This is a genomic window from Mesorhizobium sp. M5C.F.Ca.ET.164.01.1.1 (assembly GCF_004792125.1).
Classification (GTDB): Bacteria; Pseudomonadota; Alphaproteobacteria; order Rhizobiales; family Rhizobiaceae; genus Mesorhizobium; species Mesorhizobium wenxiniae.
In genome coordinates, this window is record NZ_SRTG01000002.1 from 339571 (window position 1) to 397241 (window position 57671).

At 58.5% G+C, this 57671-nt stretch carries 48 protein-coding genes and 2 pseudogenes (2 of these 50 only partly in view); 27 read left to right on the top strand and 23 right to left on the bottom strand.

Features of this window, described 5'->3' with window-relative positions:
- Positions 1–95, bottom strand: the start of a protein-coding gene (locus EN807_RS18380; RefSeq protein WP_135936137.1) for a LacI family DNA-binding transcriptional regulator. 964 nt of this gene lie to the left of the window's left edge; the window shows 95 of its 1059 coding nt (coding positions 1–95); it begins with the start codon at positions 93–95; the stop codon falls past the left edge of the window.
- A gap of 209 nt (positions 96–304) precedes the next feature.
- Between EN807_RS18380 and EN807_RS18385 the strand changes: the two genes are divergently transcribed.
- From EN807_RS18385 to EN807_RS18415, 7 genes are all read left to right on the top strand, one after another.
- Complete coding sequence (locus EN807_RS18385) at positions 305–1294, top strand: autoinducer 2 ABC transporter substrate-binding protein (RefSeq protein WP_135936138.1); 990 nt, start codon at positions 305–307, stop codon at positions 1292–1294.
- 89 nt (positions 1295–1383) lie between these two features.
- Positions 1384–2898 carry a sugar ABC transporter ATP-binding protein gene (locus EN807_RS18390; RefSeq protein WP_135936139.1) on the top strand — a complete coding sequence of 505 codons (1515 nt, stop codon included), beginning with the start codon at positions 1384–1386 and terminating at the stop codon, positions 2896–2898.
- On the top strand, positions 2891–3892 hold the full coding sequence (locus EN807_RS18395) for an ABC transporter permease (protein ID WP_127313700.1): 1002 nt from the start codon (positions 2891–2893) through the stop codon (positions 3890–3892). Before EN807_RS18390 ends, EN807_RS18395 begins: the two co-directional genes overlap by 8 nt.
- The gene (locus tag EN807_RS18400; protein WP_135936140.1) at positions 3889–4884 is read left to right on the top strand and encodes an ABC transporter permease; all 996 of its coding nucleotides are present in this window, start codon (positions 3889–3891) and stop codon (positions 4882–4884) included. The genes EN807_RS18395 and EN807_RS18400 overlap by 4 nt, the downstream gene beginning before the upstream one ends.
- A 5-nt stretch (positions 4885–4889) precedes the next feature.
- Positions 4890–5738 (top strand): sugar phosphate isomerase/epimerase family protein, encoded by an 849-nt coding sequence (locus tag EN807_RS18405; protein WP_135936141.1) that lies wholly within the window; start codon positions 4890–4892, stop codon positions 5736–5738.
- A gap of 4 nt (positions 5739–5742) precedes the next feature.
- Positions 5743–7203 (top strand): FGGY family carbohydrate kinase, encoded by a 1461-nt coding sequence (locus tag EN807_RS18410; RefSeq protein WP_135936142.1) that lies wholly within the window; start codon positions 5743–5745, stop codon positions 7201–7203.
- Positions 7200–7892 carry a class II aldolase/adducin family protein gene (locus tag EN807_RS18415; RefSeq protein ID WP_135936143.1) on the top strand — a complete coding sequence of 231 codons (693 nt, stop codon included), beginning with the start codon at positions 7200–7202 and terminating at the stop codon, positions 7890–7892. Before EN807_RS18410 ends, EN807_RS18415 begins: the two co-directional genes overlap by 4 nt.
- 91 nt (positions 7893–7983) lie before the next feature.
- Here EN807_RS18415 and EN807_RS18420 read toward each other — a convergent pair whose 3' ends face one another.
- The gene (locus tag EN807_RS18420) at positions 7984–8457 is read right to left on the bottom strand and encodes a phosphatidylglycerophosphatase A (RefSeq protein WP_135936144.1); all 474 of its coding nucleotides are present in this window, start codon (positions 8455–8457) and stop codon (positions 7984–7986) included.
- A gap of 362 nt (positions 8458–8819) precedes the next feature.
- On the opposite strand from EN807_RS18420, the gene EN807_RS18425 reads away from it, so the two are divergent.
- Entirely contained in the window at positions 8820–9446 is a 627-nt protein-coding gene (locus EN807_RS18425) for a CDP-alcohol phosphatidyltransferase family protein (protein WP_135936145.1), read from the top strand.
- A 142-nt stretch (positions 9447–9588) separates the two neighbouring features.
- On the opposite strand, the gene EN807_RS18430 is transcribed toward EN807_RS18425, so the two are convergent.
- Complete coding sequence (locus tag EN807_RS18430) at positions 9589–10263, bottom strand: protein-L-isoaspartate(D-aspartate) O-methyltransferase (protein ID WP_135936146.1); 675 nt, start codon at positions 10261–10263, stop codon at positions 9589–9591.
- A 566-nt stretch (positions 10264–10829) separates the two neighbouring features.
- On the opposite strand from EN807_RS18430, the gene EN807_RS18435 reads away from it, so the two are divergent.
- Positions 10830–11822: a glycosyltransferase family A protein gene (locus EN807_RS18435; protein WP_135936147.1), complete on the top strand. Its 993-nt coding sequence runs from the start codon at positions 10830–10832 to the stop codon at positions 11820–11822.
- Positions 11823–12012: 190 nt separating this feature from the next.
- On the opposite strand, the gene EN807_RS18440 is transcribed toward EN807_RS18435, so the two are convergent.
- Positions 12013–13254 carry a polysaccharide biosynthesis/export family protein gene (locus tag EN807_RS18440; protein ID WP_189522494.1) on the bottom strand — a complete coding sequence of 414 codons (1242 nt, stop codon included), beginning with the start codon at positions 13252–13254 and terminating at the stop codon, positions 12013–12015.
- A gap of 185 nt (positions 13255–13439) precedes the next feature.
- Here EN807_RS18440 and EN807_RS18445 point away from each other — a divergent pair.
- Positions 13440–13556: pseudogene (locus tag EN807_RS18445) on the top strand (molybdate ABC transporter permease subunit); the annotation flags it as partial.
- A gap of 504 nt (positions 13557–14060) precedes the next feature.
- Here the strand turns inward: EN807_RS18445 and EN807_RS18450 are convergent.
- Positions 14061–14231, bottom strand: a pseudogene (locus EN807_RS18450) (transposase); the annotation flags it as partial.
- An 814-nt stretch (positions 14232–15045) separates the two neighbouring features.
- Between EN807_RS18450 and EN807_RS18460 the strand changes: the two are divergent.
- The 3 genes from EN807_RS18460 to EN807_RS18470 all read left to right on the top strand — a co-directional run bounded on the left by EN807_RS18460 (position 15046) and on the right by EN807_RS18470 (position 19485).
- Complete coding sequence (locus EN807_RS18460) at positions 15046–15261, top strand: exopolysaccharide production repressor protein (RefSeq protein ID WP_127313762.1); 216 nt, start codon at positions 15046–15048, stop codon at positions 15259–15261.
- A 569-nt stretch (positions 15262–15830) separates the two neighbouring features.
- Positions 15831–17705 (top strand): Wzz/FepE/Etk N-terminal domain-containing protein, encoded by a 1875-nt coding sequence (locus EN807_RS18465; RefSeq protein ID WP_135936150.1) that lies wholly within the window; start codon positions 15831–15833, stop codon positions 17703–17705.
- A 628-nt stretch (positions 17706–18333) separates the two neighbouring features.
- Complete coding sequence (locus EN807_RS18470) at positions 18334–19485, top strand: glycosyltransferase family 4 protein (RefSeq protein WP_135936151.1); 1152 nt, start codon at positions 18334–18336, stop codon at positions 19483–19485.
- Between the two features lie 556 nt (positions 19486–20041).
- Here the strand turns inward: EN807_RS18470 and EN807_RS18480 are convergent.
- The 3 genes from EN807_RS18480 to EN807_RS18490 all read right to left on the bottom strand — a co-directional run bounded on the left by EN807_RS18480 (position 20042) and on the right by EN807_RS18490 (position 24613).
- Complete coding sequence (locus EN807_RS18480; RefSeq protein ID WP_135936153.1) at positions 20042–21007, bottom strand: glycosyltransferase family 2 protein; 966 nt, start codon at positions 21005–21007, stop codon at positions 20042–20044.
- Entirely contained in the window at positions 21004–22281 is a 1278-nt protein-coding gene (locus tag EN807_RS18485) for an O-antigen ligase family protein (RefSeq protein ID WP_135936154.1), read from the bottom strand. The genes EN807_RS18480 and EN807_RS18485 overlap by 4 nt, the downstream gene beginning before the upstream one ends.
- Positions 22282–22558: 277 nt before the next feature.
- A complete protein-coding gene (locus EN807_RS18490) occupies positions 22559–24613 on the bottom strand; it encodes a hypothetical protein (RefSeq protein ID WP_135936155.1) in 2055 nt (684 codons plus the stop codon).
- Positions 24614–24766: 153 nt separating this feature from the next.
- Between EN807_RS18490 and EN807_RS18495 the strand changes: the two genes are divergently transcribed.
- A complete protein-coding gene (locus EN807_RS18495; protein ID WP_135936156.1) occupies positions 24767–25618 on the top strand; it encodes a sulfotransferase in 852 nt (283 codons plus the stop codon).
- A 194-nt stretch (positions 25619–25812) separates the two neighbouring features.
- Here the strand turns inward: EN807_RS18495 and EN807_RS18500 are convergent, their stop codons facing one another.
- The 4 genes from EN807_RS18500 to EN807_RS18515 all read right to left on the bottom strand — a co-directional run bounded on the left by EN807_RS18500 (position 25813) and on the right by EN807_RS18515 (position 30354).
- A complete protein-coding gene (locus tag EN807_RS18500) occupies positions 25813–27309 on the bottom strand; it encodes a lipopolysaccharide biosynthesis protein (protein ID WP_189522495.1) in 1497 nt (498 codons plus the stop codon).
- A gap of 341 nt (positions 27310–27650) precedes the next feature.
- Positions 27651–28880 (bottom strand): glycosyltransferase, encoded by a 1230-nt coding sequence (locus EN807_RS18505; RefSeq protein ID WP_135936158.1) that lies wholly within the window; start codon positions 28878–28880, stop codon positions 27651–27653.
- A complete protein-coding gene (locus EN807_RS18510) occupies positions 28877–29107 on the bottom strand; it encodes a hypothetical protein (RefSeq protein ID WP_135936159.1) in 231 nt (76 codons plus the stop codon). The genes EN807_RS18505 and EN807_RS18510 overlap by 4 nt, the downstream gene beginning before the upstream one ends.
- Complete coding sequence (locus tag EN807_RS18515) at positions 29104–30354, bottom strand: glycosyltransferase (protein WP_135936160.1); 1251 nt, start codon at positions 30352–30354, stop codon at positions 29104–29106. The genes EN807_RS18510 and EN807_RS18515 overlap by 4 nt, the downstream gene beginning before the upstream one ends.
- A 437-nt stretch (positions 30355–30791) precedes the next feature.
- Between EN807_RS18515 and EN807_RS18520 the strand changes: the two genes are divergently transcribed.
- Both EN807_RS18520 and EN807_RS18525 read left to right on the top strand, forming a co-directional pair.
- On the top strand, positions 30792–31889 hold the full coding sequence (locus EN807_RS18520) for a polysaccharide pyruvyl transferase family protein (protein WP_135936161.1): 1098 nt from the start codon (positions 30792–30794) through the stop codon (positions 31887–31889).
- Positions 31890–32212: 323 nt separating this feature from the next.
- A complete protein-coding gene (locus EN807_RS18525; protein ID WP_065007969.1) occupies positions 32213–32950 on the top strand; it encodes a class I SAM-dependent methyltransferase in 738 nt (245 codons plus the stop codon).
- Positions 32951–33290: 340 nt separating this feature from the next.
- On the opposite strand, the gene EN807_RS18530 is transcribed toward EN807_RS18525, so the two are convergent.
- Positions 33291–34037: a glycosyltransferase gene (locus EN807_RS18530; protein WP_135936162.1), complete on the bottom strand. Its 747-nt coding sequence runs from the start codon at positions 34035–34037 to the stop codon at positions 33291–33293.
- Here EN807_RS18530 and EN807_RS18535 point away from each other — a divergent pair.
- From EN807_RS18535 to EN807_RS18555, 5 genes are all read left to right on the top strand, one after another.
- A complete protein-coding gene (locus EN807_RS18535) occupies positions 34024–36600 on the top strand; it encodes an SGNH/GDSL hydrolase family protein (protein WP_135936163.1) in 2577 nt (858 codons plus the stop codon). The genes EN807_RS18530 and EN807_RS18535 overlap by 14 nt on opposite strands.
- Positions 36597–36857: an acyl carrier protein gene (locus tag EN807_RS18540; RefSeq protein WP_029356091.1), complete on the top strand. Its 261-nt coding sequence runs from the start codon at positions 36597–36599 to the stop codon at positions 36855–36857. The genes EN807_RS18535 and EN807_RS18540 overlap by 4 nt, the downstream gene beginning before the upstream one ends.
- A gap of 7 nt (positions 36858–36864) precedes the next feature.
- Positions 36865–38427, top strand: coding sequence for an amino acid adenylation domain-containing protein (locus EN807_RS18545; RefSeq protein ID WP_135936164.1), 1563 nt, complete (start codon positions 36865–36867; stop codon positions 38425–38427).
- On the top strand, positions 38427–39575 hold the full coding sequence (locus tag EN807_RS18550; RefSeq protein ID WP_135936165.1) for an acyl-CoA dehydrogenase family protein: 1149 nt from the start codon (positions 38427–38429) through the stop codon (positions 39573–39575). The genes EN807_RS18545 and EN807_RS18550 overlap by 1 nt, the downstream gene beginning before the upstream one ends.
- Positions 39576–39903: 328 nt before the next feature.
- The gene (locus tag EN807_RS18555; protein WP_348640251.1) at positions 39904–40986 is read left to right on the top strand and encodes a glycosyltransferase; all 1083 of its coding nucleotides are present in this window, start codon (positions 39904–39906) and stop codon (positions 40984–40986) included.
- A 372-nt stretch (positions 40987–41358) separates the two neighbouring features.
- Here the strand turns inward: EN807_RS18555 and EN807_RS18560 are convergent, their stop codons facing one another.
- Positions 41359–42726: an exopolysaccharide biosynthesis polyprenyl glycosylphosphotransferase gene (locus EN807_RS18560; protein ID WP_189522497.1), complete on the bottom strand. Its 1368-nt coding sequence runs from the start codon at positions 42724–42726 to the stop codon at positions 41359–41361.
- A gap of 387 nt (positions 42727–43113) precedes the next feature.
- On the opposite strand from EN807_RS18560, the gene EN807_RS18565 reads away from it, so the two are divergent.
- Complete coding sequence (locus tag EN807_RS18565) at positions 43114–43836, top strand: Crp/Fnr family transcriptional regulator (RefSeq protein WP_135936168.1); 723 nt, start codon at positions 43114–43116, stop codon at positions 43834–43836.
- Between the two features lie 231 nt (positions 43837–44067).
- Here the strand turns inward: EN807_RS18565 and EN807_RS18570 are convergent, their stop codons facing one another.
- Positions 44068–44322 carry a hypothetical protein gene (locus tag EN807_RS18570; protein WP_135936169.1) on the bottom strand — a complete coding sequence of 85 codons (255 nt, stop codon included), beginning with the start codon at positions 44320–44322 and terminating at the stop codon, positions 44068–44070.
- 205 nt (positions 44323–44527) lie between these two features.
- Here EN807_RS18570 and EN807_RS18575 point away from each other — a divergent pair, with 205 nt between their 5' ends.
- Together EN807_RS18575 and EN807_RS18580 are read left to right on the top strand one after the other, a co-directional pair.
- Complete coding sequence (locus EN807_RS18575; RefSeq protein WP_135936170.1) at positions 44528–44821, top strand: hypothetical protein; 294 nt, start codon at positions 44528–44530, stop codon at positions 44819–44821.
- 203 nt (positions 44822–45024) lie between these two features.
- Positions 45025–46368, top strand: a complete 1344-nt coding sequence (locus tag EN807_RS18580) for an SGNH/GDSL hydrolase family protein (protein WP_246684204.1) — start codon at positions 45025–45027, stop codon at positions 46366–46368.
- A 61-nt stretch (positions 46369–46429) separates the two neighbouring features.
- On the opposite strand, the gene EN807_RS18585 is transcribed toward EN807_RS18580, so the two are convergent.
- A complete protein-coding gene (locus tag EN807_RS18585; protein ID WP_135936171.1) occupies positions 46430–47470 on the bottom strand; it encodes an EscU/YscU/HrcU family type III secretion system export apparatus switch protein in 1041 nt (346 codons plus the stop codon).
- Positions 47471–47590: 120 nt separating this feature from the next.
- Here EN807_RS18585 and EN807_RS18590 point away from each other — a divergent pair, with 120 nt between their 5' ends.
- Positions 47591–48358 carry a tetratricopeptide repeat protein gene (locus EN807_RS18590; protein WP_246684206.1) on the top strand — a complete coding sequence of 256 codons (768 nt, stop codon included), beginning with the start codon at positions 47591–47593 and terminating at the stop codon, positions 48356–48358.
- Positions 48359–48452: 94 nt separating this feature from the next.
- Here the strand turns inward: EN807_RS18590 and EN807_RS18595 are convergent, their stop codons facing one another.
- The 7 genes from EN807_RS18595 to EN807_RS18625 all read right to left on the bottom strand — a co-directional run bounded on the left by EN807_RS18595 (position 48453) and on the right by EN807_RS18625 (position 54559).
- Complete coding sequence (locus tag EN807_RS18595; RefSeq protein ID WP_127313668.1) at positions 48453–48899, bottom strand: hypothetical protein; 447 nt, start codon at positions 48897–48899, stop codon at positions 48453–48455.
- A gap of 13 nt (positions 48900–48912) precedes the next feature.
- Positions 48913–50211 (bottom strand): type II and III secretion system protein family protein, encoded by a 1299-nt coding sequence (locus tag EN807_RS18600; protein ID WP_246684208.1) that lies wholly within the window; start codon positions 50209–50211, stop codon positions 48913–48915.
- 117 nt (positions 50212–50328) lie between these two features.
- Positions 50329–52491, bottom strand: coding sequence for a type III secretion system export apparatus subunit SctV (sctV, locus tag EN807_RS18605; protein ID WP_135936174.1), 2163 nt, complete (start codon positions 52489–52491; stop codon positions 50329–50331).
- Positions 52488–52799: a hypothetical protein gene (locus EN807_RS18610; protein ID WP_245477095.1), complete on the bottom strand. Its 312-nt coding sequence runs from the start codon at positions 52797–52799 to the stop codon at positions 52488–52490. Before EN807_RS18610 ends, sctV begins: the two co-directional genes overlap by 4 nt.
- Before the next feature lie 17 nt (positions 52800–52816).
- Positions 52817–53257 (bottom strand): hypothetical protein, encoded by a 441-nt coding sequence (locus tag EN807_RS18615; RefSeq protein WP_210335026.1) that lies wholly within the window; start codon positions 53255–53257, stop codon positions 52817–52819.
- Positions 53254–54255: an FHA domain-containing protein gene (locus EN807_RS18620; RefSeq protein ID WP_135936175.1), complete on the bottom strand. Its 1002-nt coding sequence runs from the start codon at positions 54253–54255 to the stop codon at positions 53254–53256. Before EN807_RS18620 ends, EN807_RS18615 begins: the two co-directional genes overlap by 4 nt.
- A gap of 121 nt (positions 54256–54376) precedes the next feature.
- Complete coding sequence (locus tag EN807_RS18625) at positions 54377–54559, bottom strand: hypothetical protein (protein WP_128238954.1); 183 nt, start codon at positions 54557–54559, stop codon at positions 54377–54379.
- Between the two features lie 226 nt (positions 54560–54785).
- Here EN807_RS18625 and EN807_RS18630 point away from each other — a divergent pair, with 226 nt between their 5' ends.
- Positions 54786–55634 (top strand): MurR/RpiR family transcriptional regulator, encoded by an 849-nt coding sequence (locus tag EN807_RS18630; protein ID WP_246684209.1) that lies wholly within the window; start codon positions 54786–54788, stop codon positions 55632–55634.
- Positions 55635–55723: 89 nt separating this feature from the next.
- Positions 55724–57671, top strand: the beginning of a protein-coding gene (locus EN807_RS18635; RefSeq protein WP_135936177.1) for a LysM peptidoglycan-binding domain-containing protein. Its footprint extends 9386 nt past the window's final position; the window shows 1948 of its 11334 coding nt (coding positions 1–1948); its start codon is at positions 55724–55726; the stop codon falls past the right edge of the window.

A 57671-nucleotide genomic window follows, 5' to 3' on the forward strand; every position in this document is an offset into this window, starting at 1 on the left:
GTGCCGTTCAGCACGGCGCTCACGGTCGACGGCGAACTGCCCGATAGCACGGACAGGTCATAGATCGTCGCCTTTTTCTTGACCCGCTGATCCATCTGGCCTCCCGCGCGTCTTTTTAGAGCAAATATCCCGCTTGACGAGAGCTTCTCGATGCATAATAGTTTCTGCACCATCGATTGTGCAAGCGGAAACCGGTGGATAATCGATGGGGAAGTGCCCGTGTTTTTCGGGGAGGTTTCTAACGGCCGCCGTCGTTCGACGCCTCGAGTGTGTTCCCACTAGGAACGTTATGGGAGGAGTACAGATGAAAAAGCTCATGATTGCGGCGCTTGCCGCGACCCTTATGCTTGGCGGATCATTCGCTGCGATGGCACAGCAGGCCGGCAAGGTCGGCGTCGTCGTAAAGATCGGCGGCATTCCGTGGTTCAACGCTATGGAGGCCGGTATCAAGGAGCGCGGCCAGAAGCTCGGCGTCGACGCATTCATGGTTGGCCCAACCAGCGCTGATCCGGCACTGCAAGTTCGCGCCATCGAGGATCTGATCGCCCAGGGCGTCAAGGTCATCGGCGTCGTGCCGAATGACGCGAAAGTGCTTGAGCCAGTGCTGCAGAAGGCCAAGGACGCCGGCATCATCGTCATCACGCATGAATCGCCTGGTCAGAAGGGCGCCGACTGGGACTTCGAACTCGCTTCCGCGACGGGCTTCGGCGAAGCTCATGCCAAGCTCCTGGCGGAAAAGATGGGCGGCAAGGGTGAGTATGCAGTCTTCGTCGGCTCGCTGACGGTGCCGCTGCACAATGCCTGGGCCGATGCTGCAATCGAGTATCTGAAGAAGAACAATCCCGACATGAAACTTGTCGGCGAACGTTATGGCGTCGCCGAGGATGTCGACAAGAGCCGCAGCACTGCGCTTGACCTTATTTCCGCCAATCCCGGCTTGAGGGGCTTCCTCGCCTTCGGCAGCCAGGGCCCGATCGGCGCTGGCCGCGCAATCGAAGAGCGGCGGAAGGTGGGGGAAATATTCGTGCTCGGCCCGTTCTCGCCAGGCCAGGGCCAGAAGCTCATCAAGAACGACGCGATCTCCGGTGGCTTCATGTGGAATCCGAAGCAGGCGGGCGAGGTTTTCGTCACGCTGGCCGACCATCTCATGAAGGGCAACGAGATCAAGGACGGCGATACGATCGAAGGGCTAGGGACAGTCAAGCCCGACTTCGAAAACCGTAACATCATCGTCGATCAGCTGGTCCCCATCAACAAGGATACTGTCGACGATCTCGCGGCGATGGGCCTGTAAAGCCTTCCAAGGCTACGGCAGCCGGGCCGGCGTCGAGCCGGCCCGGCTGCAGGATTTGTCAACGCGATTGGGTCCAGGGTTTCAACTCGATGGCTGATCAGGCACTCGATGGCGCCGCGTCACGGCCGCTGCTGTCGCTCCGCAACATCAACATGACGTTCGGCGGCGTGAAGGCGCTGAAGAATGTCAGCTTTGAGGTGCTGCCGGGCGAGGTGCATTGCCTCGCCGGCGAGAACGGCTCCGGCAAGAGCACGCTGATCAAGGTCATTACGGGCGTGTACAAGCCCGAGGCGGGCGCCGTGATCGACTATGATGGCCAGAGCTACTCCCATATGTCGCCGGTTACGGCGCAGGCCGGCGGGATTCAGGTCATCTGGCAGGACCTCGCCCTGTTTCCCGAGATGACTGTCGCCGAGAACATCGCGTTCCAGACTGTCATCGGCCGCTGGCCGCGGCTGGTGAACTATGCCGAAATGCGCCGTGTCGCGACCAACGCCCTGCAACGTCTTGGTGTTACCCTCGATGTCGATTTAGCACTCCACCATTTTCCCATCGCACAACGGCAGATCGTAGCAATCGCGCGCGCCCTCGTCGGCGAGGCGAAGCTCGTCTTCATGGACGAGCCGACGGCGTCGCTCACCCAATCCGAAACCGACTATCTGCTGGACATCGTGCGCAATCTGTCGGCGTCGGGCGTCGCCGTTGTGTTCGTCAGTCATCGCTTGGCGGAGGTTCTTGAAATCTCCAGCCGCGTCACCGTGCTGCGCGACGGCTCCCTGGTAGGCGTCTATCCAACCAAAGGCCTGACCCAATCGCGCATCACCGAGCTGATGACGGGCAAGACCTTCGACTATTCCGTCCTGCATCGGGATTTGAGCAAGAGCCCGGTCATGCTTGAGGTTAAGGGGCTTTCGCGGCCCGGCGAATTCCAGGATGTGTCCTTGGCGGTCCGGCGCGGCGAGACGCTCGGCATCACCGGGTTGCTCGGGGCAGGGCGCACCGAGCTGGCGCTGACATTGTTTGGCATGCGCAAGCCGAAATCGGGCTCTGTCGTCCTTGATGGCAAACCCGTTCGCTTCGGTTCAAACCGTGACGCGATCGCCGCCGGCGTCGCCTATCTTTCGGAAGACCGGCTGTCGCTCGGCCTCATTCAGCCCCAGGCAATCGCCGACAACATGGTCATCGCCTCGCTAGACAAGATCCTTTCGGGCGGTTTCATTTCGAGCGATCGCAAGCGATCTCTGGTCAATCGCTGGATAAGGGATCTCGGCGTCAGGATCGGAAAGCAGGACGACGCGATCTCGACCCTGTCAGGGGGAAATCAGCAACGTGTCGCCATTGCAAAATGGCTGGCGACCGATCCGAAGCTGCTTATCCTCGACGCACCGACAGTCGGCGTCGATGTCGGCGCGCGAGCCGGCATTTTCGACATTGTTTCCAAGCTCGCAGACAGCGGCCTGGCCATTATCCTGATCTCGGACGAGGTGCCTGAAGTCTATTTTAACGCGGACCGTGTGCTGCACATGGCTCAGGGGCGCATTGTCGGCGAATATGCACCGGGCGCTACGACCCTCCAGGCGATCGAGGAGGCGGTCTATGCGTAGGTTTGTCCGCTCCCACGCAACGGAACTGGCTTTGCTCGCCGTTATCGCAGTCATCTGCGTCTTCCTTTCGTTCGCCACAGACCGGTTCTTCACCCTCGGCAACGCGTTTGACCTTCTGAACACCAGCTCGGTCAACATCATTTTCGCCGTCGGCCTGCTCGTCGTGCTGGTCGCTGGCGGCATTGACATTTCCTTCGCGGTTGCTGCCTCCGTTGTGCAATATCTGACGGCGACCGTCCTCGGCTGGGTCGGCGGCGGCAATTGGATTATCGGCGTCATCATCGCTGGCGCATTGGGCGTCGCGTTGGGCTGCATCAACGCCTTCCTGATCCACGGGTTCAGAATCATTTCGATCGTCGCCACGATCTCGACATTCAACATTTTCTTCGGCTTGCTGATGTTCTTCACAGGCGGCGTGTCGATCTACAATCTTCCGGACTGGCTCACCAACCGTGTCGTGCTGTTCGAGCGAGAGATGGCTGACGGCAGCTGGGCGGAAATCACCCTACCTGTGCTCATTATGGCCGTCTGCGTGTTCGCTACCTGGACATTGATCACGCGCACCACCACTGGGCGCCAGCTCTACGCATTTGGCGACAATCCGGAGGGCGCGCGCCGCTTCGGCATCAATATTGGTGCCATGCAATTTATCGCCTTCGGTTGGCTGGGCCTGATGGCGGGCATCGCCGGTCTCGTCCAAGCGCATTACGCACAGGAAGTCGTGCCGAACGCCCTTTATGGGCGCGAACTCGACGTCCTGGCAGCCGTAGTCCTTGGCGGTGCGCGGCTCGGCGGCGGCAAAGGCAGCGTGCTCGGCTGCATTCTGGGCGTTCTGTTGGTCTCGATCACCCAAAACGGACTCAATTTGATGGGTGTATCGCCTTTCGCGTTCAAGATGATCGTCGGCGCCATTATTCTTGCCGCCATCACCCTGTCGAACACCAGCATCGAACGCCTGCTGCCGTTCCTGAAAAGCCGGCGGGTGCCTTCATGACGGTTTTGATTGAACGCGCCCGCAACGCGCTCGGCCCCGAACTGGCAGGCCCGCTCGCCGCGTTCGTAGCGGTCATGGTCGTGTTCGGCTTTGCCGCGCCGAACTTCTTTTCCCGTGCCACCTTTGGATCGGTCGCCTTCCAGCTGCCGGAACTCGGCCTCCTCACGCTTGCCATGCTGCTGCCGATCCTGACCGGCGGCTTGAACCTGGCCATCACCTTCACGGCCAACATGGCCGGCCTGACGCTGGCTTGGGTACTGCAAAGCCAGGGAGGGGTCGACGCAGGCATCGGCGCCTTTGTCCTTGGCTCGGTCCTTGCCATCGCGGTCGGAGCACTGAGTGGGCTGATCATGGGGCTCGTCATCGCCTACACCAAGGCTCACCCGATCCTGGTCTCGCTGTCGATGATGATCTTCCTGCGCGGTCTCGGCGAATTCCTGACGCGCGGCGGCGACGTGTCCGGCATTCCCGGCTTCTTCGCGGCGATCGGCTACGGTTCGATCTTTGGCATCCCGGTACCGTTGCTCATCTTCATCGCCTGCGTGCTGATCTGGCATGTCTTGCTGACGCGCATGAAGCTAGGATTCAACACCTACATGATCGGCTCCAATGTCGAGGCCACGCGCTATTCCGGTATCAATACGCGCAAGGTGCAGGTTCTCGTCTACACATTGTCCGGCGCGATGTGCGCGGTCGCCGGCATCATCATGCTGGCGCGCTTCAATTCGGTGCGTGTCGGCCACGGCGAGTCTTACCTGCTGATCACCGTGCTTGCCTGCTTTCTCGGCGGCGTCAATCCGTTCGGCGGCTTCGGTCGAGTGATCCCGGTCTTCGTTGCGCTGGTCGTGCTCCAGCTTCTGTCCTCGGGACTCAATCTGATGGGCGCAAACCAGCATCTTGCGACGGCGGTCTGGGGTATTTTGATGATCACGGTGATGATCCTGCGCTGGCTTGCCGGGCGCCTCAAATTCCTAAACACAAACAGAGGATGAGTTAGATGCATGGTTTTGGGGTCCACACCTCGATGTGGACGATGAACTGGGACCGGGCCGGCGCGGAGAAGGCGATCGCGGCTTCGGTCAAATACGGGATGGACTTTATCGAGATCGCGCTACTGAACGCGCCGGCGGTCGATGCCGCGCATACACGCGCCTTGCTCGAAAAGCACAATCTTCCTGCCGTTTGCTCGCTCGGCCTGCCGGAGCGCGCCTGGGCCTCGGTGCGGCCGGATGCCGCCATCGAACATCTCGAAGAGGCCATCGACAAGTCGGCGGAAATGGGCGCGCTGGCGCTTTCCGGCGTGATTTTCGGCGGTATCGGCGAACGCACCGGCGTGCCACCGACCGAGAAGGAATACGACAACATCGCGCATGTGCTGACCGTCGCCGCCAAGCACGCCAAGAAGCGCGGCATCGAACTCGGAATCGAGGCCGTGAACCGCTACGAGAACCATTTGATCAACACCGGCGCGCAGGCCGCCTGGATGGTCGAGAAAATCGGGGCCGACAACATCTTTGTTCATCTCGACACCTACCATATGAACATCGAGGAGAAGGGGGCAGCCAATGGCATTCTGGCCGCCCGCGATCACCTGAAGTACATCCACTTGTCCGAGAGCGATCGCGGCACACCAGGCACTGGCAACTGCCCCTGGGACGAGATTTACGCAACGCTGGCGGCGATCGGTTTCAAGGGCGGACTTGCCATGGAAAGCTTCATCAACATGCCGCCGGAAGTCTCCTACGGTCTCTCGGTCTGGCGCCCGGTCGCGAAGGATGAGGCCGAGGTGATGGGCAATGGCTTGCCGTTCCTGCGCAACAAGGCTCGCCAATATGGTTTGATCTGACACGATGGGTGACGGGCAGAAGGCGGACGGCGCGAGGATCGCCGTCTTCGATGTCGGGAAGACCAATATCAAGCTCTCCGCGATGACGCTCGACGGCGTGCTCGTGGAGAGCCTCTCTGTCCACAACGAAGTGCGGTCCGGTCCACCTTGGCGGCAGCACGATCTCAAGGGCATTAGCGACTGGCTGTTCGGCTCGCTTGCCAGCTTGTGCCGTCATCATCCGCTGGAAAAGGTGGTCGGCACCGGACATGGCTCCGCGGGAGTTCTGGTGAACGCAGATCCCGACGAGACGTCCGCCCTGCCGATGATTGACTACGAGCAGGATCTGCCGCCCGCAATTCGCGATGGCTACGCGCCGCTTTCGGGCGATTTCTTCGATCGCGGCAGCGCGATCATGCTAAAGGCCGCCCACCAGGCGCGCCAGCTGTACTGGATGCAGCAGGTTGATGCGGAGCGCGTCGCTCAGGCTCGCTGGTATCTGGGCTTGCCGCAATATTGGGCCTGGCGGCTGTCAGGCGTGCCATCGGCCGAAACGACGATCCTCTCGGCGCAATCGCATCTATGGAACAATGTGCGCAAGCAGTGGTCGCCCATTGTCGCGGGGCAGGGATGGCAGCGCCTCATGCCACCATTCCATCCGGCCTGGGGGACGTTAGGACCAATCCGGCACGATCTGGCGCGCCGGCACGGCATACCGGAAAAGCTGTCTGTCCTGACCGGCGGCCACGACAGCAGCCTGAACCTCTACCGCTACCAGGCGGCAGGCATGCGCGACGCCTGCGTGATCTCTACCGGAACCTGGATTGTCGGAATGTGCGCGGCGACACCTCTCGACCAACTCGATGAAAACCGCGGAATGGTGCTGAACAGCGACGTGACGGGACGCCCGGTCGGCGGCGTTTTGACCATGGGCGGACGAGAGTTCAGTCATGTGGCAGGACAGGGGCAAGAAGAAACTGCGGCCGACGCTGCGCTGGTCAGCTTGTTGATTGAGCGCGGCACATTCGCCTTGCCGTCGTTCGGCGACGATGACGGCCTGTTTCCCGGCAGCGCTGGGCGCGGTCGGTTTGAAGGGCCGCCTGCAGAAACCCCTGCCGAGCGCAAGGCACTCGCAGTGCTCTATGCCGCGCTGCTGACGACCGACTGTATCGATGAGCTGAACGAAGACGGGCTGGTTGCATTGGATGGCACCTTCCTGAGGGATCCGCTCTACGCCACGCTGGTTGCCGCGCTGCGGCCAAACGCCGAAACGGTCTACAACCTCGACGCCTATGGCACCGCTTCGGGTGCGGCGTTACTTGGCGAACATGAAACTCGTGACACGCCGGCTCCCATCGCACTCAGCCGGCCGACCGCCTTTGCCGGCGACCGTGAAGCGCTCGCAGCCTATGCACAGCGGTGGCGCGAACTGGCGAAGCGAAACAACTTGCAACAGGGCAAGACCAGCAAAAGGAACGATCGATGACCGATGACAGCGCTCTGCGCCGCGAGATGGTGGATGTTTGCCGCCGGATGAACTCCAGCGGTATCAACCAGGGCAATGCCGGCAACCTGTCGCTGCGCTGCAGCGACGGTTTCCTGATCACGCCCTCGTCGCTGCCCTACGAAACGATGAGGCCCGAAGACATCGTCGAGATGGGCTTTGACGGCACCTATGTCGGCCGACGGCCCTCCTCGGAGTGGCGCTTCCACCGTGACATTTTGAGGGAGCGGCAGGAGATCAACGTCGTGCTGCATTGCCACTCGCTCTACGCCACGACGCTGGCCTGCCATCACAAGACGATCCCGAGCTTCCACTATATGACAGGAGTGGCTGGCGGTACGACGATCCGCTGCGCGGAATACGCAACCTTTGGCACGCAGGCCTTGTCCGACAATGCCTTGGTTGCACTCAAGGATCGCTTCGCCTGCTTGCTCGGCCAGCACGGCCAAATTTCGCTCGGCAAGACCATGGAAGCGGCGTTGTGGCTGGCGAACGAGGTCGAAACCCTTTCGCGCATGTATGTCCAGGCGCTTACACTTGGAGAGCCGCCGGTCCTTGCCGACGAGGAGATGGCGCGGGTGATCGAGCAGATGAAGAAGATGAGCTATGGCCAAGCGCCGGATCCGGAGGGAACGAACGATTTGGCACGGCCGCGCGACGCTGCGGTCTAGCGCTGCTCCGGCAGATTTTGGTGGAGAGAGGTCTGTTTTTCCCGGTGGCCGCAACAAGCTCGACAGTGGCAGGTGAAGACTGAGATGTCCCTTACGGCAAACGTTGAATCAAATCGTTCAGCAAAAGCAGCAACGCGCAGGCAAAGACAGCCGCAGCCGCATCGTCCAGCATGATGCCGAGTCCGCCCCCTACCTTCTCATGCACGATGCCGATGGGCCAAGGCTTGGCCACGTCGAAAAACCGGAAAGCAAGGAAACCTGCTGCCCACCAAACCGGGTCGAGCGGCAGCATGGAAAGCGTTGCGGCGGTGCCGAAGGTCTCGTCAATGACGACGATCTGCGGATCCTCCGTCCCGGTACGGGAGACGACATGCGACGACGCCCATACTCCCACGGCGAATACGGCCATGTAGGCAACCACGATCAGCCAAGGCGATGCAGGTATCAGCATCGCGGCAAGAACCACTCCAACAGCCGCGCCGGCCGTGCCCGGCCATAACGGAGATAATCCTGCGCCGGCAGAGGTCGCGAGCAGGTAAGCAAACTCAGGCAGCAATTTACGCATGGAGGTTCGGGCGACTTCCCCGTGAATTGTAAATAGGCATTATAGTCACATCTTTCGGGTTACTGCCGGTAGACTGCCAGTCGATGTGCGGCGGCAGACGCGACGGGCATTGCAGAAACTTCGCAACAACATCGGACGGTTATCGCAGCGACCGGAGTTTTTGTGTTTCGCCGACAGCTTGACAGTTCTGTGGCTACCTTAATCCATTGGCCGCATTCGCCAAAGAAACGCTGCTGGTTGAGCCGGGCCTGATCCGGTCTCGGCCGCGCTGATCACCTCGGTCGGCGCCGACGGACTGGAACGAACCCACAATTTGCCGGTTAAACTTCGCGGAACGACATCACCAGAGGAGCCAAGTCATCATGATCGCCGGTCTCATGAAACGTCGTATCGACCCGCTATGGGAGCACGCCGCTTCTCCGCTGATCGGGATCGGCATGACCCCGAACCAGGTTACAGCCTGCGGTCTGGTGCTCGTCGCCCTGTCCTGCGCCGCCTATCTGTACCACCAGTCAAGCCTTGCCTTTGGCGTTTGCCTCGCGTTGGCCTTCACCTTCGACGCGCTGGACGGTGCGGTCGCCCGTCGGAGACATATGAGCACCAAGGCCGGTGGCTATTTCGACGCCATGGCCGACCGTTATCAGGAACTTGCCGTGTTTGCGGCAATAGGCTGGGTCGCCGATCTGTGGGCGATCGCAATGATCGCATTCGCCGGCGGAATCCTCACCAGCTACGCCAAGGCGCGGACGGCGATCGAAATCCCCATAGAAAACCAGGCGTGGCCGGATTTCTTCGAACGGATGGAACGCCTGGTGTTCATTTGCGTGCTGTTAGTTGCCGATGGATTGGCGATCGCCATGGGCGCCGCTTGGCCTTGGATTCTCACGGGCGGGTTCGCGCTTTACGCACTGCTGGCAAACGCCACAGCTCTGCAACGGATCAATCGCGCATTTGCCATGCTCAAACGAGCGGACGCGAAGCAGCCGTGAGACGCGAAACCATACTGGTTTTGGGCGGCGGAAAACGCGCTGTCGCGGGCACGGTCGGGTTAAAAACAATCCTCCCGCGGCCTGCGCCATCTCTGGCCATAGCGAAGTTGCTGACCCTGTGGGCCAGATGTCCGCACCCTCATTAGACCGTTTCGAGCCGGCTGAACCGAACCGGGATGAGTTTGCGAGTCTTCAGTTGCCCTACCGAATCCTTGTCGATGACCGTCAGCAACTGCCCTTGTTCGGGGCCCACAGGCAGAACCAGGCGGCCCCCCGGCTTGAGCTGCTCAAGCAAAGCCGGCGGCGCCCGCCCAGCCGCGACGGTGACCAGGATCTTATCGAATGGGGCGTGCTCGGGCCAGCCGCGAGACCCGTCTCCGACACGAATGCTGATATTGGATAGACCGAGGCCCTGCAGGAGAGTCTCGGCATGGCTTGCGAATTCCTCGATGATTTCGACGCTCCAAACGTGCCCGGCGAGTTCCGCGAGGATTGCGGTTTGGTAGCCCAGGCCGGTGCCGATCTCGAGCACCGCCTCGTGCGGCCGGAGAGCAAGGAGATCGGTCATGAGAGCGACGATGAACGGCTGCGAGACGGTTTTGTCGAAGCCGATCGGCAGTGGCATGTCCTGGTAGGCATAAGGCGCGACCGAGCTTGGCACGAAGAGATGGCGCGGCACCCGCTGCATCGCTGCCATCACCCGTTCATCGAGCGCCGCCTTGCCGAGTTCTTCGCTTGCAAGGTCGGTATGGATTGCAATCATCTCGACCATGTGTCTGCGTAGAACTGCGAGGTGTTCTTCATTCATTGGCTTCATGACGGTGGGCTTTCCTCAACCAGCTTGCTGCAAGATAGGCTTATATCCTGTTCGTCACAGCAACGCCCGCCATCGTTTCCGGTTGCGGGCGGCCCGCGGCGACCGAAGGTAATTTTGGCGTTGCGTCTTGGCATCGGCGGCGGCCCCGGAGATCCCGTGCCATTCGCCATAACTTGTATGTCCTGGATCGCGGTGATCGAACAATGAACGGGTGCATTGCGTACATGCGTGGGCAGCCGGCGATCTCGACCGGGGCGTTGTCGTTGCAGTAGTGGACGCCTGTTTAACCGAGCGATGCTGCGACTGCTGCATGGCTTCGGGCAGCGGGAATGCCGGGACGGGCAGTTCCTCACTCACCTACACAATCGGGGTTCCTAAATATCCAGCTAAAGTCCGGAGGCCGCCACTTTATCGCTTCCAGGAGTGCTGAGTGGAACTCGCCGGGGGCCTCTGCCTTGCCGCTCGGCCGTCGTGGTTGAATCCTCCATCAGCTAAAGTAGTGAAATTTGATGGAACTACCGGCCTGATGTGCCATTTTACCACGTCGTGAGAGAAGACGAAGGCAAATGAGCCAGCACAATGCCACTGTGATAGGCGTCGTGGTGCCCATGTTCAATGCCGAGAGAACCATTCTCCCGACGCTGACCAGCATCTGCCAGCAGAACCACCAGGCGCTGGACATTATCGTAGTGGATGATGGGTCGACGGACCGGTCCGCGTCAATCGTGGCCGCCTATGCTGAGCAAGATCGGCGTATACGCCTTTTCAGGCAGCCGAACGCGGGTGTTGCGCACGCGCGCAACAGCGGCGCCGCTGCCACCGATGCGGAGTTTCTAGCGTTCGTGGACGCGGATGATCTTTGGGCTCCGTCCAAAATCGCACTGCAACTGCGCGTCCTGCAGGAAGGAGGCTCGTCAGCTGGCCTGGCATATTGCTGGTTTGCGGAGATCGACAAGGACGGTCGGATATTTTCACTCAAACAGCCCGATGCCGATGGTCGCGTGCTGCAACGCATGTGCAGAAACAACTTTGTCGGTAACGGAAGTTCGATGCTTGTACGTCGCTCCGCATTCGAGCGGGCGGGACAGTTTGATCCTTCCCTGAGGGCGAGGAACGCACAAGGCTGCGAAGATCTTCTAATGTGCCTCAGAATAGCGGAGAATTACGAGTTTCGTGTCGTGCCCCAATATCTTGTGGGTTACCGTAGGACGAGCGGCAACATGTCGAGCGATGTCATGCAGATGTTTCGTTCGTATCAAATTGTCCTAGCCGAGTTTCACGAGAAATATCCGCAATTTGGGAGCGATCTCAATGCCCATCTGCTTGACACGATCAATGCGCTTGCCGTGAGAGCTTTGCTTCAAGGGCGGCCTTCCGCAGCCTGGTACCTGTCGAAGAAGCTCTTTGTACTGGAGCCGCGCACGGCCATTTCACGTCTGCCTCACACGGTCGACGTCTGCTGCCGCGGACTGGTCCCTCGCTGGATCAAGGTTCGAGTGAAACGGATGCGAAACGCCGAGTCTCGGCTTCTCTATGACAAGATTTATCTGGAGAGGTGAGTGCGTCCCTGTTTCGGGCGAACCGAGCCGGAGCTGTTGAAGCTAGATGCTTGATGCCAGGCTTTGGCGGCGCACGTGGCAATCACGTCATTGCCCGGACCCTGAGCGGCCACCAGAACGATCTTGGCCCGGACCACATTTCCATAGGACACGTGCAACTACGCGCCGCCTCTATACAATACTTAGTTGTTTAATTCGCGACCGCCGCTCCTGATGGGGCCTTCAGGGTAATTGTGATGGTGTCACCCGGAGCAAGCAGAGTATCTTCAGTCGCCTCGGTCGTCGCTGCTTGTCCGTCAGTGGAGCGGGTTACACCGATCGTAATTCGGTCCCCTTCGCCTACAAGGTCGCTGCGCATCTGCATCACGTAGGCGATTTGTTTGGTCAATGAATCCATCTCAGCGCGCATTTGCGTCATCGCCGCGCGTTCAGCCTGCATGTCAGCCAACAGGTCAATTCGACCCTGGTCGATAAGCTTATCAAGACTGCGCTGCAAATCCCCTTGGTCGCGTTCGAGTCGAGCGATCTCAGCGTTGGTTTGCAACGCGCGGGTCGCTGACAAGAGCACTGCACGTTGAGCATCGTTGACCCTCGTGATCTGGATCAGACCTTTTTCGAAGAGCTTCTTGAGGCGATCAAGTTCCGCTGCATCTGCGGCTGCGCCCGCTTGATCCGCCTTCTGCTGCTCCTTCAGGTAGCCCATTCGCTCCGCCGCCTTGGTTGTAGCCAACTTAATTGAAGCGCGCTCTTTCTCCTGATCCGCATAGACAGCTTCAAGATGCTTCCCCTCCTGCTGCAAAGCTTCGTCGCGACGAGGTTCGAGGCTCGGGTCACGTTCTGTGTCCGGAACCTCAATCGCTCTGGCGCCGCTCAGCTGCGCCTCTATGCGAGCAGCCTTGATTTCGCTTTCCTGGTACTTGATGCGCAGAATGTGGAGGCGGCCGCCAAGGTCCGCTGCTGTCATTTCAGGGTTTTGAAGCTCACCGCGACCGAGCTGGTAGCCGCCGCCAGCCGCCACAGCCTGTCGGACAGTCATGCCTGGTCTGAAGGCCTGAGTCCCAGGAGAGGCAATGTCCCCGTCAATATAGACGGGTCTGTATTCCTCAATATCAACTACAATCTGATCCGGGTAAAACCCAGTCCAAGTCTCAGTGCCGTCGGCGGATCGTTGTGGAAGGGATTTTGGTTTTAAACCCTCAATTACCTCCTTGCGAACATCCTCTATTGTCTTCCCGAGGACGGTTAGGGGGCCTAGGACCGGCAACACGATTACACCGCTTTGGTCGATGACAGCTCGCTTTTGCATCTCGGGATAGCCTAAGACAGCGAAGCCGATCACGTCGCCAGTCTGCAGACGGTACTCGCCGACATTGTACTCCTCCGCTAGGGCAAGGCCATTCGACGGATTCGCGTATGCGAACAACAAAAACACGCATGCGAGCGCAGCGCAGCTGCCTGCCCGCATCCAGCGCACCGATCTATTCAACATTCGCGATCACCCCGCAATGTTTAAGCATAACGTCGACGCAGACCTTTCTCACAACGCCATTCCTTTGAGGCGAATTTGCGCTCTGAACAACGGCAACAAGGCAGACGATATTCCGAGATCGCGCCACTCTGATCGTCATCCGGCTGGAAGAATACAACTATCCGGCGGCCACCGCGATCGCGTCGATCATGGTTTTGCTATCGTTCGCGACGCTCCTGGTCGTCGATCTGGTGCAGTCGTGGAGCCCAAACGCTACGGCTGACGTCACCGGCGTGTCGTCGGCCGGAAGCGACACCGCCGGCCAGCGAACAGCCGGTCGCGCGCTACCTGATGGCAGTCGCGTTCTGGTGGCCTGAGCGGCGTTGGCCCGCCTGACGCGCGGCCGCCATGTCCGCCGCTCCGCTAAGCACGGAAGCTGTGCGGCGGACACACCAACGTCTAAGCCGTCCCATTTTGCTCAACTTGACGCACACAACTCTACTCAGCCTCTGCCTAAATCCAGATCGCATGGCATGGCCAGTCCGTGTGGCAAACCTCTCTTGGCCGCCGAACGGGAGTAAGCGCTCGTTAGGCCCCCTCGATTTTCCGACCTGCTCGGCCTGACCCGACCATGCGAAGATGCCTCCGATATGGACGAGGTCTTGTGCATGGCAAGAGACGGCAAAATGGACGTCCAGTTGGATCGTGTCGCAGGGAGTGGTGTAGCTGACGGCTTGGTCGCCGCGCTCTCCGGCATGGGGCCGGGCTGATCAGCGTGCCACCGCTGGCAGGCTGATGAGAGGATCATCGCTCATTTGGCTGATGGTTTCCAGCGTCATGTATCTGGCGCGCTGCACGGCCCATTCGTCGTTCTGTTCGAGCAAGATCGCGCCAACCAGGCGGACGATGGCGTCATCATTTGGGAAGATGCCGATGACCTCGGGGTGGCGGAGGTGGCGCGCAAGTACGGGGTGACGCGCTGGCAGGTCTATGAATGGCGCAAGCGGCTGCGGCATGGGTCTGTGACGCTGCCCGAAAGCATGGCCGCGGCTCCGCCTTTGCGGCGCTGCTGGTCGAAGAGCCGTCTCAGCCGAGGCAGGCCAGCGCCAGCATTGATATCATCCTGGGTGATATCGTGATCCGAGCCGGGCAAGATGCCGACGACAGGCATCTGTCGCGGGTGATCCGCGCGGTGCCGGCCGCGATACGATCACTTTTCCGTCATCGCCATTGACCGAGCTTCTTCTAGCTCTTTGGTCAGCGTTCCGACCGAGATAAGCGCCATGTCGCGAGCCATCGCCTGGAGCTCTCCCACCCTTGCGGACACCTTAGGGTCGGCCAGGAGGCGAGAGGCTTCGGACCAGATGGTTTCTGGCTTGGTGTTCTCCCTTACATCGAAGGCGCTCCGGTAGGGTTTGCCCTGTTGCCGCACTCGACACAGGCCAGCGCGAACGCTTCCCGCTTTGCAGTTAATTCGCTCATGTGGGGTGTCGTGTCTATGACTGGTAGCATTCCGAAGATTGAGATCCTGAACGGCCGCGAGCGACGGCGGCGGTGGTCGACGGCCGAGAAGCTGGATGGTCGAACGGGAGTTGGTCGCCTGGAAGCAAGCGTCCTGGCACAGGTTGGCGTCTTTATTCGCACATTCTAATATATCGGTCGCCCTGACCCGTTCCGATATGTTATGATGGTTAACGCGCTGGGGCCTGGATAGCCAAGGAGCGCGTCACGTCAGCGGCTGCGAGTGGGACGGCGATGTCCTTTTTGCTTTTTTTGCGAGGCCTTGTCATAGTACTGTTGGCATTCGCCATCAGTATATATTTGCTCACCGGCTCCCTCTGGGGCACGTTTGTCCAGACGTTAATTTGTGGGATCTTGATACAGATTGGGTACTTTGTTGCTGTCATGCTGCTAGTGTGGCGCTCGGTCTCCAAAGAATCGGTGACTCCGAAGTCACACATCGCGCGATGAGTCCGAAAGGGAGCAACTGCCGAGCCACTTAGTAAGTGAGGCGGGCCACGCTCTGCCTTTATGGGCTCTGGCTGCTAGAGCAGGACGATCAGCAAGATGACACCCCACACCACGAAACAAAATGTGACTGCAGCCTGTCTTATTCGGGCACCGGAGAGGCTTTCCGCGAGGCGCCAGATGCGCGCAGGACACTTGCGGTGATCGTTAGCGCGCGTCTGTGATCGACGAGCCATTCCTGTTTCCCGCAGGACAGGCTCAACCGGAGCCCGGAATCTTTTGCTCAGATGTTTTGCCATTTGGCAAGACGACTCAATTTCTTCCTTCAGTTGGAGCTTACGACATGCAGCGGAATTGTGGCAGTCGGAGCATGGGCCGCGTGAGGTTTCGTTTATTGCATCGAGGTTAGGATTTGCGCTTTTGGCGAAGAGCGGGCTGATGCCCGCCCCGAGCGGTGCGCCTGTGCTCCGCGGGCGTCGATACTGAATTTGCAGACATTTAGTCAGATAATGTGGTATGGTGTTTGCCGTTACCAATGCGCTGCCAGTCTCATCCCACGGGTTTGAAGGCTTATGCTCCGCGAAGTTGAAAAGCACCCGGATTCTGCCTTCACATTCGGCGATCCTCAGTGGGGAACGATTGATCTCGAAACACTCGTGGCGGCAGCGCAACGGCAGTTGAGGTTCGTCCTTACATGCGCGCTCGCAGGACTTGTGCTGGGGCTGGCGTATCTTTGGGCTGAGGTGCCCTTGTACGAGTCGACCGCCAGAATCCTGATCGACAAGAACCAGCCATCCGTCGTGACGAAGTTAACAGAGAGCGGAAGCTCCGCACCGCTTGACCCGATGATGCTGAGTCAGGTCGAATTGTTGCGGTCCGACCGCATCGGGCTGAAGGTCGTTGACAGCCTCGGTCTTGCTTCCGATCGCTCTTTCTTGTCAGCGCCATATTCATTGCTCAACAGTCTCACAGGATCGGTCGCTCGGTTGTTTTGGCCATTCATCGGCAGTTCCGAAGCAAGTGGAGCGCCGGTGAAATCGAGTGCCTCGCGAGGATCCGATCCTCGATGGCAGGCATTTGGCATTCTGGCTGAGAATATAACGGTAGATCGCGTAGGAGATTCTTACATTCTGCAAGTCCAATTTCGGTCGCCTAGCCCCGAAATGGCGCAAAAAATAGCCAGTAAATATGCAGAAATCTATATCGCTGACCAAGTCGGAGCCAAAGACGAGTCGATTATCCGAGCTCGCAGCGCACTGGCAGAAGAGCTCGAGACGGTGCGGAAGCGATCGGTTGATGCCGAGCTCGCAATCCACAGGTACCGAACAGACAATACGCTGACCAAGGAGACGCTGGTTACCTTGCGCCAGCTCGAACTTGAGGCGTCCTCTCTCAAGTCGCAATATGAACAGGTTCTGCAGCAGTACCAAGCGAGCCTGCAGAACCTTTCGATAGCGTTGACGGAGGCGCGGACTATCTCGGAAGCACCATACCCCGGCAGACCGAGTTCTCCGAACAGCAGTCTTACGTTGGCGCTCTGCGTCGTGCTCGGCGGCATGGTTGGCGCCGGTGTGGGCGGAATTCGGGAGTACCGTGAGCGCTTTTTCCGCACGACGGCTCAAGTGCGCGATGAACTCGGACTTCAGACGCTCGGAATGATCCCTTTGCTGGACGGGAAGCCAATTCGGCGAAACCAGCACGATCGTGCTGCCGGAGAGCCGTCATTCATCGAGGTGGGGAACAGCGCTTTCAACTGGGTAGAACAACATCCTCGCTCGGAATTCGCCGAAGCGATGCGAACTGTGAAAGTCGCTGTTGACGTCGAGTTACCAAGGAAGAGCACCAAGGCGCTCGGCATCGTTTCTTGCCTCCCGGGAGAAGGGAAGTCTCTGGTCGCTGCTAATTTAGCGATGGTTCTTGCTATGCAGCGTTGTAAGACATTGTTGATCGATGCTGATATCCACAATCCTGGATTGTCCCCTATGTTAGCCAACGGCTGGGAACGAGGCCTGGCTAACTTGTTGGCTGGAGAACTCAATCCGAGAGACGTGCTGGCCCATCAGTCATTGCCATTAAGGTTCCTGCCCGGCGTGAACCAGAGCCAACAAAAGCTCGCAAACACCGTGCAGCCTATCGAGAAAATGGGCGACTTTCTGCTCAAGGTGGGCCCTATGTTCAATTACGTTGTCGTTGATTTGCCCCCGTTGGCTCCAGTCGCGGACGTGAGGTCCTTTATCCAGCACCTCGACGGCCTTGTTCTGGTTATTGAATGGGGTGTGACCGCTCGTACATTCGTGCGCGAAATCCTCGACAACAACCCGACCCTGGCGGATAAATGCATCGGCGTTCTGCTCAACAAGGTCGATATCAAAAGAATCAAGCGGTACCAAAAATTCGGCAGCGCCGAATTTTACAGTGAACGTTATCATCGGTATTACCAGGCCTAGTTGTGGAGCAGGCATATTGAACAGAGGGGTCTCGTGAAGATCGCAATTGTACACTATTGGCTGGTCACGATGCGCGGCAGCGAAAAAGTTGTTAGGTCGTCTTGCGAATGTATCCAGGGGGTCCCGGTCGCTCTTGAACCAGAAAGGGCAGCATTACCCACCTTGGGCCAGTAGGCTCGGGGTGCTGATTCCACGAAGGAGAGCAACGCCATGAGAAAGCATAGCAAGAACGGATTGCTGATGTCTGGCAGGAAGTTGAGTAGGCTGGGCAAGCTTTGGAAGCAAGCTTCGAGCGCTTCTGCCTGACCGCAGGCATCACGGCGATGGAGGATCTGCTGCGGGTTGACGCCGAGGGGCTGACTGGAGCGCGCCACGCACGCAGCCCGGCGCCGCGGGCTCGCAACCGTTACGTGGCGTCTATTAGATCGGGCGCGCAAACTGGGAAACCAAAGTCGCTTGGCGACAGTAGCGAAGCGGCCCGGTTTTCTGCGATTCGCGGATCAGTTGAACGGATGCAATTGCAGAGCATGGCATCGCTGATCATCGCGGGACTGTTCTGTCGGCCCGCCTACAGTATCCCCTCATATCGGCTAAAGGCGAGGCGGGCGGCATTGGGAGTTCTTGACCCATGATATCTCAGCCTCCGCACGGCATCATCCTGATGACGTACGAATATCATCCATTTCCTGGTGGCATCGGAACATACGCCGGACGGTTGGTCGACATCGTTCGTGCTGGTGGCCACGCTGCGACCGTCATAGCGCCTGCCTATCCTGATCTTCCTGCCGATCCCCAGGAGCCGGATACCCATCGCATTCTGCGGCATCATCAAATTTCTCCATTCGGGGCGCTGCGGGCGCTTTCTATTCTGCGCAACGTTCCTAAGGACAGGTTGTTTTTGGCCGCCGACATACGCAGTGTACTTCTGACATTTGTGCTACGACCGTTCCATCGCAGAGGATATCGAGCGATGATTCATGGCAGCGAAGTCAGCAAATTCAGGACCGATTCCATCCTTTTTCGGTTTGTACGCCGCGCCTACGAAGGAGCAGATGTCGTTTTCGCCAACTCACATGCGACGCTGCGGATCTTTTCCGAAAGTTTTGGAATGCCCCGGAAGGGTGTCGTCACGTATCTCGGCGTGGATCCCATGTGGTTTCAGCCAATCCATGGGAATTTTGAACACCCGCAACTTGCAGCTGTACCACAAGCTGCAAGCGTCATTTGCGCAGTCGGACGTATCGAGCCTCGGAAGGGCCAGTTGGAAACTGTCCGGGCTATCGCGAGCGCGCGCGATGAATACGGATTAGACAATCCGATCTTTGTGATGGCTGGACGGGCCGAAGATCAGGCCTATGCCTCAAAGATATTGGATGAAGCGGCACGAGCTCGTGTTCCAGTGATCGCTACCGGTAGGCTGTCCGACGACGACTTAAAGCGCTTATACCGCCGTGCGGCGTGCCACACATTGTTCGCACGAGAGCTACAGGGAAAGATCGAGGGCTTCGGGCTAGTGTTGGTTGAGGCCGGTGCGCAAGGATGTCCTTCGATAGCGACGGCCGTCGGCGGCATACCCGAGGTCATGGGCTCCACTGGTGTGCTGGTGCCCCCGGAGGACGTGAACGCGATGGCCCGCGCGATAGCAACCTATGTGGCCAATGCAGAACTGCGTGAGCGCGACGGTGCTCTTGCCAAATCACGGGCACGCACCTTCGACTGGGCAACTTGTGCAGGCGCGACGTTTCCGGAGCTGAATGGGCTGAGCCCGAGGCCAAAGTAGCTGCTCAGCTTTTCCGGAGTCGGGAACCAATGAATATCGCCAAACGATGAAAGGATTGTTGAAGCAACCACGGAAGTCCGCCCGGTAGCGTCATCAACCGGAGAGCTCGTGATCCTTGAGCGATTGTTTGGCGAGAGTTTTATCAAGGTCGCGAGCTGCACCGATACACGTTCGAGCTCGTTGACGCCTTTGTTAACAATGCCGCCGAGCGCGCTCCTTGCGGTATCGCTCTGGGGCGTACAGATCGAATATACTGGCATGGATGGTGCGTTCTTGGCCCGCTCCGGGGACGGGACGCAGCGATCGATGCTGCATCGACAACGTGGCTTCAACGCCGTTGGCTTGCAGAACGCGGTGGAATCAAAACCCGGCGAGTGCTGCCGCCTTCATCGCGCGAACCGGGAAGCAAAACCGGATAGTCGGTCGTTTGCGCATCGGAGAGCTCTGATTTCGCCTCCGTTATGGTCCTGCCGTCGCGGTACAGAATAATCGCTACGGAAGGATTCCAGGGCTGCCGCCTGCGATGCTCGAACTCTCGCCATTCCGCCCAGCATCTTTAAGAGCTGTCAGCAAAGTCTTTGCGCAAGGCGCGGTAGAACAATAGCTTGGCTGCACGGCGCACCTGCGGATCCATGCCCCTCGGCAGGGCGCAAAGAAAAAAGTAAACGTACACCCGCCAGGACAATGGATCGTGCCACATTGCGCGAATGAGCAAGCGCGCTCCGCGTTTCGTTTCGCCTTGAGCCACGCAATCATTGCCCGCCTTTGCGTACAAACGCGCGTTGCGCCGACGCGCGAGGTGCGCAAGTTCCGGCCGTCGGATGACCCATTCTCGCGTGAGGCCTTCGCCTATCGGCAGAAGCGCGTCGAGTCTGCGGGTTATGTTCGAGCCATGGCGCCGTTTATAGACGAGTGCTCCGGCCACATGTTGAAATGTCCAACGCTCGGCTGCGCGCATACAAAATTCTGTATCCTCTCCAGCCCTGAATGCCTCGTTGAATACGCCGATATCTTCGACCATCTCCCGCCGCATAACCATACTGGAAGGAATAATCGGCCCATCAAGCAGAAAATATGTCGGCAGCGTATCGCATTGGTCCGCGCGATAGCGGCGCACGGCGACGTGTAGAGCATCGGACAGATCCGGAGCGGAAAAATCGACAAAATCGCCATAGACAAGACCTGCCTTGCAGCCATTGCCCAAGACGGCTAATTGACGTTCAAGCTTGTCCTCGGCCCAGAAGTCATCGCCGTCGAGAATTGCAATAAGATCGCCAGCAGCATGTCTGATGGCAAGATTCCTCGCCGATGGAAGCCCGATCCCCGCCGTCGTCAGGACATGTGCGCGCGGTTCCCTGCGACCCAGCGATGCAATCAATTCCGACGAGCCGTCCTTCGAGCCATCATTGACAATGATGATCTCTTTGATGTGGCTCGACGCCGTCTGATTAATCACGCTTTCCACTGCCTGCACGATGAAGCGTTCTTCATTGTGACATGTCATGATAACCGAAACACTCATCTCGTGTTTCCTGGCAAGGGGCTCGCGAGAAATCGAGGATGTCTCATGCCCCTGGGGTGGCTCCTCCGCATCCTGTGCAATGGGCAAAGCCCGTGCCGCGTCAATTCAGGCAGGAGCGAGACAAGACTCAGCGTAACGAAAGCTCGTGTGCCGGAGGCTTCTGTTCCAACGTAAAAGGCGCAGGGAACAAGGAGCACGAGGGGCAGAAGCCGTGCCTGGACCGCTCCGATCAATCCGAGAGAAAGCGCCCAGCTTAGAGTACGGCTTAAGCGAAACCATGCAGCAATCCATATGAGAACATAGAGGCTGAGCCCAATGATGCCGTTCTCGGTGAGGATACGTTGAAACTCGCCATGTATCCCAAGCTGCAACTCGTCAGGAAGTTCGCTGAAATCCGTTTCGATAATATTCTTGAATTGGTTCGTACCCACGCCCATCAGTGGATATTCGGAGATGAGTTGTCTGGACAGGGTGAAAGCAAACGCGCGCTGTACATTGCTCGGGGTGTCTCCGGGGGCATATTTCCCCTTCGCGGCCAGATATTCGTATTGCCCCATGCTCAGCGGATCGAGAATGGTCTGCATTTGCTTCTCGACATAGGCGTTATTGATCGTGGTCGACAGCACGAAAAGTGCCACGAAGCCAGCGGCGATCGCTGGCACCATCGCAGCGAGCCGTCCGCGCATCAGAAGCGCGGCGGTCAGAAAGAGGTAGATCAAAAACGCCTTGCGTTCCCCAGATAGCAGGAGCAGGGGAAGTATCCCTACCCATACCAACCAAAGGGTGCGCCGCTTGCCCCGGTTGACGAAGAGGAGGAGCCCTGCGAGCGCAATTGGAAGGAAGGTGAACGCGAGCCTCGGATCGACCAGATGCTTCCAACCGACCAAGTAGCCATGGGCGACATGCCAGGTGATCGTATACGCGAGAATCAGCATCATGCCGAAAAGCAAGATGTTGACGACCTTCTGCGTCTCGAGCCATCTAGCCTCCTGTGCGATGGCGAACGCAAAGGCGCCCACGGTGGACATCTGCAACAGCTCGCGCAGGCCGTTCTCTGGGTCCACGCTGAAGGCCGAGACCATGTGCCAGCCCAAGAAGGGCAGGAGCAGTAGAAAACCGGCTGAAAAAGCCAAATTTCGCCAACGCCCCGTCGCCAGGCCAAAAAAAAGCATCAGCAATGCGATCAGCTCGAACGGACGCAGCAATACAAGACCCGTCTCGAGCCTGATTGGCAGGAAGAGGCTCAGTATCGCGAATGTGAGGAGATAACGCATCTCAGCCCCCTCGCGGCGCGATATTCTTTTAGCACGTTCTCTTTCCCGGAAACAGAACTTGTTGGATGTATCAATGCCAGCCCGCGGAGAAACACTTCACGCTGCTCCAGCCGACGACCCCATCGTTCCGCCCGCTGTGGCAATCGCATATCGAAGAGGTTTCCGCCTGTTGGGAACACTCACCCTCCTCGGCTGCGGGGAGGCTTACTGGTGGCAGAGCTCGTCAGCAGTCCGACGAGAGTGATGACGCATCCTGGTGTCGCGCAGTCGATACGTTCTAGCCGACGGTCTCGCTCTCCGGGGTCCAGGCTTCTGGCTGGTCGAGCACAGAAACCGCGCGAACATGGCAGCGAATCTTATGCCCGACATCTCGCGAGCTGAGCTCATAACTTGTGCCGGTTTCGCTCACGATCGGAACGCCGTCACGATACCATAGACATTCTATTTGCGACGCAAAAACGTTCGGTACGACGGTCAGCGCCTGGCCCGGTGAAGCCCGGCCCGAGAAGGCCGGCAATGCGCTGAAGCCCGTCGGGACCCTAGCCAGTTCCGTTTCCGTCTGCCGGACCCTTATATAGTCAATCACCATGTCATACGTCTGCGACGGGTCCGGTTGAGCGCGCCCCTTTTTTTTATCGTAAGCGAAATCCACGATGATGTATTTCTTTACTGCGAGCTCCAGTGTCGTCGGAACGCGCGCCACTTCATAGCCGTCGATCACAAAATAAGTATAATCATCTTCGATCTGCGCATACCACGTATGAAATTCGCCATCGTATACGTCGATCGTGCTAGGAAAACCACTTGATGGATCGACTTGATAGCCGGCGATTTTCCGGCGCACGTCACGTGGCGTGATATGTGGATCTGCATAGCCGAGTCTGGGTTTGTGCACGTGCTGGCTGATGTTGATATAGGCCCCATTGAGACCGTCATATTCCCAAAAGTCCGTCTCAAGACGATTGCGCGTCCGCCAGAATAGATGCTCCTTCCCATACGCCCAGAAAGCAGGGAAAAATCCAGGGCGGGGCGCGAGTATCTTCGGCAGTCTGGCGCGGATCTCAAAGATTCCCTTTCCCCAACACCGCCCTTGGCCATTGTTGTTCACGGAAGAGAACGCACCTGTTCTCCAACGGCCCTTATGTAAGAGCCGGAGCGCCAGCGTGTGGCTGGTGGCGTCGTGCACATAGGAGGAGGGCGACGCCGAGATCGGCGGGGTAGCGGCGTCAACACCAACGGTCGTCAGATGGGTCGGCGCATACCAGATGCTGCTTTGCGCGCCAGTGAAATCATCGACAACCGAGTTGGATTCGAAGTCGTCAAAAAAAACCGTTGTGTAAGCGCGGATCGGGGGCGCCGCCTCACCACGATGAGCATATCGCTCATCCCCGATGGCTGCCCAGGACGCCCACGAGGCTGAATCGAACGCATAACGTTCCGGTTTGTCGTTCGCATCCACAGCTGAAGGAGGGCTCTGGCGATAGGGATGATCGCCGGGCAGGGCGGATTGCCGGCCGACGCGCCACATGCCCCATCCCATTAGCCTGTCGATCTGGGAGTCATTTAGTTCGCTTTGTCCGATGATGACGCAGTCGATCGCGACATCTGCCCTCATGGGATTGTTCACATCGCCCATGAAGCTCTGCGATTTCACCCGGTTGGGTGCCAATGCATAAATCGTCTGGCCGGCCGTCTTGATCCCATTCACCACAGCCTGCATCACGCATCCGCGGCGGTACCCGACCATGATATTCCAGTCGCCAAAATCCGTCGAGCATAGCCCTTCCTCGCTCTTGAGCTTGCCGTCATGGAGCCGCGAAACGAATGTGCCGGCCGAGGGCTTGAAACAGACCTGGGGCTGGCGATGCACCGGGCCACCCTCCGCGCCATTGACGCAAAGAACGGAAACGTTATTCGCGTCGGCGTTGACTGCCGAATTGCACCGGGCGATTACCAACCACCAGCGGTGAAGATACGGGGCATCGTTATCGGCCCGCCAAGTCAATGCCTGTTTCGTGCCGTTCTTGAAGAGAACGCCGCCGTTATTCGGAAGCTTTGTCGGGCGCAGGGAGGGCTCGGCTTGCATCGCAGCCACCGGCTTCACGCCGCCCGATTGCCACGAGGAGACTTCGCCTTCGGCCAGATCCTCCTGAAACCAGGATTTCACAATCATTTCCGGGAACAGACCAGGATTCCAGGAGTGAGCGTTCGGCTGCGAGCCTTGCGCCGGACCGGCGGCGCGAGCGTTCCGCCCCAGGCGACCGGATGCCGTCAGCACAAGGGCGGCGCATGCGGCCCGCGCCAGGTCCCGGCGAGAAAGTTGGTTGGTCATTGTCGTCTGCCAATAATTGCTGGTTTCGGGATGTGACTTCTTAATATCGCGCTTCTCCTCACAAGCTACGCAGCATATCATAGGTTTCGGTTTAGCCTTTCAACGACAGCCAGGGAAAGTGTGTCGCGCCTGATGCTATAACGGAGAAAGCAGATGCAGACCGCCGACAGGATCGATGCTTCGCCTCTCACTAGGCCGGGCAAGGCTCTTCCGCCCAATGCACTTCTATTGAATTGCTTTGGCCGAGGTGGGTCAAGCATTGTCTGGAATATCATCGGCAGTTCGCCGGATGTGTTGATGCCAAAGTACGAATGGCATGTGGGAGTGTTCGGACGTTTCCACAAGCTGCGCAAGGCTGCGTGCCATATTGGCGGGGCCGTCAACTGGGCATCTGTTCCCGTCTTTTGGCGGCATATGCGCGCAGCGACTGCCGAGACCGTCCTCCCTGGGGAGCGCAACGAAAAGGCCCAAGCACGCTACGTCGTTTTGAAGGTGATGGACTACTACATCGCATTCGACGACGCGATTGCGCGCGGCTTTATGGAAGCGCGGAACCTTGTGCTTACGCGGCATCCATTGCCGATGTGCGAAGGGCTGATACGCAGCGATCTCAGCGAGGCAAGCGCGATCAAATGGTACAACGATGTGACTAGCCTGATGTTCAAAGCCTCGAGGAAGCGTGATGCGCTATCGCTTCGATTCGAGGATTTGATCCAATCACCGGATGCGTTTGTTAGAAGCCTTTACCACGCGCTCGGCATAGCGGCAGCGGAGGACGGAAAGATCAGGTTTAAGGTTAAATCATTTGGGACGGCGCGAAAGACAAACGCAGACGCCGCAACTGGCGAAAAGCTGCGGATAAAATTGGACGAAGCATCCGATCACATCGCATCAGACGTCAACACCCGAGCGGTTGCCCGCCTCGATCGTTCAGCACGACACCGGATTTGGGAAGGCACCCGCGCAACCGCGGAATTGTTCGATTATGGAGGTGATAATTTCTGACTTTGTGCGGTTAACGGCTTGGAGGAGCAGCCGTTCCGGTGAGAGAAAACGGCAATCGCCTCCTCGTCAAGGAGGCCAACCGTCTCAAGGCCGCCGACTGTGTCTCCAATCCCCGTACTTATATGATGTGATTGCGCACCCCAAATCGTCGGATGGGCAGTCGGAGAGGCGCCGAATGTGCAGGGTATCGTTGGCTATGCAAATCTAATCCATTTCGTTTTCTTGGATGTTAGAGTCTGCAAGACTTCCGCACCATGTTTTCCGAAGAGCAGCGACGCTCTCAGATAGACAGTGACAACGGACAATGTACCTATAACGAGAAGTCCGGTCGCGAGCACAAGATAGTCGGGCGATCCGGCAAGCAGCATTTTGACCGCCGAGCCGGTGGCGAACACCACAGCGGCGAATGCGACAGGCGGCGCATGGACGAGCGCGAAATCCAGAGCTGATAATCCCGTTATCCGACAAGTCATCGCCGCATAAAGGAAGAAACTCGTCGCAATGGCGCCGGACACTGAAAAGGCCACTGCGTTCACGCCGTAGGGCGCCGAGAAGAACGCGAATGAAGCGACAAGGGCCATGTAAATGATCTGCATGGAGGCCATTCGGTAACTTTGGCCCGTCGCAAGCGTCACGGCTGCGCACACTCTGTAACCCACGCGGAAATAAATTACTGCAGAGAATATGATAACGGGAGCGACGGCATCCGTCCATTTCTGGCCGAGGATTGTCAGAACAATCTCTTTTGCGAAACAGCATAGAAATGCGCTAGTCGGTAGAGCAAGCGCCGCCGTCAAAGCATACCCCTTGAGCTGAGCGCTGCATAGCCTGACCTTGTCGTGATGAACCTTCGACAGGAGCGGGAAAATCACGCTCTTGTTCAGATTGCCGAACAGATTTGCTGGCATAGCAATCAGATAATACGCTCGCGAGTAAATGCCCAGTTCTGCAGTGCCGATCAACCGCGCGACAATGACATTATCGATATATTTGGCGGTGACGGATGATATACCGGCCAGCGAATAGCCCAAGCTCTGTCTGCGGATATCACGATAGGACTGCATGTCGAAACTGGGCCTCACGAGATAGTCCCTGGCGATGAAGAAATAGATGCTGGCCAGGATCAATGCCTCGGCCATATACGCGACCACCAAGGCCCAATAGCTGAGTCCAAAATAGGCGAGCGGAATGGCAAGCCCGACATGGGAAGCAATCCAAGCGACCAGACTCGCTGTGGAGGATATTCTGAATTTCAGGTGCCGCGACAAAATAGCCTCGGCTGTCAGATTGAACGCGTTCGCGACCATCATCACCGCAAGGAGGCGCGAAATGAGGACCAATTCCGGCACGTGAAGGAAATCGGCAATCTGCGGTGCAAACACCCATTGAAGCAAGCCGAGAATGGCAGCGATTATCATGGACAAGAACACTACGGTTCCGATATGGCGCTCGTCGACGTCCCGTCGCTGGACCAGGACTTGCGACATGCCGAGATTGGCAATGTTATTGCCGACGGCTGCGATGATCAGCGCAACGCCGGCAACGCCGTACTCCTGTGGGGAAAGCAGGCGCGCGAGAACGGCCGTGACCAGGACATTCAAAAAGGTTCGGGCCAGCAATGTGGCACCCGACCACGAGAGGCCGTTGGCTGCCCTTCGTGTCAGGTTTTTATGTCCAGTTACCTCGTCCAAGTTGACCTGCTCCGGACTGTCCAATTGGACTGCCACGCTTCAGTGCATGCAAGCGTGCTCCAACCTCATGAGCTATTTTCTCGCCCAACGCCTCGCGGGGTGGATCCCTCAGGCGCTCACCGTTTTCTCCATCGCTTCATAACCTAAGTCATTATGGCAGCGGATACTGCCGCATCCAGGGCACTTTTCCCTGGCCACGAAGCTCAGCTTTTCGCGAAAGTCGACCGTCATGGCTAATTACTTGGCCTCTTTGCTGCGTTGTAGTCGATCAATAATCTCGTTCAGCGCCGCTCTCCGGCATCAATAGTCGTCATTGCTTGGGCCGGCTTCGGGGTTGCTCCTTAATAACCTATCGCCTCACGACCTGGGTGGCAGTGTCCCACAAGAGTGGCATACAACCTCATTTGCCGTGTTGCGACGCTTTCCATGCTGAAACGCGCAGTGACTGTTTGTACTGCGCGCCGCGCCATCTCATCGCGCTCGGCTTCCGATAGGCCGAGCGCGCGACGAAGGAGTCCGCAATACTCCACCTGCGAGCGAGCCAAGAAGCCGCTGCGCCCATGCTCCACAACGTCGGACGCACCGCTGACATCGGTGATGATAGGGACCACGCCGCAACTCATGGCCTCGAGCAGTGCGTTTGACATGCCTTCCGACGCCGAGGTGGAAAGATAGAAATCAGCCTCCCACAGAAAGGGAAACACATCTTCGACCGCCCCGGCGAATGTGACCTTGCCGGAAAGGCCCAACCGGGCCGCCTGTTCCTCGAGAGGGACGCGGCACTGGCCATCGCCCAGGATGGTGAGTTGCGCCTTTGCGTCGGCGGGAAGTGCCGCGAACGCATCGATCATGTGCTCGACGCATTTTTCCGGATCGAGACGGCCAAGGCAGATAAAGCGTCGGCTGCCATTGGCGCTCAGGTCGCGGTGCGGCTTGCGGGGCAGATCGATCCCATTCGGAACCATATGAATGCGATCTGCGTCGATGCCGTGTCTCTTCAGATCATTAGCGATTTGGCGGCTATTGGCCATGAAGGCCGTGACGTGACGTTTAATCAAGGCGGACGCCCAGCGACCGATGATCTTCTTTTCGCGCACAACGTCGAGATCGAAACACCGTCCGCCCCGGGCCAATTTTGCGAGAACCGGTTTGCGCAGGAGGGCTCCTGCCAATGCCGCCGGAACAGCGTGAAGTCGGGCATGGATGATATGTACGACATCGAATTCGTCGCGACGGCGCAGCATCCAGATCAAAACCTGGACACACCACGACAGGAACGACAGCATATGGCGCCCGCCCAAATACGGAGCCGCGCGCAAACGAAGGCGATGGATAGGGACCCCGTCGATGGCGGACCGTTTCGGGGTCGAGTGCGACAGTCTGGGTGCCAAAATGGTTGCGGAAACGCCGCTCTCAACCAGCGCCCGAGCAAATCGCCGCGCCTGTTGTTCGCCGCCGCCATATGACTCAGGAAAATAGGTTGGGAGCACGAGCAGAACACGTATGCTGGGAAGAGCTTCGGCTCGCGGGGTCTTCGTCGGATAAGCGGAGGCAACTTCTGCTTCAATCATATCAATCCGCCGGATAGCGTTCCTGGAGCCAAGGCGGCCACCAAGATTACAACCCCGTCCCAAGTGCAAAAAAGAAGATGCCTCTTTGGCATCTCACTGCCTTTCAGCGCATCGATCCCCTTGTCGTCCAGATCGACGCACTCCACCTCATCTCCGAAATCGGCAAAGTTTGCACCGCTAACCAATTCGGCAAGCTGCCGGTCACCGTCATAGGCTGCACCGTTCACCGCGGAAGCGCCACATTTCGGACAGGAGGTGTTGTTGACACTCCCTTGCTTGCCCGATGCTGGTCAAGAGCCTCCCGGTAAATGGCATCGGTCCGCTTGCCCACCAGCTTGACGTCCCAGTTCGAAAGATCCGTCGCCGCGGCGGCACCTTGGGCGAGGCAGGCCAGTCTTGCACGATCCTCCAGGAGGGCGGCAATGGCGTCGGCCATGGCTGCCAAATCATCCGGGGGTGTAATCACACCGTTGATACCAGGGCGGAGCACTTCGCGAAGACCTGGCAGATCGCAAGCGACGCAAGGCTTGCCACCGGCGAGATATTGCATGACCACGCGGGGCAATCCCTCCCGCATGGAACAGAGCAGGCAGAGATCCGCGAGCGCGATCAGCCGCTCGGGGTCGTCCCGATAACCGGTAAAGACCACTTGCCGCTCGAGCCCAAGCTGCTTGGCCCGCGATTCCACGGTCGAGCGAAGCGGCCCGTCGCCCGCGAGCACAAGCACCGCGTCGTGGAACCGGGCGGCGACTTTGTTGAAAGCGTCCAGAAATTCCGTGTGTCGCTTGCGTGGCTCGAAAGCCGCGATCATCAAGAGCACGGACGGGCGCGGCGCGTCCGGGGTCAAGCGCAACAAATTGCGCCAACCGTCGGGCGGACCGGCGTTGCGAAAACGATCGAGATCGAATCCGGATTGGACGACATAATGTTTGTCTGGATGTCCCACTCCTGCGCTCAAGCATAAGTCGCGGATGCCCTCGCTCACACTGATGAACGCGCTGGTGATCGGCGCTGCCAGCCTTTCCAAGGCGAGATAAGCAAACCGCTCGGCGACGCCGACATTGACAAAAGGCACGATATGCACGCCATGAACGATCGCTGGAACGCCCGCCGCCCATGCGGCGAGACGCCCGAGAATGCCTGCCTTGCTGGTATGCGTATGCACGATGTCGGCATTCAAGGCGCGGAATCTCCGGGTGAGCGCCAACAATGCCCTCAGGTCGGAGACAGGCGAAATGGAGCGAGTCAGGCCCGGGACGCCAATGAGTTCCACCCGCGGGTCCACTTTAGCTATGATTTCCGGCTGGACCGTCTCGCCATGCAGCAGGACAACATCATGCCCCCTTTGCGCGGCCCAATTGCAGGAATGGACAGTATTCTCATCAGCACCGCCATTGATGAGACGGGTGATGACATGAGCGATACGCAGTCGACGCCCCAACTCAATCTTGCCTTCCGCACCCTGTACTTTCATGTCGCCGCACCGATCGCGCTGAATTTATCCGTTGGGTGCGTTCCCACGCCCAGCCGCGCTTTTGGTCGATGTGGCCCGATATCGGCGCTACTGCATTGGAGTGACATGCCACGCCCCGGTGGGTGCATGCCGTATGGAGATGAACCCCGAGTCCTAAGTGTGCCCTTCCTTCTTGGGCCAGCACTTGCAGTCCGTAAGGAGGGTTATTCCAACGGCTTCCAGTCGATCAAATCTAACTTGTTGGATTTAAACGTCTCAGAGAACTGCCGCTGTTACCCCGGGCACAGCGGAGTGATTTTTTGTGGTATACCTTGTACCAATACTTCTGCCCTATCGCGTGTGCGCGAAATTCGGATCGGAACCAGACTCGTTCAAAAAAGTAGTCGCTCCCCGTTCGCGCATAAGCCCGAGCGCCGAGCACTTCACAGGAGCGCAGCATGACGCCGGTTCTCCGGGTCGGGATATTTGGCTTTTACAGCTATCAGAATCTCGGCGACAATGTCATGGCCTATCTTTTTTCCAAGTGTGTAAAAGATGATGGGCATGATCCAATAGTTTATGCGAAGCGGCGCTCCGACAAAATGGATTGGGGCTTTAAGATATGCTCTGATGTCAAAGAATTTATCGAGTCGGTCGATGTAGTTATATTTGGGGGAGGCGGCTTACTCATCCCTAGGCAGCAACCTTCCGAAGTTGTTCAGGATTTCAACGATGATCTTGGACTTATTCTAGAATACACTAAAGAAAAATCTATCAAGCTATTTGCCTTTTCCATAGGAGGCGCCGGAAAAGACATCGATGAAATTGTACCCGTTGCACGCCAAGAACTTATAAGGCGCCTAAACTATGTAACACTGAGAAATCGCGAGGATCTAAAACTCCTTGCACAAGCGAACACCGAAGGCGAGTTCTTGGATGACGTCGTATGGACGACCTCCCGCAGAATTTCTGGAAGTAGATATGACAAAGGGCAATCGCGTCTACGTGTGGGGCTCAATATCTACCTTGGTTCGTCCCGTCGGTCTCGGTTGGCGAAACGCATACTGCAGATTGTAACACGAATTCGCAAAGATATTGATTTCATTTTCTATGAAATCAATCCAAAAAAAGATGGGCATTTCGGGGCATTTTGCGCCAACCTGACACAAGATAATTGCAGCAGCAAAATTTTAACTGACGTGGAAGATGCATGTGGCGAGGCGTCTTCGCTTGATCTGCTGATTACCACTCGACTGCACTTTGGCGTAATTGCAATGAGCTACGGCGTGCCATGTATTGCATATTCGGGAGCGGAGAAAACAAAACTCTTGTACAAGCGTATCAACCGATCCTCTTTTTTCTGGAGAATCGGGGATATTCACAAGCTGCTTTTTCTGTTTCTATTTCCAGGCGCCATACAAAAGATCGTACGCGACGGTAGCGAGGTTATTAACCCCGTGATTGTAGAAAATGCGATGCAACACTACACACGACTGTCACGGTCGCTTGAAGGGGTACTCGGAGCTTCTTCCCGGTCGGTGCATCATCTGCAATAAGGCTCTTTGCCTCGCTCGCATCGATCATGTTGCTCGGATCGAGGCGGCCAAGGCAGATAGAGCGTCGGCTGCCATCGGCGTTCGGTTCGCGGCGCGGCTTGTGGGGCAGATCGATCCCATTCGGAATCGGCTTCCAATCTTAGAGACGGGGTCGCTGTTACCCCGGGCACAGCGGAGCGATTTATTTCTGATACGCTTATGTACTGGTACTTCTGCGTTTGCGCGGTACCGGACTCGTTGCGCGGCGAAGGTCCAACGGATCGCCAGTTTAAACGATCGTAGCGCTGTGACTACACGATCAGCTTTGGCGAGGAAGGACAAAAATGGACGTCATCTCATATCTTGGAGCAACCCAGGAGCGAACCCAATCGTGCGGTGAGGCGGCCATTGCAGCCCTGCAATTGGTTCGGCTGTACGACGCAGCGGCTGCGCGACCGAATGGCACATTTCTAGAACTTGGGACGGATCGGGGGCAGGCCACTAAAATGATTCTTGCTGCCTGCGAGAAGAACGGCGGGAACCTGGTCTCGGTCGATATCCGAGATTGCTCAAGTGCGGCAGTTAGCTGTCGCTGGACCTTTGTTCAGGCAGACTCCACAGATCGCAAGACCATCCTAAACAAAGCGCCCATTCTGCAGGATGGAATCGATTTAGTATATGTCGATAGTCTGCACACGCCAGAACACGTGTTGAATGAAGTGTATACGTGGTTCAGCCTGGTTCGAAAAGGAGGCACAATCTGCTTCGATGACATTGATCCGAACCCATATATGCGAGGGCGAAGGAAGGACAATCCCCAAATTGAGATTGCTAACCGAAGGATTTTTTATGTAGTTCAGAGCATTTTCTACGACAACTTAGACCAGCTTCAGATGACGGTAGACTTCGGTAGTACCGGCCTTGCGATGCTAAGGAAAACATCTGAGATTGGATCGGAACTCAAGCCGTTCAACCATTTGCCTGCAGAACGCAATAGTACGTTTCTGGCGAAGCTCAGCGTGCGGTTTGGAGAAAGATACTACGCGCACAAAGGCGATGGATCGGACTTTTTGACAGCATGAAGTGTACCCGGATGCCGTGAGGTATTTTGATCCTGAGCACTCCATTCTCCTTGGCGTTCATGACGCAGCTCATCATTATTGTCGGTATACGAAGCATGGCCTGAAAATGGCTGCTTAAGGATCGACGAATGTGCCGAGCTTGCTGGCTTTGGGAATGAGGTCATGATCGCGATACAGCTCGGAGCTTCCTGTCCAGAGGTCAAGCAGATCCAACAGAGCCCGCGCATGGGTGGCGGACGCCCCGCTGATGCCCCGACGGCTAAAAACGCGCGCGGCGTTCCTGTGGCGCTGTGAGCCTTTGGCTCAAAGAACAGACTCAAAAGACAGATTCCAGCGTTTCTCAGGACAGGCGGTTCAAGATCGACAGGGCTCGCTTGGTCTCGATTGGCTCGCATCGGCGAAACGGTGAAGAAAATTCCTGTGCGGATGCATCAGACTCGCATGCCCGTTCGCCAAAGGGAATCCATGCAACGATCCTCAAGGAAGAGAGGCTGGTTGCAGGGCGTTGACATGCCTTCCGACACCGGGGTCGAAAGATAAAAATCAGCGTCCAGCAGAAGGGAAAGACATCTTCGACCGCGCCGGCGAATGTGACCCTGCTGGAAAGGCCCAACCGGGCTGCCTGTTCCTCGAAAGTGGCGCGGCATTGGTCATCGCCCAGGACGGTGAGTTGCGCCTTTGCCTCGGCGGGAAGTGCCGCGAACTCGGCGAGTGCTCGAGCGTTCCCGATTAAGATGGCCACGGCAGATAGGGCGTCGGCGGCCATCGGCGTTCGGCTCGCGGCGCGGCTTGTGGGCAGATCGACCCCATTCGGAATCGGCTTCCAATCTGGAGACGGGGTCGCTGTTACCCCGGGCACAGCGGAGCGATTTGTTTCTGATACACTTGGGTACTTCTGCGTTTGCGCGGAACCGGACTCGTTCAAAGAAGTCAAGGCAACGCTCCAAGGACCGGGCGCTTTGCCAGTCAGGGATGGGAGCCATGGGAGGGGGACCAGCAGCTTGCGGATCTTTCGCGTGCCCCAAAGCGACTTCCTGTCGATGTCCGCCGGCAGCTGATTGAGGCGCGCGACCGTGCATTCGATCAAGACATTGTCTCTTCCCTGGTCGGCGGATCCTACGGGGACCGAGTCGAGAAGCATCCTGGCTTGGTCCGCCATAGCCGGCGAGCTGGCCCTCTTCATCGCGCTGGTCTATCTCCTCAGGCTCGAGACTACTGCGCTAGTCCGCGTCCTGCTCGTTGCCCTCGCCGGCTGGTGCGTGCACTACTTCCTGCCGCAGCGTTACCGGCTGCCGTTTTTCGTGCTGCTCTCGTTCGCGGCTATCGCCGCAGTTTTCGCGAACGTGGGGCCCAATTGGCACCACTGGAGATTTGAGGGCCTCATCGATGCCGCCTGGATCGTCGCCATTGGGCTCGTACTGGTCGGAATTGTCCACCTACCGATCGCTTTTGGATGGAGAGTGCTGGCGCTGGTTGGCGCCGGCTGCGGGCTCGCCGCCGCACGAATGGACTGGATTGCGATCCCGTGGACGCGCGCCGTCTGGCCCGTGCTCGCTTCAATGTTCATGTTCCGTCTCATTGTCTATGCGTACGAAATGCGGCGTGACCAGAGGATGGCGACGGTTTCGGAACGTCTCGCGTATTTTTTCATGTTGCCGAACGTGTGCTTCCCGCTCTTTCCGGTCGTAGATTTTAGAACTTTCCGTAGCAGCTACTACAATGCCGACCGGCATTATATTTATCAAACAGGTGTTCAGTGGATGTTTCGCGGCGCTATCCATTTAATATGCTACCGTATCGTGTACCAGCGGTTTGTGATCGATGCTGCGGACGTACACAATCAGATTGAGCTTTTGCAATTTGTCATATGGCCGTTTTTACTTTATCTGAAGGTTTCAGGTACTTTTCACATAATCACCGGGATTTTGCATTTATTTGGGTTCAACCTTCCAGAAACCCACAATCTATACTTTCTATCCTCAAGTTTCACAGATTTCTGGCGTCGAATAAACATATACTGGAAGGATTTCATAATGAAAATTGTATACTATCCGTTATATTTTCGTTTTCGACGCTGGGGAGAGAGCGTAGCGCTGGTCAGCGCGACCCTCCTCGCGTTCCTCGCGACTTGGCTGCTGCACAACTATCAGTGGTTCTGGTTGCGTGGCACCTGGGTGTTCACCTGGAACGACTTCCTCTTCTGGATGATCCTGGCCGTGCTTGTGACGATCAACGCCCACTATGAAATGCGGCACGGTCGCACGCGGCGCCTGCGTGGCGGGGCACTAAGCTGGAACGGTGCGCTGCAAACTGCGAGCCGGACCATTGGGGTATTCGTCGTCATCTGCCTCCTTTGGTCGTTTTGGAGCGCGAGCTCGGTCCCGCAATGGTTGTCGGTCTTCGACACTGTGGGCGTGGAAGCCCCTGGCAAAATGACGCCCGCCCTCGTGCTGGTCGCGGTGGCAGCTATCATTGGCATTCCTGCGCTTGCGCTCGCGCGCGGCGGCGCCGACCGCCAGTACAGTTTCCGACGGTCGGTTGCGTCGGTCGGTGTATGCGGGTTGATCGCGGTTTGCATCTCGCTCCCGGTGGTTCACGATCGCCTCGGGGAGACGGTCAGTACCGCAATGGCCGACATTAGAGCGCCGAATCTCAATAGCCGCGACAACGCGAACCTGGAGCGCGGCTACTACGAGAACCTCGTCAATGTCGGCGCATTTAACCCAGAACTCTGGATTGTCTATGGCCAACGACGAGATGACGGTTGGGGCAATTTGGACAAGACGCCGCTGAGCGAGTTCACGGGTGCGCTTCCCACGACCTATCTGCGACCACTCTCCCAAGCAGACTTTAAGGGAACGCGGGTCCACATCAACCGCTGGGGCATGCGAGATCAGGACTACGACAAGATTCCTGCTCCCGGCACCTCACGAATCGCAATGGTCGGCTCTTCGCATGTCTTCGGCGAGGGCGTCGCGGATGACGAGACTTTCGAGGGCCTGTTGGAGCGGCGGCTGAATGCGCAGGCAGCCGACAGCGGGTATCGACACTACGAGGTGCTGAACTTTGCCGTTGGGGGTTATCTTCCTCTGGACATTCTGGCCATCATCGAGGATCGAGTGCTCGCATTCAAACCAAAGTACATCTTTTACTTCGAGCACAGCGCGCTTGTTCGACGAACGCTAAAGCGTCTCGGGAAAGCAATCCAGAATGGCTCCGCATATCGCTACGACTTCGTGCGCGACATTGTACGCGAGAGCGGGGTCGATCCCCATGCCGACCCCGAGGTACTTCAAAGAAAGCTCACGCCCTACGGAGACAGAATTCTGCGTGGGATCTATTCTCGAATCGTGGAAGCTGCGAAGCGAGAAGGGGTCGGGGTCTTTTGGATCTATCTACCCAGACCAGACGAGAGGACCAGTACCGAGCTGGAGAAGCGCCTCGCTGCCGAGGCTGGCTTTAACGTTCTCGATCTTTCCGGTGTGTATGACGGGTATGACTGGCGGACGCTTCTTGTAGCACCTTGGGACGATCACCCAAACGCCGCCGGCCATCGGCTCGTCGCCGACAAGCTTTACGAAGTGCTGCAGCAACACCAGGATCTAGTTCCCCTGAACCTTGCGGTTGCTCCACAAGAGGAGGAACAATGAACGCGATCCAGATCAGGACGATGGCCAAGGATTTCATATTGAAGGAATTTCTGCCCGGTGAAAGGCCGGAGAATCTGACGGATTCAACGGAGCTGATAACTGACGGCATTCTCGACTCGTTGGCGACGCTTAAGCTCGTTGCCTACCTGGAAAAATCCTGCGGTATCGAAATCGCCCCTGACGAACTCGTGCCGGAGAATCTGAACTCCATCGCCCAAATTGCCAATTTCGTCCAGTCGAAGCAGGCGTCCACATAGGCTCGCAATGACGGTCGCTGCCTTACACGAGTATCTGGAACAGAGCGCGAGTCGGTATCCCCAGAGATGCGCCGCAGTCGAGGCGAGCTCTGGGCGGCAGATCACCTACGGCGAGCTCGACGCGCTGTCGGACCAAGTCCGCGACCATCTGCGTCGGATCGGCGTCCGGCCGGCGGACCGCGTCGGCATTTGCCTTCCAAAATCGATCGCCTCGCTCGCTGTTCTGTTCGGCATCTTAAAGGTGGGCGCGGCCTATGTGCCAGTCGACTCTCTGGCACCGCCTGCGCGTAACGCGTTCATATTTAACGACTGCGGTGTGCGCGCGATTTTCGTGGAGGCGTCCCGAGCCGAAACTTTGCGCTGTGAGTTGGCGCGCTTGGCTGCGGAACCTTGTCTCTTACCGCTCGACTGGTCCGACGGTCCCTCGCCGCTCGCGACGTACCTGGCTCGCGTAGAGGCCGGCGGCTTGGCGGTGGAGGACGAAGCGGCGCGGCCGGGGCCGGACAACCTCGCTTACGTGCTTTACACTTCGGGCTCGACCGGCCAGCCGAAGGGCGTGATGCTGACGCATCGTAATGGCTCGAGCTACGTGGACTGGTGTTCCGATATCCTCGCCCCTAACGAGAACGACCGCTTCTCCTCCCATGCGCCTTTCCACTTCGACCTGTCTATTCTCGACATCTTCGTACCGCTGAAGCACGGCGCGACCGTATTCCTCATCGGTGAGGAGCTCGGCAAGAATCCGACCCGGATGGCGTCGGTTATCGCCGAGCGGCGGTTGACCGTCTGGTATTCCACGCCCTCCGTACTCACGCTCCTGGTCGAGCACGGCAGCCTTGATGCTCGCGACGACCACGCTCTCCGGTTCATTCTATTTGCCGGCGAGGTTTTTCCGGTCAAGCATCTGCGCAGGCTAAAGGCTGTGGTCCCACGCGCACGTTACCTGAATCTCTATGGCCCAACCGAAACCAACGTCTGTACCTACTACGAAATCCCGCAGACGATCGCCGAAGACCGCTCGGCGCCGTTTCCGATCGGGCGCGCCTGCTCGCATGTTAAGGCACGCGTGATCGATGCGAATGGTCGCAACGTGCCGCGAGGCCAGGAAGGCGAGCTCGCAATCAGCGGTGCTCCCGTGATGCTGGGCTATTGGAACATGCCTGAGCGAACAAGCGCCGCTTTTCATGTCGATTCAAGCGGTTGCTGGTACCGTACCGGCGATGTAGTGATCGAAGGCGATGGCGGAGTCTACACCTTCCGCGGTCGACGCGACCGGATGGTGAAGAGACGGGGATATCGGATCGAACTCGGCGAGATCGAGACGGCGCTCTATCGCCATCCAGCGATCTCCGAGGTGGCGGCGATCGCTCGCTCGGAGGAGTCGGGCGTCTCCATAAAGGTGTTCTATGCCTCGCGCGACGGCCATGCGCTGTCGCTCATCGAGCTGAAGCGGTTCTGCGCCCACAACTTGCCGGCCTACATGGCCCCGGACTGGTTCTCGCATCAGCAGTTACTTCCCAAGACATCGACAGATAAAATCGACTACCAGCATCTGATGAGGATGGAGTAGTGGATTTCGCGCTGAACGAGGAGCAGCGTATCCTGCGTGGCCAGATCCTTCGCTTCGCGCAAGATAAGCTCAATAAAAATGTCAGGCAGCGCGACCGAGACCAAGTATTCCAGCGCGAGTTGTGGGGGGCTTGCGCGCAGATGGGCCTGACCGGCCTGCCAGTCCCCCAGGCCTACGGGGGACCCGGTCTCGATTCCCTGTCCACGGCCATTGCAATCGATGCGCTTGGCTACGGCTGCGAGGATTCCGGCTTGGTCTTCTCGATCTGCGCCCACCTTCTGGCCTGCGTGGTGCCGATTTGGAAGTTCGGCACTGAAGAGCAGAAGAATCGATATCTTCCGGGGCTCTGTGATGGCACTTTGATCGCAGCCAATGCGATGAGCGAACCGGAGTCGGGCTCGGATGCATTTGCGATGCAAACCCGGGCGGAGCCTCATGGCGATGGCTTTCTAATCAACGGCACGAAGACCTTCGTGAGCAACGGGCCGGTGGCAGATGTTGCCGTCGTCTTTGCAGTCACTGACCGCGCCAAGGGATATTTCGGCGGCATCACGAGCTTCCTCGTGGACCGCGCGCTGCCCGGCTATCTGGTCGCGCAAAAGTTCGAAAAAATGGGACTGCGGACGTCTCCGATCGGGGAGCTTGTCTTCGAGGACGTATTTGTTTCGAAGAACGCTGTTCTCGGTGGAGTGGGCGGCGGCTCCAGGCTGTTTGCTCATAGCATGGACTGGGAGCGGGCGTGCCTATTCGCCAGTCATATAGGCACCATGGAGCGGCTTCTGGAAAAGGCAGTGGCCTATACGCGCACCCGACGTCAGTCCGGCCAGGCCATCTCCAAGCACCAGGCGGTCGCCCATAAGATTGCCGACATGAAGATGCAGGTGGAGGCGGCCCGACTACTCGTCTACAAGGCGGCGTGGGGCCTTGAGCGCTCCCAGTCCGTATCCCTCGACGCCGCCGTTTCGAAGCTCTTTGTGAGCGAATCGCTAGTTCGCACCACGCTCGATGTCGTCCAGGTCTTCGGCGGCTATGGTTTCTTGAGCGAATTCGAGGTCGAACGTGCCGTGCGTGATGCCATCGGCAGCAAACTCTATTCCGGAACTTCTGAGATACAGCGCAACATTATTGCTGGCTGGCTGGGGCTTTGATGACGGCTGTGGTCAGAACCTGTCCGTGAAGGGGCGGCGTGTGCTGTCGCTGGGCCTGCCCTCAGTTCGCGAAAAGGGCGACGATCGATTTTGGTAAGGCAACCGGAGAGTGGTACTATCGCAAGCCATGGAGCCACCGGGGCGGAGGGCGCTTTTGTCGTTCGACTTGGGTGCGTCTGCCCAGCCCGTGATCTCCGAACTTGCGGCTCAGAGGCGAAGAACTAGACCAGCCGCGACGCGTGAAAGATAGGCTTTGTGGATGCGGCTTCTCTATATACATTCTGCGCACGTCCCGGCGCCGGCCGCCAATTCGGTACAAGTCGCAAAGATGTGCCGTGCATTTCGGGTTGCCGGAGCGGAGGTCCTACTAGCGCTTCCACGCGCCTCCATGAATACACGGGATCATTATGAGAAGATCGCGCGCGAATATGGATTCGATACCGAGTTCCCATTCCGCGTTCTCCCTGTACCCTTTTGGCCTGTGCCCGGCCGGGAGCTTTCTTTTGCTGTGTTGGCGCTGCTTGCTGCGGTCTGGCTGCGGCCGCATGTAGTCTTTACACGCTCGGCTACTGTAGCGCTTGTTTCTGCCGGACTTTTCGGGTTCACGACGGTTTTTGAGCTTCACGACCCGATTGGCAGTTTGAGCAGACGTCAGCGTCAGCGCCTTGCCAAACTGATAGGCCTAGAGGCATTCCGTATGCTGGTCGTCACGTCGCAACGTCTGCGGGACGACAGCATCCGCCTCTTTCCTCAATATGCGGGAAAATTTCTCATCGCGCCCAATGGCGCGGATCCTGTTCCGCCGAATGTCGAGCCATGCAGCCTCAGCGGCACGTTCAAGGTTGGTTATGTCGGACATCTGTATAAGGGAAAAGGCATGGAGATAATAAGCGCTATTGCGCCTCGATGCGGCTGGGCGACATTTCACATCGTCGGGGGAACACCAGGCGATATAGAGTATTGGACATCGAAGCTGGCCAAATGCCCGAACACAGTGTTTCACGGCTACGTTCCTCACGCCGCGACATGTGCCTACTTGGCCGAAATGGACGTTGTACTCGCGCCCTATCTTAGAGATGTAGAGGGCCAGGGCGGCGGTCGAAATATCGCTGAGGGAATGTCGCCGCTCAAGCTCTTCGAATATATGGCGCATGGCAAACCCATAGTGTCCTCCGACCTGTCAGTTATACGAGAAGTTTTGAGGGATAGCGTCAACAGCGTTCTGGTGTCGCCAGACAACCCGTCCGACTGGGTCAAAGCTCTTCAGCGACTGCGCGAAAACAAGGCGGTTCGGGATCAGATTGGTCAGCAGGCGAAGGCAGACTTTCTGGCCAGGTACAGCCGCATCGCACGCGCAACCAACATTCTAGAGGAAATCAAGAGCCGGATGCCGTCCAGCGGAAGCTCATAGGACTGCACAATTTTTCTTGTTGAAGGCGGCTGCGCCGCCAGCAAGCCTGCTTTCCGTTCGCCGCAATGAGCCCGTGGTCCGTCCTGAACCGTTGAATGGCAAGATCCGACTGCACCCGGCTTTTTGCTGAGGTTCCGTCATGCCTTGCTCCGACCATCTCCCCGCGTCGCGTTGATTTTCGCATTGAGCTAAATTTAGCCTGCGAGATGTGCCACTGTCCGGCGATTGAACCGGCGCGAACCCGATTGTGAGGCTCGATGTACTCGCTGGCGGTGGGATCGCCCGAAGCATCAGAATCAAAATTATCCGTTCAATCGGTCGGAGGATGGACTTAATGTATCCATCTAGCTTCCTGAGAAGCTGCTATATACATCAATAGACATTACGATCCGAAAAGATCAGTAGAGCAGTTTTCCAAATTATCTTAATGTCGAGAAGCATGCTCCAGGATTTTATATACCAGAGGTCGTGCTCAACGCGTTTTTCCATCCTCCAGAGTTCCTTCGTTTCCCCTCGAAAGCCATTGATCTGAGCCCAGCCTGTCAAACCGGGCTTTACATGATGACGATAAGCATAGCTCGCAATGGCCAAAGTATAGGTGTCGTCATGAGCGACGGCGTGAGGCCGTGGCCCCACCAGGGACATCTCCCCCCGAAGCACGTTGAATAACTGCGGCAGCTCGTCGATGTTTGACCGGCGCAATATTCGGCCAAGTCGGGTAACCCGCGCATCATTACGCTGCGCCTGGCGAATTTGTGTACCGTTCTCCTGCACCGTCATCGATCGGAATTTGTAAATATTGAACGGCTTACCACCAAAACCTCGTCGCATCTGCCGGAACAGCACAGGGCGACCGTTTTCGAGCGCTATGGCACATGCGACCAAGGCCATCAACGGACACAGGAACAGCAGGAGCAGGGATGCAACAGCAATGTCGAACAACCGCTTGAGCAGGCGTTCGGCAGGCCTCAACGGCATACGCTGGACTTCGAAGGCCCGCTGCCAGCCGGTGTGCAGCGGGCATCCAGCCAGAATTCTATCTATGTAGGCGTCGGCGAAAAGATAAATCGGCAGCGGGAGGCGGGACATTTCCTCCAGGATGCGTTCGATCAACTTCCGCTGGTCCCAAGAGCAAAAGAGATAAACTGCCCCATACGAGCCATTACGGAACGCAGCCTGTGCAGCTGCGACGGCGGCATGCACCGATCGTGCCGCGATCGTGCCATCATCGTTCTCGATGTTCGAAACACCACAAACCGCGATGCCCTGTTGCCCAAGCTTGTTGATTATCCCCTGTTCCTTTCCAGGAACGCCAGAGTAAAACAGATAAACTGTGCGCAACACGAGTTTCTCAGCCGCCAGAAGCCGTTTCAGCCCACGCGCTAGAACCGCGTGGGCTGGCAGCAGGGTTGGGAATCCGACCGCAAACGCCAGCGTCAAAGAGCCCCGCGAGAACGTCGACGTCGTCTTCGTGAGAAAGGCGAGCCAGAGAATTGAAAAGAAAACAAACAGCCAGCCGCTGATGAGTGTTTTGATCCTGCAGTGATCGTCCAAGATGCCACTAACCGTGTAGGCGCCCCTGGCGGTCATGAATGCGACCAGCAACAGACCGGCGGTAACACTTAGGCAGATCGAATCCCAGATATCTGGCGGCCTCACGCCGAAGGCCCTATGGTAGAGCTCAATTGACGCAAGAAGTATTGTCTGTCCAAGGAGGAAATCAGCAGTTGCGAGAAACACGCAAACTGCTCCCACAGGAAGCCGTAGCGGCTCTACCCTTCGATTCCAGAGCGCACGCGACGCCTCGGTTGGTGCATGCCGCATAGAGACGAACCCCCCGAATCCTGTTGCATCCCTTCTCCTTCCTGGTTCATGGCACGCGCCATCCGATAAGGAGGGGGGTTATCCCAACGGCTTCCAGTCGGTTAGATTTGATTTAAATGTCTCGGAGACATGCCGCTGTTACCACGGGCACAGACGAGTCTATTTTATCGTATCCTAATGTGCTAATATTTTCTGCCTTAACGCGTTTGCGCGAGAACGGACTGGAGGTCGGACGTTCTAAGAGGTGGTCAAGGCAACGCTTTAGGGGACCGGGGCGCTTACCCTAATCAGGGAGAGAGAGCCATGGCAGAAAATGGCGCTGAGGTTCGGGTCAAACAGCTGAACAAAATACGCTTATTTCGGCAATTTGGGCAAGATACTCTTAGTGAAATGGCGAAAGCAGCCATCCTAAGGAGGGTTCCAAAGAATAAAGTCTTAACTCACCTTGGAGACATACCGCGTTATATTTACTACGTAATTCGCGGAAAAGTTCGTCTTAGTGTTCCCCTCTCAGACGGCCGAGAGTTCATCTTTTCCGATCTTGGTCCCGGTGACACTTTCGACTTGACTAGATTGTTCATCGCGCGACACAGTAACATGAACGCTGCGTCAGTCGTGGACAGCGACTTGCTCCAAATCGAAGCAGCTTTCATGGCTAGTGTCTTCGACAAGCACCCAGATCTCGCACTGAAGGTAATCCCGTACTTATGCCAAGCAACGCACGACGCGCAAGAGCGAGTGATCCACAGTGCGTCCAGTGCACTATCTATTCGATTGGCGAGCACGCTCTTGCGATTGACTGAGACCCCGCACAGCACGGCTACCGTGAATGGAGCTCTGAGCATCCGCATTTCGCAGACCGACCTCGCGGCAATGATCCCGGCGTCTCGCGCGAAAGTGAATCGTTGCCTGAGAGAATGGGAACGGCGGTATCTGACCCAATACGACCACGGCTCGCTGACAATTCTCAATCGCACCGCATTAGAGTCTGTTGCTCTTGGCTACTCGCGTTTGATCGTTCAATGATGCCTTTCCTGTGTGCTCGGGCATCTCCACGCCATTCTCCGGGAAGATAACGAACCGGGAGTGGTGTCGGTCGTGCTCGGATCGCTCGGTAAAGTCCTTACCTCGGCGTCGTCTGTCGCCGCACCGGACATGTGCGCCTTCGTAGGTAACGAGACACCGCTCACTGCCGTGCGACGGGCGGTTCGGGAGGTTCCTCACTCACCTACACAATCGGAGTTCCTAAATATCCAGCTAAAGTCCGGAGGCCGCTACTTTATCGCTTCCTATCTGTAGTGAATGGCCAAGCTCTGGGAATTCTAAGAGCGTCGCGCTCGGAATGGCCGCGGCTGCGGCGCGTCCGAGTTTTGGATTGTGGCCGAGCGTCTTCGCGACGTCGGCGCTGGCGCGATTGCCGCCCGGGGCTGTACGGTCCTTGCCCCCGATGATCAGCGTTGTCGGCACGGAGATATTGCCAAACTCGTGGATCACAGGTTGGGTGACGATCATGCCCGAGGTTTGAGCCTGGTTCCACGCTACCATCTCCTCATCACAATGTCGGTACAGAGATAACGATCAGTTGATCGTTGGGAGTCTTAATTGTGAGCCAATGGCACGCAGAGAGCACCGCCATTTTTGCCGTGCGCGATGCGACTTTGCTATTGGGGAATCCGAGATTATTGTCGGCCGCCCATGTACATCACGTCGGTGGAAAATGGATCTGCAAGCTTTCAGAGATTCGATTGCGAAATCACGGCCGCCCGCCGGCTTGAGCCCTGCCCTGCAGGCGCTGTGGTGGGATGCGAAGGGCGATTGGGATAAGGCGCACGAGCGCGCGCAGGTGCGCGACGATACGGCGGGTATGCGCGTGCATGCCTACCTCCATCGCAAGGAAGGCGATCAATCGAATGCGGAATATTGGTATCGTCGCTGCGACGCCGCGCCGTCGACGTTGACGCTTGATGAGGAATGGCAAGAGTTAGCGCGTGCACTTTTGGGGCAAAGCTGACGCCTTCAGCACGCCAAGTCTGGTTCTGTGCTCCAGTCCGCCGCTCGCCGAAACAGGCGGGCGGCATCCCTCTGCCACAGTCGGACATCTTGCCCCTGGCGCTGGTCCAAAATCGCAACGGAAGTTCAATTTCATTCCCTGTGCAGCCCGTCATAATAGGGGCGGCGGCGGCAGTACCAGCATGTCTAGAGGAGGAGATGAAAATGCGGCTCACCAGGTGTTTCAATTTTGCGGGTAAGGTTTCATCGGCGCTTTCTCCCGCAGCAGGGAGGAAACGGCGTCTGCGTCAGACTATCCTGATATGTGCAGCTGTGGCGGCCGGCTCCGCGACCGCTGGTTTCGAGGCACAAGGCGCGGAAAAGGGAGCCTGGATCACCACTTGGGCTGCCACACCTGCTCCGCGCTGGTCGGATGATCTTCCTGCGCCTTTCGGAGTGCCGGAGGTATTGGAGAACCAGACCGTCCGCCAAGTTGCCCGCATCAGCGTTGGCGGCAATACCGTCCGGGTCGCCCTATCGAATGCTTTCGGCGCTAAGCCACTGACCATCGGTGCCGCCAGCGTCGGAAAAGCAGGCAAGGACGGCGACGTCGATCAGGCGACCCTGAAGCCCCTGACCTGGGGCGGCAAGAGTTCTGTGGTCGTTCCGCCGGGAGCCCCGATCCTCAGCGACCCTGTCGCCCTCCCGGCAGAAGCGCTTTCCGAAATCTCGGTCAGCATCTTCCTGCCGAAGAAGACGGCGCTGTCGTCGGTGCATTGGGATGGTGTGCAAACCGCCTACATCTCCGGCCCGGGAAATTTCACAAACGACGCGACGTTCAAGGCTGACAGCACACTCAAATCACGCCTTTTTCTGAGCGATATATGGGTTGACGCCGCGCCGGAATCCCAGGCGATCGTGTTTTTCGGGGATTCCATCACGGATGGGAATTGCTCGACCCCCGACGCCAACAATCGCTGGCCAGACCTTGTCGCCAAGCGATTGCAGGAGACCGCCCGCAAGGTCGCGGTGGTTAACGAAGCTTTTTCGGGCAATCGCGTGTTGACCGACGGTATGGGCGTCAATGCTCTGGCGCGTTTCGATTCAGATATACTGAGCCATCCCAAAGTCTCGACCGTCGTCGTAATGATGGGCATCAACGATATCGGCTGGCCCGGCGAAAATGCAATCACGCCGGACGACAAGGAACCGACCGCCGAAGACATCATCACCGGATACAAACAGCTCATCGACCGCGCGCATGCCCATGGCATACGCATTGTAGGCGCGACGTTGACCCCCTTCGCCGACACCTTCAAAGGACTTCCCACTGAGGGTTACTACACACCCGAGAAGGAAAAGATACGCGTCGCTGTGAACGAATGGATACGCACCGGTGGCGGCTTCGATGGCGTGATCGACTTCGACAAGGTGATGGAAGACCCGGCCAAACCGGGATATCTGCGCGACGACTACGACTGCGGCGATAACCTTCATCCCAACGACGCGGGATACAAGGCGATGGCAGACGCGGTCGATCTCGACGTCCTATTGGGTTCAGCTAAATAGGTCGCTGCTGACCTTGCCGCGCTGCTCAGATATTGCGGGGCAAGGTCGGTTCGACCATGCCTCAAGTGAGCCCGAGCCGGACGAGATGGCGCACGACCGGTGAGAACATCTCCTGACCGATGTAAGCTCCGGTGTTTGCATTTTCGAAGAGTGGGCTGGCGACGGCCGCATCCTCGACCACGGGAATACCGGCCTTGCGTGCTTGAGCCATCATCTCGTCGGCCGCTCGGCCCTGGCCCTTGCCGACGACCGTCGGCACCGGAGTTTCACCCTTGACGTAACGCAACGCCACTGCGCGGTCGCCAGACACGAAGACGATGACCGCGTTTTTTACGCCCAGCTTCGCAGGTTGCATCACGGCCTCACGCCGCTGTCGCTGCTGTTCATGCCGGATTAAGGGGTCTCCTTCGAGATCCTTGTGTTCGCGCTTGTATTCGGTCGTCGTCATGCGCATGTCGCGCAGGAACAGCCAGCGCTGAATGGGAACATCGATCACGCCGATGACGACAAAGGCCAGGGCGGCGGCAATTCCAAGTGGTATCAGCACCGCCTTCGTGATCGGCCCAAGGCATGACGGAGCGCATCCTGGAGCATCGACGAGCGGCTGCAGCCATGCGATCAAAATGAATGCAAAGAGGGCGGCCAGCAACACCACCTTGGCCAGGCCTTTGGTGAACTCGATGACGTTGCGCAGCGACAGGATCTTCTGAAGGCCCTTCGCCGGGTTTATGTGATCGAATTGCGGCTTAAGCGGCTCAAACGAGAAGACTGGCCCGAACGTCCCCAGCATGCCGAAGGCCACGGCGAGAACGACAACGATTCCGACTAGCGGTAATGTGGCAAGCATCAGCAATGACAACGAATGGCGGATGGCCCGCAGGCTGACTTCCCCGAACGAATCGCCCGGGGCCGTCACGGTCTGCACGAGTTCCGAAAAGTGCTCGATGAGCATCGGCCAGGCAAAATAAAGATAGCCAAGCGCTGCGAAAAGCGTGAAGCCGGAGACCAGGTCGCGGCTCTGCGAAACCTGGCCTTTCCGGCGGGCGTCACGAAGTTTCTTTTCGGACGCCGGTAGTGTCTTTTCCTCAGCTTCTTCGGCCATGTTGCAATCTTATCGCACTGTTGTGGTTCCAGTCGGCCAAGGCCGTGTGTAAGGTGCGGCGGGCTTGAATACGGAGAGGTGGATATGCGGCTGCATGTCGTGTTCTTGCCCGTCGTCGCCATGCTGGCGATGGCCGGTTGTCAGACGACCAAAACCGACGCCGAGCAGGCAAAGGCGCAAGGCCCGTCGTCGCAATCGGAGCGTCTGATCAAGCTCGCGGACGATATAGATGCGCAGGGAGATAGCGACACCGCAATCGCGCTCTATCAGCGCGCGGCAGCGATGCCGGACGCCAAGCCGAGCGCCTTCGTCAAGGCAGGCGAGGCCTATATGCGAGCGGGCTATCCCGCCGAGGCCGCCAGCGCGTATCAGGCCGCGCTCGCAAAAGCTCCCAATGACGGGGGGGCAATGCTCGGGCTTGGCTCGGCGATGATAGAAACGGGCGATATCGATGCCGGCATGCGCGCGCTCGCGCAGGCCGCGCCGCTGGTCAATACTAGCAGCGCCTACAATCGGTTGGGCGTGGCGCAGACATTCGCGGGTCAGACGGCGGAGGCGCAGGCCACTTTTGCTCAGGCGTTGAAACTCGCGCCGGGGGATCTCGACGTCGAGAGCAACATGGCGCTGGCCGCAGCGCTCGAAGGCAATTCCACCACGGCACTGCCGCTGGTCCAGAAGATCTCCGCCGCAACCAATGCGCAGTTGCATCACAAGCGCAACGTCGTGGTGGTCTACGGACTTCTCGGCCAGGCCGATCAGGTGAGGGCCTCGCCGCCGATCGGCCTGGCGACCAAGGAGGTGGATACCTTGCTTGCGCGTGCCAGAACCATCCGTTCGAAGGGCAGCACACAGGCCAGGGCGAAAGCGCTCGGCTCTATCCTCGGCTAGCGCAGCGGACCGGAAAACGCGAAGCTGATTTGGGTCGAGTCCGACGCCAAAACAAATGGATAAAGTAGTGCTACGCGGGCAAGGCCGCATCGGCTCACTCGACCGGGAGCGTTGTTTGCGGCGTCAGCGGCCCGCTATTGGCTCCACCCATGGGAGCCTCTTCGCCATTGAGGTAGCGCCGGGCGGCATTTGCAGTCGGTGCGGCCGCCGCCGCCCCCATGCGCCGGCCCTCGACGAGGTCGCGCTGGCTTTCGGCCATGCGTTGAAGGTTGTAGGCGTTGGCGCAGCCGGACGGCAGGTGCGAGCCGACGCCGGAGACGATCGTCAGATCGGTCGCAGCGGCAGAACGGTCGTCATCGGCCGGTTCGTTCAGACATGCATTGGGAGCAAGGACGGAACCGCCGACGCCCTTCTCGGAGCCGCCGGTGTCGGTCGAAACATAGCTGTAGCCGGGAGAATATTCCTGCGGCTGTTGCGGGCTGTTCACGCAGCCGGCCAGAAGCAGCACCGAAACAGAGCACAAAGCGATGCGAAATGTCATGTTCGGTTCCCCACTACTTGATGATCAGGCCCATCGCCGCCGCGTCATTGGCGCGCTTCCGGCTGTGGCGTTTGGCTGCCGGACGATCGAGCGGCGTCGCGAGACTGTCGCGCACCGGCTCGACCAGATAAGGCGTGATCAGGATCACCAGTTCCGTCTCTTCGCGCTGGAAACGCTGTGACTGGAAAAGCGGGCCAAGGACCGGCACATCGCCGAGAACCGGAAACTTTTCCAGATTACGCGAGGTCCGCTGCTGGAAAAGACCGGCGATCGCAAAGGTCTGGCCGCTCGCCACTTCGACCGTGGTGTCGGCCCTGCGCACGACGAAACTCGGCATGGCGAAGCCATTGGCGCTTACTGAGCCTGCTTCCGACAAGGAACTGACTTCCGGCTGGACATGGAGCGCAATCCGATTGCGGCCGATCAGCGTAGGGGTGAACCCGAGGGAAACGCCGAAGGGCTTGTATTGAACGGTCACGACGTCAGTTCCTTGCGGAATCGGAACCGGAATTTCGCCGCCGGCAAGAAAGCTTGCGGTCTGACCGGTCATCGCCGTCAGGTTCGGTTCGGCCAGTATCTTGACGATGCCGTTGCGTTGCAGCGCTTCGATGAGAATATCGAAGTTGATGCCATGCGTCTGGTCCATGTTCAAACCGAAATTCCCGGTGCCGGAGGGCACACCATTGTCCTGGAACATGTTGAATTCGAAGCCGCCGCTCCTGTATCCGACAGACCAATCGACGCCATATGATTGCAACTCCGTGCGTGAGACTTCGGCGAAGCGGACCCGGATGTTGACCTGCTGCGACCCCTGCACGGTCATGTTGTTCAGCGGCGGCTGTTCCGGCGGCGAGAACGTGCGAGCGATGTTGTCGACATCCGTTGCCTCCTCGACGCCTCGTGCTTCGCCCCTCGCAACAATGCGGGTTCCGAAAATCGAGAGATTTGTCGCCGAGTTCGGTTGCATTGCGTATTTCGCTTCATTGGCAGGCGTCACATCGGGGGTGACGCGGAACTGGGCCGTTGCCTCGACCCGCTCATCGGCTGTGATTGCAATGAGGTTGGTCAGGCCGGGCTTTAGGCCGAAGACATAGACCATCCCCGGCGACACGACCTGAAGGTCCGCGATCGTGGTGTCCGCGATCAGGACGGATTCGACGGGTTCATTGAACCGCAGCAGGCGTCCTTGCCCGACCGGCAGGTCGACCGTTGGCTTGCTCGGCAATGGTGATATGTTTTGTGCCATCGTGTCGGCAAGTGTGAACAAAAACGCCAGCAAGACGCCAACCGCCGCGATAGCGAGCCAGCGCATAGCCGTCCGCCCGGCGAAAGTGGCGGATCGAACGCATGCTGCGGTATCGTGGATTATCATGCCGTTCCCCTCTTGAGCATGTAGATTCCCCAACTGTCCCAATCCGCCCGGCCGGCATCATGAGGCTGCCTCTTGTCCGGCTTTCGCCTGAGCTGCTGGCAGCGACTGAGAGACATTGCGTGCTATGCCCGAGCGGCCGGTTATCGTCGCCAGTGGCTGGACGTTGAATTCTTGTGCGAGTTCCTGAAAGGACAGAACCGGAAGTTCGATGGCATTGTGCGTGAGCAGGCTTCGCATATGACGGCGTACATCCATCGCCGCGAGGACGACCGGTGAGACATCGGTGGCGTTCTGCGACAAGGCTCGTTCGATTTCGGCGATCAAAGCCTGTGCATCGTCATCCGAAAGGTTCAGGAACGTGCCGGTCGATGTGCTTTGCACCGCGTTTCGCAGGATATCCTCGGCCGAGCGCTGCAGAACATAGGCTGCGATGATGTTGTTACGACCAGCGAAGCGGAAGCTGATCTGGCGTTTCAAGGACGTGCGGATATATTCCGTAAGCAGAACGACGTCCTGTTCGCGTTGTCCCCATTCGATCAGCGCTTCGAGGATCAGGCGTAGGTTGCGGATCGGCACGTTTTCACCGACAAGTCGCCGAAGCACCTCCGCGATCTTCTGCAGCGGCACGATCTCCTGCGCCTGTCTGACCAGATCCGCATAATCCGGCTCCATGTCCGACAGGAGCCTGCGTGTCTCCTGAATACCGACGAAATGGCCGGCATAGAGCCGAAGTGCATTTCCGGTCCATTTAACCGCTGTTTGGGCAGGTGTGGAGAAGACGAAGCCGGCTTCCTTCAATGCCGAAATGTGGCGATGATCGACCCACATGAATTTGCGCTGACCGGCAATCGGAGAACCTTTTTCGTAAGTCACATCGAGCAGATCGAGATGCGTTGGGTCCGCTTCGACAAGAACGCGCTCGGCGGGGATTTCGGTATCCAGGATGGGTGCGCCCTCCAGATCGATCCGCATGCTTCTCGCTGAAAGCATCTCGTCGACCTGCAGGCCGATAGCGGGAACGTCGACACCGAGATCGTCGAAGAGTTCGCGGCGCACGCCATCGGCAAGCGTGGCGAATTCGGGTTCCGGGATCGAGCGCCCGAGGTCGGTTCCGAAGCGAACGACGATGCGGGATGAAGAAGGCAGTGTTCCGACGGGCGTTGCTGAAAGCGACGCCGGATTTCCCGGTTGTTCGGTCATGGCGATCTGGCCGATGTCTTTGTGCTCGGATTCCCGGGCGGTGCGGCGATTGATTGCATAGGCGCCCGCTCCGAAGCAGGCACCAAGGATCAGGAATACAATGGACGGAAAGCCCGGCACTATGGCAAGGCCGACCATGATCACCGCCGCGAGTGCCAGCGCGCGGGAGTCCCGCAGCAGCTGGCTGGTTATTTGCCTGCCAAGGTCGCTCGTGCCGTCCGAGCTGCCGACGCGCGTCACCATCGTACCGGCGGCCACAGCGACGAGCAGTGCCGGTATCTGCGCAACCAGCCCGTCACCCACAGTGAGCAGTGAGTAGGTCACGGCGGCGTCCCCTAGCGACATATCGTGCTGCAGCGTTCCGATCGCGAAACCACCGATCAGGTTGACCAGAATGATGACGATGCCGGCGATGACGTCGCCTTTGACGAATTTCATGGCACCGTCCATCGCGCCGAACAGCTGGCTCTCACGCTCAAGCTGCTGGCGCAGCCGGCGTGCCTCCGCCTGATCGATGTCTCCGTTGCGCAACTCCGCATCGATGCTCATCTGCTTGCCCGGCAGCGCATCGAGGGTAAAGCGCGCGGCAACCTCGGCAACGCGTTCCGCACCCCGCGCAACCACGATGAACTGCGCAACGGTTATGATCAGGAAAATGACGAGGCCCACCGCAATACTGCCGCCGACGACGAATGTACCGAAGGCGGAAACGATGTCGCCTGCGTCGGCCTGAAGCAGGATCAATCGCGTGGTCGTGATCGTGATCGCCAGCCGGAACAAGGTAGCGATGAGGATGACCGATGGCAGCGACGAGAACTGGAGCGGATGAGAAACGTAAAACGAAGCCAGCAGGATAAGCACGCTGACGGCGATATTGGCGGTGATGAGAATGTCGACGAGGAAAGTCGGCAATGGAATGAGCATCATCACCACCGCGACGAGCATCAGGACGGCAATGACCAGATCGCTGCGGCGTGACAGCTTGGCAAGGAAGTGCAGAAGTCGCTCCGACACCGTCATTCGGCGGCTCGACGCGATAGGAAGTTTCGCAAGGCATTGTGCGCCTCGGCCTTGCGGCCGGCTACAAGCAACGCGCGGCTCTTCAGCAACGCTAGCGTCGGGTGGTCCATTCCCTCCAATGTCTCCAGCCTGGCAATCGTGGCAAGCGCTTTGTCCGCTTCGCCATCGAGTATGAGCAGATGCGCCAGTGTCCGCAGGACGCCGGCATTTCCCGGCGACAGCTGTGCAGCGATAAGCAGGTATGCCGCGCCCCGCTTTGCCTGCCCGTGACACCCGTAGAGATAGCCCAAGACATGCAGCAGATGCACTGTTTCACGCGGATCGGTCAGGTTTCGATTCCTTCCTGTATCCGGCCAAGCAGATCGCGATGACGCTCGATTTCATCCTCCATCAGCGTTCTGGCAAGTGTCTTGAGTTGCTCGCCACCCTCAAGGCCGGGAACCAGATGCGTTACAAAATGCTGGAGAATAGGTACTGAGCGACGCAGGATGGCTGGCTCGGGAATACCCGGCATGACGAAGTTGATGAGTGCCTCGTCGAGCGATTCGCTATTCGTGCCTCGAGAGGGCTGGAATTCCGCGTTTTGTGGCTTTTCCGTACCAGCGGCCGATGTCGTCCCCTGAGCACGGCTTGCGGCTTTGTCGACGCCATTCATCCGCCGCCGGTTGATCGCCTGACCGCGCACACCTTCCGCCTGCCGCACCTCGCGGCCGGTTGTATCGATCCTTGCCGTATCGAATCGCGGCCCTTCAAGCCGGCGGTTCACGGATATTTCAGCGCGACCGTGGCGCCGCCCTTCGTCAGGAGAAGTTCCGTCTCGCCAATGTGCTTGATGGTCCAGCCGTCATTCGTGAATGCACCTTCATGATAGCGTGCGCCGTCGGCGGCGATGACGTAGGGCCGCTCGCCATACCAGATCGCCTGCAGCCTCAGGCGCGGAGCCTGCTCGGCGTTGCCGATCATAACATTGGAAACGAGGGGAATGTGCGCGCCGAACGTCTGGTCGAACCAGGATTGCGTTTCGGTCCAGGCATCATCCTTGTCATTGGGGATCATACCCGAGACCGCGAGCCGTCCAGGTGGCCGCTGAACAGCCAAAGTGCTGATGCCAGATTGATCGAGGCGCAGCCTGAGCTGGCTTTCCGCTTCGGCAGCACTGGGTAATTGCGTTGGCGATGAATTGTTCAGGACACTTTGCCCGGTCTCGCCAGCAAAGGCCACTCTGATCGGGTCACGGTCTTGAGCGGATATCTTTTTGCCGATGTCGGGCTTGGCGAAAGAGAACCCATTCGCAGCGACGGAAACAGCGAACACGGCAAAGAGCACGCTGCCTGCAACCAGGAGGGGGCGATCAGAAACGGACCAGCGATTCGGCGGGCGTTCTGGGTTGATCAGCCGGATATGGGCATCGCCGATACTTATCGTGAGCGGCAGCTTGCAGCGGCTGCCTTGGCCTTCATGGATGATCTCGCCCGTGGCGAGTGTGACGTCGCCGCCGACGGCTTCGATTTCAATTTGGCTGCCCTTGCGCCGCAACCTCGCGTGGACCGGCGCGATGCCAGCATCCCTGAGGACAATGTCGGACTCCGTGCTGGAGCCAACAGTATACAGAGGCTCGACCAGACTGAGTTGGGCGCCCGCGTGAAATCCGTGAGTTACGCTGAGCGCAATGGAACGTCCGGATCTTGGGGCGTGGGTGATAATCGATCGAAGCCGGCGCGCGGACTCCGCATCCCAATATTTGCCGATAGAATTAGCGGTCATGCCACTTCATCTCCCGCCGATGACAATTCAGACGCAGCCTGACAACGGCGTCGAAAGCATTCTTGCCGTGCACGTGCGCCGCCGGGTGCTTGCGGCGGCGCAGGGTTCGAGAATCCCCGCCTTAGGCCTTTTCAGCCGACTGGCCGAGCGTCCTAGCGGTGCTCATCAGCATGTCATGTTGGGATTTCGCGATCTCTTTTGTGATCTCGAGGCTAAACATGCGCTCCTGATGCTTGATCATCTTGTCCAGGTTCTGTTCCGGCGACCCGGCAGAGCCGGACGTAATGGGAGGGGTAGCAGCCATCATTGTCTCCTTGAGGGGCCGTTCAAGTTACAAACTCCGGAATCACGTCGAAGCGATCCGGCAGGTTGCAAAAGCAGCTTAAGGCAGGGTGATCGAAAATGAAAGTCCACTTGGAATATATGAACCACTTCAGTTCCAACTGTTGCATTGCCGCCATTCGGGGAGTAACCTGCCATCGGGGTGAATGGGGTATTTTAGAATGGAACAAGGTCCTTTGGCGGAGCTGTTGGTCGAACGCTTCGAGAATATGCCGCCGCAGTTGCGGGTCGCCGCGCGTTTCGTGCTGGATCATCCTAAGGACGTCGCACTGATGTCGATGCGCGAGCAGGCGCACCAGGCCGGCGTTTCGCACAGCACGATGATGCGGTTGGCGCGATGGCTTGGCCTTGAAGGCTACGAGGATATGCGGAGCCTTTATGCGCGCGCGCTGCGTGAGACAGGCGCCGGTGAGCCGGCGCGACAGGGTATGGGGCAGGACGGCGATCCGGGATATTCGATTGCAGGGGTCGTCGCCGACACGCTCGCGGCCCAGATTTCAAGTCTAGGTGAATACGGCAATGCCTCACAATTCGTTGCCACTGCCGAGCTCCTTGCACGATCGCGCAATCTGTTCGGTCTCGGCTCGCGCTCCGGTTATCCGGTCGCGAACCACTTCGTTCACATCATGTCGTTTCTGGCTGGCGATGACCGCAAGGTGACGCTTGTCGGCGAGATGGGGGGACATGGTCTGGATGCCTTGCAGGGTGCGGGACCGGGCGACGTCCTCCTTGCTGTGGGCATGTCTCCTTATGAACGCACGACGATCGACGTGGCGCGCCAGTCGGCCAGGCAGGGTGTCGGCGTGGTGGCAATCACCGATAGCAGTGTGTCGCCGCTGGCCCGGATCGCGCGGGAAACAATCATCGTTACGTCAAATTCGCAGTCGTTCTTTCGCAGCATGACGCCGGCGTTCGCTGCCGTCGAAATTCTGGCGGCACTGACGGCTGTGCAGTCCGAAGTGAATGCTGCAGAACGAGTAAAACGGTCGGAAGAGCAACTCGCTGCTTTCGGCATTTATTGGAAGCCGCCCCGGTAAGCGGCCGGGGCATCCACTGTCGGGCGCGGGGGCGTTGACGGCAGGCAGACTGCCTGAACCAGGACTGGACCGGCTCCGGAGGTTGTTTGATGATCCGCCCGATTAACACCCTCAAGCCCCCGCCGCCGCCCAGGGTCGACCCAAAGGCCAATGCCGAGCAGATTACGCGGCTGCAGGCAGAAGCCACGAAATTGCACAATGAAATCCGGCTCGCCAACAAGATGGGCGAGGCCGACGCGGCCGCGAGCGCCCGCCAGCGGCTGACGCAGGTCAATGCGGAACTGACGACGGCACAGCCGACGCCCCCGGCGGCGCAGCCAGGACGGGAGCTGCCTGCCGCAGTCACCGCGGCAAACGGCAACGGCGGCACCACCGCCGCGCCTGCGCTCTTCACTACGCAGAATTTCGGCGGTACGCCAAACCTCCTGCTGACCAGTGGTGAGCCCGACGCCGGCGGTGTTTCACCGGACGTCGCCACGGCCAATGACATTCTCAATGCGATCGAGGGCGGCAAAAGTATCGACAACATCGCCCACGAGCGCAACATGTCTCCCGAGCAGGTGGTGGCGGCTCTGAATGTCGACAGGATGACGGCGACGGCGACCGAACATGCCAACGGCGACACCCGTACGGTAGTGATCAAAGACGGCAACGGCCGCACGATCACCGAAAACCAGGATTATCACCACGGCGGCTACTACACCGAAGTGACGGGTCGCGACGGACAGACGACCTCCTCGCCGATCCGTGACGATCTCGGCCGCAAGGAAACCACCAGTGTCGACGCGGCGACAGGCGCGATCACGACCAAGTTCGTCGACGATCTCGGCGACGGCTCAGTCACCGAACGCACGACGAATCCCCAAACCCGTATAACCACAACCACCGAAACGAACGGTGACGGTGCCGTCACCGTCACCAAGAACCTGCCGAATGGGTCGACCGTGGAGACGGTGACGCCCGCCGGCGGCCCTGCGTTGCCGGTAACCACGGTCACAGGTCCGGGCGGCGAGGAAACCATCCTGGCGCAGACGCAGACCGCCGACGGCTCGGGCGCGGCGTCGATCCAGGAACAGCTTGCCGAAGGCAAGAGCTTCGAAGAAATCGCCGAGGCGAGCAATCTCACGCCCGAACAGGTGATCGCCGAGTTGAACGCGGCAGGCCTCGAGGTCACGCAGGGCGGCGACCCAGGCGAAACCCTGCAGATCGTTGTCACCGATCCGGAGACCGGCGACACGGTCACCTACAACAACGACTACCAGCACGGTTCGACTTCGGTGACGACCGTCGAGGGGAATACCGAGACGACGGATACGGTCGACGGCAACGGCAGGACCAGCCACACCGAGCGCAACACCGAGACCGGCGAGCAGACCACCACCATCGTCGATCCCAAGAACAACACCGAGACGACGATCGTCTTCGACAAGGACGGACGACGCACCGAGACCATCGTCGAGAAGCTGGGGGACGGCGAGCCGATCGATTACGAGGTCCAACCCGGTGACAATCTGAGCGACATCGCCGAGGCGCATGGTGTGACGCTGGAGGATCTCGCCGAGAGCAATCCGGAACTGTTCACCTCTCCGCGCGACCCCGACCTTATTCATCCGGGAGAGACGGTGGTGATCGAGGATGCCACCAAGACCACCGTCAATGTGACGTTTAACGGCTACACGCTGACCACGTCGCCAGACGGCAAGATCACGCTGACCAACGATACGACCGGCGCCGTCACGGATATCGCGGCCGGCACCGCACAACAGGCGCTGGCCGAACTGCTGCTTTCCATCAATCCGAACAGCAGTGACGCGGAGCAGGCCAAGGAAGATCTGGTCGTCAAGACGACGCTGGACGGCATATTCGGCGGAGCGACGCCAGAGCTGACCACGGAGGCGCTTGAAAAGCAGCAGGCCGTGGTCGATGCAATGGCACTATATGGCCGGGGACAAGACGCAACCGGCGCGACTCTCGACGGTGGCCCCACGTCGGTTGGTCCCTACGGGAGCCCACCATCACCCACGGCTCCTTCGGGCG

Excerpts from the sequence above, each read along its gene's own strand:
- EN807_RS18410 (WP_135936142.1), top strand. The coding sequence starts at position 5,743 with ATGGGTGACGGGCAGAAGGCGGACGGCGCGAGGATCGCCGTCTTCGAT.
- EN807_RS18400 (WP_135936140.1), top strand. The coding sequence starts at position 3,889 with ATGACGGTTTTGATTGAACGCGCCCGCAACGCGCTCGGCCCCGAACTG.
- EN807_RS18495 (WP_135936156.1), top strand. The coding sequence starts at position 24,767 with ATGCAGACCGCCGACAGGATCGATGCTTCGCCTCTCACTAGGCCGGGC.
- EN807_RS18515 (WP_135936160.1), bottom strand. The coding sequence starts at position 30,354 with ATGAAAGTACAGGGTGCGGAAGGCAAGATTGAGTTGGGGCGTCGACTG.
- EN807_RS18580 (WP_246684204.1), top strand. The coding sequence starts at position 45,025 with ATGCGGCTCACCAGGTGTTTCAATTTTGCGGGTAAGGTTTCATCGGCG.
- EN807_RS18565 (WP_135936168.1), top strand. The coding sequence starts at position 43,114 with ATGGCAGAAAATGGCGCTGAGGTTCGGGTCAAACAGCTGAACAAAATA.
- EN807_RS18480 (WP_135936153.1), bottom strand. The coding sequence starts at position 21,007 with ATGAGTGTTTCGGTTATCATGACATGTCACAATGAAGAACGCTTCATC.
- EN807_RS18625 (WP_128238954.1), bottom strand. The coding sequence starts at position 54,559 with ATGGCTGCTACCCCTCCCATTACGTCCGGCTCTGCCGGGTCGCCGGAA.
- EN807_RS18545 (WP_135936164.1), top strand. The coding sequence starts at position 36,865 with ATGACGGTCGCTGCCTTACACGAGTATCTGGAACAGAGCGCGAGTCGG.
- EN807_RS18585 (WP_135936171.1), bottom strand. The coding sequence starts at position 47,470 with ATGGCCGAAGAAGCTGAGGAAAAGACACTACCGGCGTCCGAAAAGAAA.
- EN807_RS18575 (WP_135936170.1), top strand. The coding sequence starts at position 44,528 with ATGGATCTGCAAGCTTTCAGAGATTCGATTGCGAAATCACGGCCGCCC.
- EN807_RS18490 (WP_135936155.1), bottom strand. The coding sequence starts at position 24,613 with ATGACCAACCAACTTTCTCGCCGGGACCTGGCGCGGGCCGCATGCGCC.
- EN807_RS18390 (WP_135936139.1), top strand. The coding sequence starts at position 1,384 with ATGGCTGATCAGGCACTCGATGGCGCCGCGTCACGGCCGCTGCTGTCG.
- EN807_RS18505 (WP_135936158.1), bottom strand. The coding sequence starts at position 28,880 with ATGATTGAAGCAGAAGTTGCCTCCGCTTATCCGACGAAGACCCCGCGA.
- EN807_RS18620 (WP_135936175.1), bottom strand. The coding sequence starts at position 54,255 with ATGACCGCTAATTCTATCGGCAAATATTGGGATGCGGAGTCCGCGCGC.
- EN807_RS18555 (WP_348640251.1), top strand. The coding sequence starts at position 39,904 with ATGTGCCGTGCATTTCGGGTTGCCGGAGCGGAGGTCCTACTAGCGCTT.
- EN807_RS18435 (WP_135936147.1), top strand. The coding sequence starts at position 10,830 with ATGAGCCAGCACAATGCCACTGTGATAGGCGTCGTGGTGCCCATGTTC.
- EN807_RS18415 (WP_135936143.1), top strand. The coding sequence starts at position 7,200 with ATGACCGATGACAGCGCTCTGCGCCGCGAGATGGTGGATGTTTGCCGC.
- sctV (WP_135936174.1), bottom strand. The coding sequence starts at position 52,491 with ATGACGGTGTCGGAGCGACTTCTGCACTTCCTTGCCAAGCTGTCACGC.
- EN807_RS18405 (WP_135936141.1), top strand. The coding sequence starts at position 4,890 with ATGCATGGTTTTGGGGTCCACACCTCGATGTGGACGATGAACTGGGAC.
- EN807_RS18430 (WP_135936146.1), bottom strand. The coding sequence starts at position 10,263 with ATGAAGCCAATGAATGAAGAACACCTCGCAGTTCTACGCAGACACATG.
- EN807_RS18420 (WP_135936144.1), bottom strand. The coding sequence starts at position 8,457 with ATGCGTAAATTGCTGCCTGAGTTTGCTTACCTGCTCGCGACCTCTGCC.
- EN807_RS18460 (WP_127313762.1), top strand. The coding sequence starts at position 15,046 with ATGTCCTTTTTGCTTTTTTTGCGAGGCCTTGTCATAGTACTGTTGGCA.
- EN807_RS18395 (WP_127313700.1), top strand. The coding sequence starts at position 2,891 with ATGCGTAGGTTTGTCCGCTCCCACGCAACGGAACTGGCTTTGCTCGCC.
- EN807_RS18570 (WP_135936169.1), bottom strand. The coding sequence starts at position 44,322 with ATGATCGTCACCCAACCTGTGATCCACGAGTTTGGCAATATCTCCGTG.
- EN807_RS18470 (WP_135936151.1), top strand. The coding sequence starts at position 18,334 with ATGATATCTCAGCCTCCGCACGGCATCATCCTGATGACGTACGAATAT.
- EN807_RS18595 (WP_127313668.1), bottom strand. The coding sequence starts at position 48,899 with ATGACATTTCGCATCGCTTTGTGCTCTGTTTCGGTGCTGCTTCTGGCC.
- EN807_RS18425 (WP_135936145.1), top strand. The coding sequence starts at position 8,820 with ATGATCGCCGGTCTCATGAAACGTCGTATCGACCCGCTATGGGAGCAC.
- EN807_RS18540 (WP_029356091.1), top strand. The coding sequence starts at position 36,597 with ATGAACGCGATCCAGATCAGGACGATGGCCAAGGATTTCATATTGAAG.
- EN807_RS18465 (WP_135936150.1), top strand. The coding sequence starts at position 15,831 with ATGCTCCGCGAAGTTGAAAAGCACCCGGATTCTGCCTTCACATTCGGC.
- EN807_RS18590 (WP_246684206.1), top strand. The coding sequence starts at position 47,591 with ATGCTGGCGATGGCCGGTTGTCAGACGACCAAAACCGACGCCGAGCAG.
- EN807_RS18485 (WP_135936154.1), bottom strand. The coding sequence starts at position 22,281 with ATGCGTTATCTCCTCACATTCGCGATACTGAGCCTCTTCCTGCCAATC.
- EN807_RS18525 (WP_065007969.1), top strand. The coding sequence starts at position 32,213 with ATGGACGTCATCTCATATCTTGGAGCAACCCAGGAGCGAACCCAATCG.
- EN807_RS18520 (WP_135936161.1), top strand. The coding sequence starts at position 30,792 with ATGACGCCGGTTCTCCGGGTCGGGATATTTGGCTTTTACAGCTATCAG.
- EN807_RS18600 (WP_246684208.1), bottom strand. The coding sequence starts at position 50,211 with ATGCGCTGGCTCGCTATCGCGGCGGTTGGCGTCTTGCTGGCGTTTTTG.
- EN807_RS18385 (WP_135936138.1), top strand. The coding sequence starts at position 305 with ATGAAAAAGCTCATGATTGCGGCGCTTGCCGCGACCCTTATGCTTGGC.